Raw genomic sequence first — 44,393 nt, 5'->3', positions numbered from 1 at the left:
CTGGAACCGAAACAAGACGCACTATGGTCGTATCTGCAAGATCATCACGACATGCGGCCCCCCGAAGCTGACGGTGTGTTCAAGGATCCTCTCTCCGTCGAAACGATCTGCCGTATCGGTGGCCGGAACGACAGTAATGACACGATAACGAGAAGGATGCTTCTTCTCCTCGAAGGCGAGTGGGTGTTCAATGAGGGAGCCTTCCACGATGTAAAGCACAAGTTGTTGGAGAGGTATCTTTATGACCAGCCGGGCGAAGATAAGATCTGCCTGTTCTTGTTGAACGACATCATCCGGTACTGGCGAACTATGTGTGTCGATTATGAGCACAAGGTCAGTTGCGGCGATAAGCCGCGGAGAATCCGCCTGGTCAAACTCCGCTTCGCGAGGATGCTGCTGTATGTGTCCGGTGTGATGGCGATCGGACAAGGTTATGAGCTCCCATACAAGGAGGAGATTGCGAAGCTGCGGACACTCTTCGGAACGTACCCGCTTGATCGGGTGCAATCGGTCGTGGGGGGGAAAGCGGTGTCGGCACTCGAACATTATGCCGGGTTTCTGGAGGCCCTCGACACGCCTGACAGCCGCGACGCGCTCGATCAGGAGGATGGGAAGTGCGAGGTCTTCGAGGACATGAGGAGTAGGGCGCGCGCGTTCCGAGATGATCTCCTGGGTGTGTTGCAGGAACACTTTGCGGACCAGAATCCGACCATCCGTGCTCTCCTTCTCTAGGATTTAACCCCCCAGGAGTTTGAACACCGGATCTCCGGGTTCGTTCTGCCGGGCTGCCCTCTCGGAAGAAGTCCTCGATGAGCTCCGGGGTGGCCCGTCTCCGAGGGAGGAGTGACGACGCACCCATGCGGGAGCGGTCCCCGGGGCGCTAGATTCGGCGCGCCATGAGCCCCGACATCTCCTTCACGGCGTCTCCCGACCCGGAAGACGATCCCGTCGCTGCCGCGGTTTCCGCAGGCAGCGAGCGGGGCCTCGTCATCCTGCCTACGTACAACGAGATCGATTCCATCGCCGGGATCGTCGAGGGCGTGCTGGCGCAGGACCCCCGGCTCTCGGTCCTCGTCGTCGACGACGCATCGCCCGACGGGACGGGCGCCCTCGTCGACTCGCTCGCCGCGGCAGATCCGCGCGTGAACGTCCTGCACAGGGAAGGGAAGCTAGGGCTCGGCACCGCCTACATCGCCGGCTTCCGCTGGGCGCTGGAGCGGGATTTCGAATGGGTCTTCGAGATGGACGCCGACGGCTCGCACGACGCACGCTATATTTCCGACATGATCGCCGCGACCGGCCGCTTCGATGTCGTCGTCGGATCCCGCTATACTGCGGGGGTGAACGTCATCAACTGGCCCATGTCGCGCCTGCTCCTCAGCTACTACGCGAACAAGTACGCGCGCATCGCCACGGGACTGCGCCTCGCCGACTCCACGAGCGGCTTCAAGTGCTTCACGCGCCGCGTGCTGGAGACGATCGACCTCGACCGCGTGGGATCGACCGGGTACACGTTCCAGATTGAGATGAACTTCCGCGCGTGGAAGAAGGGGTTCCGGGTCGGGGAAGTCCCCATCGTGTTCACCGACCGGCGCCTCGGGCAGAGCAAGATGTCGGGGGCGATCGTGCGCGAGGCGGTGTGGCGGGTGTGGGCGCTGCGGCTGCGGTCCCTCATCGGGAGGCTGTGATGGCCAGGAACCGGACCATGTCGTACTTCCCGTCCCGGCGGGAGCCCCCGCGTCCGGCGATCGACTACGAGAACCATCCGGTCTTCTCGAAGCGGCCGCGGTGGAGGTGCGAGGCCCACCGCATCATCTTCGGCAACCTCACCCGCGCCGGCCGCCTCTTCGACCTCATCCTGATCGGCGTCATCCTCGCCAGCGTCGTCGTCGTGATGCTGGAGAGCGTGCAGGATTTCAACCTTCGCGCTCGAGGCGCGCTGTGGACGCTCGAATGGGTGTTCACGCTGCTGTTCACGGTCGAATACCTATTCCGCCTCATCTCCGCGGAGCGCGCCGGCCAATACGCCCGTTCCTTCTTCGGGATCGTCGACCTGCTCGCCGTCCTGCCGAACTTCGTGGGGCTGCTGATCCCGGGAGGACAGGCGCTCGCCGTCATCCGCTTGCTGCGGGTGCTGCGGGTGTTCAGGGTCCTGAAGCTCGCCCAGTTCGTGGGGGGAGAGCGACTCCTGCTCAGCGCGCTGCGCTCGAGCGCCTACAAGGTCGCCGTGTTCATCGTCGCGGTGCTCGTCGTGGTGACGGTCGTGGGCGCGGCGATGTACGTGATCGAGGGGGCGGAGGCGGGCTTCAGCAGCATCCCCCGCGGCGTCTACTGGGCCATCGTCACCGTGACGACGGTGGGGTTCGGCGACATCACGCCGCAGACGACGGCGGGTCAGATGCTCGCCGCGCTCCTCATGATCCTGGGATACGGCGTGATCGCCGTCCCGACGGGTATCGTGACGGCCGAGATCACGGGCAGCCGTGACGCGAGAGTGCGCGCCGCCATGGAGCGGGTGTGCCTGCGCTGCGCCTCGTCCGGCCACGACCCGGATGCGACCCACTGCAAGCACTGCGGTACCGAACTGCTCGAATGATCCGACCGCGGCGGGACCGATGAGGAGCCGCGCGACGTCCCTGCGCGTGCCGAGACGGCTGTCCGTGCGCGGCGACCGGCTCGCGGGGGCCCTGTTCGCCGGCGCGGTGGCGGCCGCGTGGACGGCCTCGGGGCTCGCGGCCCAGGCCAACGCCGCGGGTGAGGTGGACATCGCTGCGCTCCGGCCCGCCGCACCGGTACCCATCACCCGCATCTCCGAGACGATCGAGGTGGACGGGGTCGTGAACGAGCCCGTGTGGGAGACGATCGATCCGCTCCCGCTCTTCATCATGTCGCCCACCCACGGCGGGGAGCAGACGGAGCGGACGGAGATCCGCCTCGCGCACGATGACCGGTACCTCTACGTCTCCGGGCGAATGTACGATTCGAACCCGGAAGGCATCCGCGTAAACACCTTCTATCGGGACAGTTACAGCGGCGATGACCTGTTTTCGTTCGTGATCGACAGCTACAACGACTACGAAACCGCGCTCTGGTTCGGCACGACCCCGGCCGGGGTCCGGCAGGACCGCTCGATCTCCAACGATGCCGAGTTCAGCGGCGATCTCCCGCCCTTCAACGAGGACTGGAACGCGCACTGGGATGTGCGCACGACCCGCAACGGGGAAGGGTGGTTCGCGGAGTTTCGGATCCCGTTCTCGACGCTGGGATTCCAGGCGGAGGGCGACGAAGTGACGATGGGGATCACCATCTATCGCTACATCGGCCGGAAGAACGAACGCCAGGTGTACCCGCCGATCGCGCGGGAATGGGGCCGGCTCGCCTTCATGAAGCCGTCGCAGACGCAGCGGGTGACGCTGCGCGAAGTCCGGCCCACGGCGCCGATCTACGTGACGCCGTACGCGCTCGGCGGCCTCAGCCGGACGCCGGTGCTGCGCGAGCCGGCGGACGCGGCCGCCTACTGGGCGGCGGAACAGGACCGGACGACGGAACCGGGCGTCGACCTCAAGTATTCCCCGTCGTCCAACCTCGCCATCGACCTCACCGTCAACACCGATTTCGCCCAGGTGGAGGCGGACGAGCAGCAGGTCAACCTCACCCGGTTCTCTCTCTTCTTCCCGGAGAAACGCCAGTTCTTCCAGGAGCGGTCGTCAACGTTCGACTTCGGGACCGGCGGCTTCACCGACCGGGTGTTCTTCAGCCGAAGGGTCGGGCTGGAGGGCGGGGAACTCGTACGGATTTACGGGGGCGCGCGGGTCGTCGGCCGCATGGGAGGCCTCGACTACGGGCTCCTCAACATGCAGACCGCTCCCGTTGGCGGGCGCTCCGGCGAAAACGTCGGCGTGATGCGCGTGAAGCAGCAGGTGCTCAATCCGTACTCGTTCGTGGGCGGGATCGTCGCGACGCGGCTGGGGGGGAACGGCCAGGACAACGTCGCCTACGGCGTGGATACGCAGATTCGCCCTCTCGGCAACGAGTGGGTGACGCTCACGTGGGCACAGACGTTCGACGAGGCGGTGCACGAGCGGAACCCGCTCGACGCGGCGCTGTTTCGCATCCGGTGGGAACGGAGGACGGACGGCGGCCTGTCGTACAACCTCTACTACCGGCGCGTGGGGCCCGACTACACGCCGCGGCTCGGATTCCAGTTGCGCAGCGACTTCACGCTCTTCGGCGGCGAGGTCGGCCACACCTGGCTGCAGGGTCCGAGCGCTTCGCTGAACTCCGTCACGCTGTCGGTGATGGGCGAGAGCTACTACCGAAACGCCGACGTTACGCCGGAGTCGCAATCGATCCGCCCCGAACTGGAACTCGCCTTCAAGTCGGGGTCGCGCATTGCGGCCTATTCGAACACGCAGTTCGAGGACATCCGAACGCCGTTCCGCGTCACCGACCTCTCGATCCCGGCGGGCGAATACTGGTTCCGGGAAGTCGGCATCGACTGGATGCTGCCGCGCACCGCGATCTTCCGCGGAGACATCAGGACGACGGTGGGGAGCTTCTACGATGGCCGGCGCGCGGGCCTCATCTTCAACCCGATGTGGAGCGTGTCCCGCTACCTGGAGATCGGCGGCGGCTACGAGGTGAACCGGATCGAGTTTCCGGACCGGGGGGAGGCGGCGACCACGCAACTCGGCCGGGTGCGGCTCGCCTTCGCTCTCAATCCGCAGGTCTCGTTCAGCACGTTCGCGCAGTACAACAACCTCGACGAGCGCATGAGCATCAACGCCCGCTTCCGTTACCACTTCCGCGAGGGAACGGATCTCTGGATCGTGTACAACGAAGGGCTGAACTTCGACCGCGAGCGAGGATTCGACCCGAGACTGCCGTGGTCGGCCGGGCGGAACGTCATGGTCAAGTACTCGCACACCTTCAGCTGGTAGCCCGGGGCCGGGGCCGGCTCCTCGGCTGGCGGCGCGCCCTCCGCCGCCGGGATTGAACCCTCGGGCTCGCCGGGGTGTTCTTTCGGCGAGCAGACCTTCCCGGTGCTCCCGGTGCCACCCCGACCCTGGGGACATGCCGTTGACCCACATCGGCCGTCGATGTCGGCGACTCGCGACTTCGTGCGCGTGGATTGTGCCGGTATGCCTGCTCGCGGCGCCCGGGCTCTCCGCGCAGGCCGGGGGCTCGGATCAAGTCGACGCCGCGGGGCTCCGCTCGCCCGTTCCGGTTCCCATCCCCCGACTCGCGGGCGAGATCGACGTTGACGGCGTCGTCGACGAGCCGGCCTGGGATGCGATCGAGCCACTCCCGATGTTCATGTGGGCTCCGGACCACGGGGGCGAGATGACGGAGCGGACCGAGGTCCGGCTCGCCCACGACGACGAGTACCTGTACCTCTCCGGCCGGATGTACGACTCGAACCCCGAGGGCATCCGGGCGAACACCTACCTCCGGGATGCGTTCAGCGGGGACGATCTCCTCTCGGTCGTGATCGACAGCTACAACGACTACGAGACCGGCGTCTGGCTCGGGACCACGCCGGCCGGCGTCCGCCAGGATCGCTCGCTCTCCAACGACGGCGACTTCACGGGGGACGTGATGCCGTTCAACGTGGACTGGAACGCCCACTGGCAGGTCGTCACCTCGCGGAACGACGAGGGCTGGTTCGCGGAATACCGGATCCCGTTCTCCACGCTGGGCTTCCAGGCGCAGGGGGACGAAGTGACGATGGGAATCATCGTCTACCGTTTCCTCGCCCGGAAGAACGAGCGCCACGTCTTCCCGTTCATTGGCCGCGAATGGGGGCAGGGGGGCTTCCTCAAGCCTTCGCAGGGCCAGCGCATGACGCTGCGCGGGGTGCGGCCCACGACGCCGGCCTACGTGACGCCGTACGTGCTCGGGGGCCTGAGCCGGACCCCGGTCCTCAGGGAACCGGCGGACGCCGCCTCCTTCTGGGGGACCGAGCGGGACCAGGTGGCGGAGCCGGGCGTCGATCTCAAGTACTCTCCCTCGTCGAACCTGGCCATCGACCTCACCGTCAACACCGATTTCGCGCAGGTGGAGGCGGATGACCAGCAGGTGAACCTCACCCGGTTCTCGCTCTTCTTCCCCGAGAAACGGCAGTTCTTCCAGGAACGCTCCTCGACCTTCGATTTCGGGACGGGAGGGTTCACGGACCGCGTGTTCTTCAGCCGCCGCATCGGGCTCGAAGGGGGCGAACTCGTCCGCATCTACGGGGGCGCGAGGCTGGTCGGCCGGCTCGCCGGCCTGGACTTCGGGGTCCTCAACATGCAGACGGCGCCGGCCGCGGGGCGGTCGGGCGAGAACGTGGGCGTCATGCGCCTCAAGCAGCAGGTGCTCAATCCGTATTCGTTCATCGGCGGGATCCTCACGACCCGCTACGGCTCGAACGGCCGGAACAACGTGGCCTACGGCCTGGACTCGCAGCTGCGCCTGTTCGGGGACGAGTATCTCACGGTGACCTGGGCGCAGACGCAGGACGAGGTCGTCAGGGAGCGCAACGTGCTCGACGCGAGCCTCGTACGGGCGCGCTGGGAGCGGCGGACGGACCGCGGCGTCTCCTACAACCTCTTCTACCGGCGCGTGGGTCCGGACTATCTGCCGCGCCTCGGCTTTCAGCTGCGGCACGACTTCACGCTGTTCGGCGGCGAGTTCGCCCATACCTGGCTCCGCGGGGCCGACGCGACGCTGAACGCGATCACCCTGGCGATGGTGGGCGAGAACTACCAGCGCAACGTCGACCTCACCCTCGAATCCCGCTCGATCCGTCCCGAGGTGCGGCTCGAATTCAAGTCGACCGCGATGATCACGGCCTACGCGAACAGCCAGATCGAGGACATACGGCGGCCGTTTCCGATCGGCGCGGTGTCCATCCAGCCGGGCCAGTACCGCTTCGCGGAGGCCGGGATCGACTGGCAGCTGCCGCGCAGCACGATCGTGCGAGGCGACATCCGGACGACGGCGGGGAGCTTCTACGATGGGCGGCGCGTGGGTCTCATCTTCAACCCCACGTGGACGATCTCCCGCTACCTGGAGGTCGTCGGCGGCTACGAGGTGAACCGGCTCGAGTTCCCCGACCGGGGCGAGGCGACGACGACGCACCTGGGCCGGTTGCGGCTGAACTTCGCCTTCAACACCCACATCTCGTTCAGCGCCTTCGCGCAGTACAACAACCTCGACGAGCGGACGAGCGTCAACGCGCGCTTCCGCTATCACTTCAGGGAGGGCACGGACCTCTGGATTGTGTATAATGAAGGGTTCAACTTCGAACGGAACCGCGGGTTCGATCCGAGGCTGCCGTGGTCGGCGGGGCGAAACGTCATGATCAAGTACTCCCACACCTTCATCTGGTAGAGAGATGCGTCGCGTGACCGCTTCCCGGAGAGTTGGCGGCTTCCCGGCCGGAATCGGGATAGCGGGGTCTGCCGTCCGGACGGCCCTGTGGCTGTGCGCGACGCTCGTGGCGGTGGCGCCGATGGCTGCGGCGGCGCAGGACGGCGGGCGAGGGAAGCCCTCGGTGTCTCTCCACCGGCTCGACGGGCAGGGGCACATCCAGGTCGACGGCCTCGTCGATGAACCCGCGTGGGATGAGATCGACCCCGTGCCGCTCGTGATGTATTCGCCCACGTACGACGGAACCCTCACCGAAGAGACGCGGATCCGGATCGCCTACGACGAAGCGTATCTGTACGTCTCAGGGCAGCTGTTCGATTCGGACCTCGGCGGGATCCGCGCGAACAGCTTCGCGCGCGACGGGTTCAGCGGCGACGACCAGTTCTCGGTCGTGATCGACAGCTACAACGACCACGAGACGGCCGTCGCGTTCGTGGTGAACCCCAACGGCGCCCGATCCGACCGCGCCGTCTGGGGCGACGCGGAGTGGACGGCAGGGACCCGGCCCTTCAACAGCGACTGGAACGCGCACTGGAATGCCGCCGTCCAGCGGACGAACGACGGCTGGTCGGCGGAGATGCAGATCCCGTTCTCGACGCTCGGGTTCCAGAATACGGGCGGGGAAGTGACGATGGGGCTCATCGTCTACCGGTCGATCTCGCGCAAGAACGAACGCCACGTCTACCCCGACATCTCGCCGGAGTACGGGTTCTTCGGTTTCGGTAAACCGTCGCTGGCGCAACGGGTCACCTTCAGCGGCGTGGATCGCGCGAACCCGATCTACGTGACGCCGTATGTGCTCGGGGGGATGACGCAGATCCCGACCCTGCGCGAACCGCCGGACGTGCGGGCGTACTGGGAGACGACGGACGACCCCACCGGGGAACCGGGCCTCGACTTCAAGTACTCGCCATCGTCGAACCTGTCGATCGACCTCACCGCGAACACGGACTTCGCCCAGGTGGAGGCGGACGACCAGCAGATCAATGTCACGCGGTTCCCCCTCTTCTTCCCGGAGAAGCGGCAGTTCTTCCAGGAACGCTCGGCAACCTTCGACTTCGCCACCGGCGGCGTCACCGACCGGGTCTTCTTCAGCCGCCGGATCGGGCTCGACCGCGGCGAACTCGTCCGCATCTACGGGGGTGCGCGCGTGGTGGGGCGGGCCGGGGGCCTCGACTTCGGTCTGCTGAACATGCAGACGGCCCCCGCGGTCGGGCGGCCGGGCGAGAACATGGGCGTGCTGCGGCTCAAGCAGCAGGTCTTCAACCAGAATTCGTCCATCGGCGGGATCGTCACCACGCGCGTCGATGCGTACGGCAAGACGAACGTGGCCTACGGGGCGGACAGCGAGGTTCGGGTGTTCGGGGACGAATACCTGACGCTGCGCTGGGCGCAGTCCTTCGATGATGATGTCGCGGAGCGCAACCCGCTCGACGCCGGGACCCTCTTCGCGCAGTTCGAGCGGCGGAGGCAGGAAGGGTTCGCCTACAGCGCGCAGTATCGCCGCGTGGGAGGAGACTACCTGCCGCGGCTGGGCTTCCAGCTGCGAAACGAGTTCACGCTGTTCGGAGGATCGGCCGGTTATTCCTGGTTCATGGGGGCCAACTCGGCCTTGCGCGCCGTGACGCTGAGCGGCGAGACGCAGCACTACTACAGGAACGCGGATCTCACGCCGGAGTCACGGGTTATCGCCCCTCAGATGATGATCGGCTTGAAGTCCGGGACCTTCATGATTCTCACATCCCGTTCGAGCTTCGAGAGCATCCGGGACCCGTTCGAGATCGCGGATCTGAAGATCGACCCGGGGGAGTACTGGTTCCACGAAGCCGAGGCCTCGCTCCGGCTCGCCCGCGGCGGCCTCGTGCGCGGGGAGATCGGCGGTTCGGCGGGGAGCTTCTACGACGGTCGCCGCGTGAGCCTTCGCCTGAGTCCGGCGCTGAACCTCTCCCGGCATTTCGAGCTTCGCCCGAGCTACCACGTCAACCGTTTCGAGTTGCCGAACCGCGACTTCCTGACGACGCACCTGGCGAGACTGAACCTCGATTTCGCGCTCGACACGCACCTCTCGCTGAGCACGCTCGCACAATACAACTCGACGACGGAGCAGGTGAGCGTGAACGCGCGCTTCCGCTACCACTTCCGAGAGGGCGTGGATCTGTGGGTGGTCTACAACGAGGGCTACTTCATGGACCGCACGAACGGCGGCGTCGACCCGCGCCTCCCGTTCTCATCGGGACGGGCGCTCATGGTCAAGTACTCCCACACCTTCGCCTTCTAGGTCTCGCGGGGGCCACCTTCGCCCGACGATCCACGAATCCGCTCGATCGCCCGCCGGATGAAGCTCGCCTGTTCCGGCCGGTCGGAGAGTTCGCGCTCGATACGCTCCAGGATGGGGATCGCGCGAGGATCGCGGAATTCCGCCAGTTGCGTGACGACGACACCCGCGATCGGCGCTCCGAAGTACGGGTAGTGGTCGCCGACCGCCTCATCGTCGGCGAGAAGTTTCAGAAGGTGGTTCCGGATTTCCTCCGTGTCCGGGGATGCCATCCAGACCTTGCGGGTCGACTCGGCGCCCTCCGCGACGAAGACGGGCCCGAGGGGAACCGGCTCGCGCCGGCGGAGCCGATACGGATGATTGCTGCAGTACGTGTAGAACGGGTTGCGGATCGGCAGGTCGCGAATCTCGCAGTGACTCGCGATCGACCGGTCGTGGTTCCCGCTGCCTCTCCTGCCGCGATTCGCCCGGTTGAACCAGCACGTGCCGCAGCAATCGGACCCTCCGTTGGGCATGGCAAAGCTCCTTGGGGTTCCGTTACCAGGGAAGTGAAAGGGAAAGGTATCGGGAAGAAGGCATCAGGAGGTCGCATTCTCTTCGTAGTTTACATAATATATCTTATGCGCCATTCTCGGGGCTGCACGAACCGTAGCCCTTGCATGGCTGCCGCGTATGGAGTGCCGGGAATCCGGCCGGGGTGTTCCGAGCTCAGCCGCTGCCCGCGCGCCGGGCCTTGATCTCTCCGAGTCGGAGGCGGTAGACGCCGGCTTCCACCGGGTCCTCCCCCGCGGCTTCCTCGGCGATGGCGGCGAAGATCGTCTCGGCCTCCGCGAGACGACCGAGGGACGCGAGGATTCTCGCCGCGGAAGCGCGCGCCTCGCGGCGCTGAAAGGCGAAGCGCGCCGTCTCACCCAGCGCTTCCCACGTCGCGAGGGCGGTCTCCGCGTCGCCGGACGCTTCCTGCGCCGCGGCGAGGAGCGCGCGGGCGGCGAGGCCGACCGGACGGTCCGGTGCCTCCGAGATCGTGCTCGCGATCTCTGCGGCCTCCACGGACCGCCCCTGGTCGAGGTACGTCCGCGCCAGGACGAGTCGGCCCTCGTTCGCCGCCGCGACGCCGTCGAAGCGTTCGACGTAGGTTTCGAGATCGGCGATGAGGAGTTCGGGGTCGGTGGCGGTCATGCGCAGCGTCGCGAGTTCAGACGCCGCCTGCTCGCGCACCGAAGCCTGGAAGTTCGTGTAGTACACGACGCCCACGACGACCATTGCGACGCCGGCGGCTCCCACCAGCACCGCCCGCATGTTCTTGTTGACCCAGGTGGCCAGGCGGAAGGTGGACCGGACGAAGGCATCCTGTCGGCCGTCGCCGCCGTCTGGTGTCTTTCCGCTGGCGAGTGCGTCCGCCATCTGCCGTCTCCTCCTCGTTTCCTGCTCGGTTACCGAACGGCGTGGAAGCTACCCGACCCGGCGGAACACCGCTACCAGCCTGGTGTCAGGGGCGGCCGGGCCCGTGCGCGACGGCGATGCGGTCGATCGCAAGGACGGCCGCCGCCCCGAGGAGCGCGAGAGCCGCCGCCGGCCACATCTCGCCCGCGCCGTCGGGCCAGCGGTTCGCCAGCAACCACGTGATGCGGCCGTCGCTGTGTGTGTACAGCTCACGGAGTTGCGCCTTCCACGGCCACAAGGCGTTGAGCGAGCCGAGAAGAACCCCCGTGAGGACGGCCAGCGTGGGGTTCCGGTGGTGCGCGAGGAGGCGCCGCAGGGCGCGGCTGAACGCGAGCAGGCCGACGACGACCCCGAGGCCCACGGCCGCGATCCGAGCGGCGTCCAGGTCGTTGAGGGCGGCGATCACGGGGGCGTACGCGCCCAGGATGAGCAGGATAAAGGCGCCGGAGATCCCGGGCAGGATCATGGCGCACGCCGCCACGGCCGCGGCCGCCGCGAGGAAGAGGGGCGCGTCGGAGCGGACGAGCGGGGGCAGCGACGTGACGACGACGGCGAGCACGGCCCCGGCGGCGGCAAGGGTCCAGGTGCCGGCCCGGCGATCCGTGACCTGCCGGCCGACGAGCGGGACCGACGCCGCCACGAGGCCGAAGAAGAAGGCCCACAGCTCCACGGGCCGGTTCGCGAGCAGCCAGTGCAGCAGCCCGGCGAAGGCGAACACGCTCGTGCCGATGCCGGCGAGCAGGACGGCGAGGAAGCCCAGGTTGCCCGCCTGCCAGACGCCGCGCACCCCTCCTTCCCGGAACGCTCCGAGTAGGCGGCGGTCGAGCCCGGCGATCGTCGCGACGAGTTCGTCGTAGATGCCCGAGATGAAGGCGATCGTCCCGCCGGAAACCCCGGGCACGAGATCCGCCAGCCCCATGGCGAGACCCTTCGCGTACACCCCGGCCCAGGCTCTCACGGGCCTCATTCGGGGCCCTCGCCCCGCGGCCCATCCTGGATGAGCGGCACGAAGCGGGCGCCGGTGATCGTCTCCCGCGCGAAGTCGTCGCCGCGTCGCGTGTAGCGCCGCAGTTCCTGCCGCCGCGTACCGACGGGCACGATCAGGCGGCCACCGTCGGCGAGCTGCCTGAAGAGCGCTTCGGGCGGGCGGGCGGCGGCCGCGCCCACGATGATCGCCTGGAAGGGGGCGTGTTTCGGCCAGCCCCGGCTCCCGTCCCCGTGCATGAGACGCGCGTCCACGCCGAGGCGATCCAGCCTGCGTGCCGCGGCCTCGTACAGGGAGGCGATGCGCTCGATGGAGTACACCGCCGCCCCGAGCGCCGCGAGGAGCGCCGTTTGAAATCCCGCGCCCGTCCCGACCTCGAGGACGCGATGACCGGGGCGGATTTCGGCGTATTCGAGACTGAGGGCGTGGATCGTGGGGCTCGAAATCGTCTGTCCCCGGCCGATCGGGAGCGGCACATCCTCGTATGCGCGGGCCCGCATCACGTCGGGTACGAACGCATGCCGCGGAACGCTGTCGAACGCGTGCAGGACGGCCAGATCGCTCACCCCCCGATCCCGGAGCCGTTCCACGAGGCGGCGGCGGTCGCGCCGGTAGTCCGCCGCGGGGTCCCGCTCCGTCAACCTCCCAGCCGCCACGACCTCACCTCGTTCAGCAGTTCGAAATTCGTCAGGTCGAGGTGGAGCGGCGTCACCGAGACGAAGCCCGCGCGCACGGCGCGGAAATCCGAGTCCTCCCGGCCGCGCCACGCCGAACGTCCCCCTCCGATCTTGAAGTACTCGGTTCCTTCCTCATCGTGAATCCGGCGGAGCGAGTCGTGGTACACGCGACGGCCGAGCGCCGTCACCGTGATCCCCTTCACCTGGCCGGCCGGCCGGTCCGGAAGGTTGACGTTGAAGAACGTCTCATCCGGAAAGGAATCCCGGTCGAGGCAGGCGGCGATGATCCGGCCGAGCATCTCCTCGTAGGTTTCCAGAACGCCGTCGTCGCTCCCCGTGAACGAGAAGGCGATCGCGGGCACGCCGAGGATCGTCGCCTCCATCGCCGCCGCCACGGTGCCGGAATAGAGCACGTCCTCCCCCATGTTGGGGCCGTGATTGACGCCGGAGAGGACGAAGCGGGGCCGTGTCTCGAGGATCTCCTTCAGGGCCAGGAGCACGCAATCGGTCGGCGTCCCGTCCACCATGTAACGCCGCGGTCCGAGCCGCGTCAGCCGGAGCGGGCGGAACAGCGACAGCGCATGGCTCGTGGCGCTCTGCTCCCGGTCCGGCGCCACCGTCCACACGTCGCCGAACGGCTCGGCCACGCGGGCGAGCAACGCGAGTCCGGTCGACTTCACACCGTCGTCGTTCGTGCACAGGAGGACGGGTTTTTCCGCTTCGGTCACCCGGCCTCGCCGTCCTCGAGCAGCTGGACCAGTTCGTCGGCCTCCCTCCGGAGATCGCGGATCGTCTCCCGGTCCCACGCCACGCGCGCCTGCTCCGCGAGTTCCCCGCCCGCCCGCAGTTGGTCGAGCTTCCGCCGTGCGCCCTCGATCGTGTACCGCTCGGTATAGAGGAGGTGCCGCAGGAGCTGCACGAGCTGGATCTGCTTCGGCCGGTACACCCGGTTCCCCGCCCGGTTCTTCGTGGGACGAAGCGCCGAGAACTGCGTTTCCCAATAACGCAGGACGTGCGCCTTGAGATCCGCGATCTCGCACACTTCGCCGATCGAGTAGTACTCCTTCGGGGCGATCCGGTCGGACACGCCGTCCCCTTCCCTTGCTGGCAGTCCTTGCTGGCAGCCCTTGGTGGCGCTGGCGCCGGGTCCTGCCTCGGGCTGCTAGCCCCAGCGCTCGGGTTTCGGTTCCCGGGCCATCAGCCGCGCCAGCGCCTCCCGGGGCGCCACATCTTCGTACAGGATCGAATATACACTGCTCGTGATCGGCATCTCCACGTCCAGGTCCCGGCTCAGTTCGTATGCCGCGCGCGCCGTCCGCACGCCTTCCACCACCTGGTCCATCTCTCCGATCACTTCCGACGGCCGGCGACCCGCTCCGATGGCGAGTCCGGCCGAGCGATTCCGGCTCAGCCGTCCGGTGCAGGTGAGGACGAGGTCTCCGAGCCCGGCGAGGCCCCCGAGCGTCGTTTCCCGCGCTCCGAAGTGCCGGGCGAGCCGGGCGGTCTCCGCCAGTCCGCGGTTGATGAGCGCCGCGCGCGCGTTCGAACCCAACTCCAGCCCGTCCGAGATCCCCGCCGCGAGCGCGATCACGTTCTTGAGCGCCCCGCCGAGCTCCACGCCGTCCACATCCGGCTGCGTGTACACTCGAAAGTACCCGTTCCGGAACAGGCTCTGCACGGCGAGCGCGTGGGCCTCGCTCCGGCTCGCGGCGACGACCGCGGTCGGAAGCCCGCGGAGGAGTTCCTCCGCGAAGCTGGGCCCCGAGAGGACGACCGTGCGGGGTCCCGCGGCCTCGCCCAGCGTCTCCACGATGACCTCCGACATCCTCCGGTGTGTGCCGAGCTCGATCCCCTTGGAGGCCGAGACCAGCACCTGGTCGCCAAGGTGGGGCGCGGCGTGTCCCAGCACCTCGCGCACCGCGTGCGATGGGCAGACGGAGAGCACGAAACCGGCGCCGTCCATCGCCTCCGCGAGATCCGATGTCACGGTGAGGGGGCGGCCCAGCTCGATGCCGGGCAGATAGCGTTCGTTCGTCCCGCTGTCGCGCATCGCGGCGGCGTGTGCCGGGTCCCGCGCCCACAGGCGCACCTCGTGGCCGTTCCGCACGAGGACATCGGCCAGCGCCGTGCCCCAGCTGCCCGCGCCCAGCACGGCGACCCGCTGCCCGCTCACGCCTCGTCCTCCGGGGACTTCCGCGCCGTCCTCTCCCGGCGCGGGAGCCGGCCGCGGCGCCAATCCACCTGGAACTCCTCGCGCCTCACGATCCGCGCGAGGTTCGAGCGGTGCGTCCACCAGACCGCGATGGCGAGGAGGAGCGCATAGAACACGACGGAGCGCGGGGCCGCCGAGCCGCGGGCCATGATGGGCACGAGGGCCGCGGAGAGGAGGGACGCCATGGAGGCCGTCCGCGTGAGGATCACCGTCACGACCCACACGAAGAAGGCGACGATCACGGCCACCGGCACCAGCGCGGCCATCGTTCCGGCGGCGGTCGCGACCCCCTTCCCTCCCCTGAATCTCGTGTACACGGGCCACACGTGTCCGGAGATGGCCGCGAGCCCGTACGCGAGCGTCCAGGCGCCGCCCCGCCCGTCCCACATCGGGAAGAGCCACACGGGCACGAATCCCTTCAACAGGTCCACGACGAGCACGCCCACGGCCGGGAAGAACCCGAGGACCCGGTAGGCGTTCGTGGATCCGAGGTTGCCGCTCCCCTCCCGCCGGAGGTCGTACCCGTAGGCGCGCCCGACGAGGTAGCTGGTGGGGAAGGCCCCGATGAGATAGGCGGCAAGCGTCAGGAGCGGTGCGGTCATTCGCGCCCCGAACGCTTCTTCAACTTGACCCGGATGGGAGATCCCTCGAATCCCCAGGCCTCTCGGAAGCCGGCGACGAGGTATCTCACATAGTGCTCCTTGAGGTCGTGCGGCCGGTTGGACCAGAGTACGAACTGCGGCGGGGATGCCGCCACCTGGCTGCCGTAGAGCAGCCGCACGTCCCCCCGCCCCCCCTGGGGAGGCTGCCGGCGCGCAACCAGCCGTCGAAGGACTTCGTTCACGTCCGCCGTGGGCACCCGCCGCGCCCGCGCTTCCTGCACCTCGAACGCGAGGTCGATGGCCTTCCGTACCCGCTTCCCCGTCAACGCCGAACAGGTGATGATCGGCACCCAGCGAAGATAGTGCGCGCGCTCGCGGAGTTCGCGCTCGAAACCGGCCAGCGCGGAGGGTCCGCGGTCCTCGATCAGGTCCCACTTGTTGGCCACGAACACGAGACCCTTTCCCGCGTCCCACGCCTGGTGCCCGATCCGGAAGTCCTGGTTCGCCGCGCCGGCCCGGGTATCCACGAGGAGGAGACAGACGTCCGCCCGGTCGATGGCCGAGGCCGCCCGCAGCCGCCCGAGGAATTCGAGGTCATCCACGATACGGGCCCGGCGGCGGAGGCCGGCGGTGTCGATGAGGCGAACGCGGCGCCCTTCCAGGACGAGGTCTGTGTCAATCGCGTCGCGGGTGGTCCCCGCTTCCTCGTGGACGATGACGCGATCCTCTCCGAGGAGACGGTTGACGAAGCTGGACTTGCCCACGTTGGGGCGTCCGATGACGGCGATGCGGATGTCGGCGTCGTCCTCCTCCGTCTCCGCCGACTCCGGGAGGGCCTCGACCACGCGGTCGAGGAGGTCCCCCGATCCCTTGCCGCTGAGGGCCGCCAGCGGCGTGGGGTCGCCGAGGCCGAGCTCGTAGAAGTCGACGTGCCCGATCGCTTCGCCGAGTTCGTCGAGCTTGTTTGCGGCCACGATCACGGGCAGGCCCGACCGGCGCAGGAGGTCCGCGACGTGGCGGTCCACGGGCTGGAGGCCGTCGCGGCCGTCCACCACGAAGACGACGACGTCCGCGTGGCCGATCGCGGTCTCGGCCTGCCGGCGTACCTCGAGGTCGATGCGTTCATCCGGCCGCACGACGAGGCCCCCGGTATCGACGAGGAGGAAGCGCCGCCCGGCCCATTCCGCCTCGGCGAACTGCCGGTCGCGGGTCACGCCGGGGCGCTCGGCGACGATCGCCACGCGCCGCCCCAGGATCCGGTTGAAGAGCGTCGACTTGCCGACGTTGGGGCGGCCCACGATGGCGACCGTGCGGAGAGCCATCAGTGTCGACACCACACTACAGTCGCGTCAGGACGTCGACGAGGTCGTGGGAAGGCTCGACCCGGCGGCCGGGAAAATCGGCCTGCAGCTCGGAGAGGCTCACGTCGTCGAGGAAGAGGTCGCCGTCGTTCAGCGCCTGCGCCGAGAAGAGGGCCACGTCGAAGTCCCCCGCGCCGCGGAGTGCGCTCCGGTGATCCGCGCCGGGCAGGAGGCCCGCCGTCGTGACCATCGGCCCGTACAGCGTGTTCCCGACCGCCACCGTCGACACCTCGGCCCCGGTGCGCCGCGCGATGCGGCCCGCGAGGCGGGTCATCGTCGGCCCCATCGAGGTCCCCGTGACCGCCACGACCCGGCACCCTTCCAGCGGGCGGAGCGCCTCCAGCTGTCCGGTCACGCGATCCGTCAGCGTGGAGATCGCCCCGACGCCGTTGCTCTCGAGTTCGTGGTCGTCGAAGTACGCGGCGCCGGGCGGCTCGAGTCCCGCCTGCAGGTACATCTCGTCGGCGGCGTAGCACCACCCCTGCCCCCGCTCCGACAGCGCCCGCTCGCGGATCGCGTCGACGGCGTCGAGCGCCTGGCGGCATTCCCCCGGTTCGAGCGCCCGCCCGCCCAGCGCGGCGTTCCACGAGGTCAGGCCCACGGGTACGATGGAGAGCGACCGGATCGCGCCCCCGCGGCGATAGAGGTCTTCGATCGTCCGCGCCAGGTGTTCGCCGTCGTTCACCTCCGGGCAGAGTACGACCTGCGCGTGCACCAGGATGCGGCCCTCGGCCAGCCGGTCGAGATCCTGCCCGATATTCGCGCTCCGGGGGTTCTTCAGCATCCCGAGCCGGACCGCGGGGTCCGTCGAATGAACGCTCACATAGAGCGGCGACAGTCGCTGTTCGAAGATGCGGTCCCAGTCATCCGGACGCAGGTTCGTCAGCGTGATGTAGTGGCCGTGCAGGAAGGACAGCCGATAATCGTCATCCTTCACGTAGAGCGGCGTCCGGAGCCGGTCGACCTTCGGGTTCCCCTTCACGAAGCAGAACGGGCACGCATTCGTGCAGCGGCGGATCTTGTCGGGTTCCGGGACGATGCCGAGGGGTTCGTCCGCGGGCTTCTCGATCTCGAACAGGAACCGCTCTCCCGTCCGCTGCTCCGCAAGCACCCGCAGCGCGGGTTCCGCCTGGTAGAAGAGAAGGTCCAGGCCGTCCCGGACGGGTCTGTCGTTGATCTCAAGCACGGCGAGGCCCGCCGGCAGTTCAAGATCCGCGGCGATCGACCCCGGCTCGACGCTTGCGATTCGAATCATGGTCTGGCACGTGGGGAACCCGCAGAGGGGCCGCTCCGGCTTCCAGTGAGCGGCCCGCCCCGGGACCTGAGGCCCGGCAAGCCACGGCCTGCCGGGCGGTCAGCCCCCGATCGTTCCGTACCGGAAACCGGCCAGGGGTACGTCGGACTGAATCTCGAAGGTGAAGCTGCCGGAATCGGCATCGAAGGTCTGCGTATGCTCCGTGACGACCTGCCCGCCGGCATCGACGAACTCGAACGCGACCTGCAGCGTGCCGGACTCGGTGCGGTTCGTGAACGCGAGCTGGATGATGTACCGGCCGTTCGCGGCCGCGGCCATCTGCGCGAACGTGACGGAGAGCGGCAACGCCTGCTCCACGCCCATGGCCTCCATCGCCTGGTCGTTCATGTCGGCGCGGCCCAGCGACTGAAAGCGCAACTGGTGAGCGAGCGCGTCGTAGGGGTACCACTGCGTGAGGGTGTCCGCGAGCGCGACGACGGGCCCCGGCCGGCCGGACTGGATGGAAGCGTTGACGTAGTTTTCCATCGCTTCCTTGCTGTAGGGGTTCCCGGCGCGGGCGTTCCCAAAGGCGGTTGCCGCGTCCGGGAAGTTCTGCGCGTTGTAGAACCCTACGCCGACTTCAAGCCACTGCTGGTACGTCAGGTCCGTGCGCTCGAGGGTTTCGGCATAGATCGCGGCCGACTCCTCGGTCTGCCCCTGATCGGACAGGACTCCCGCATACCGGATCTGGATCACGACATCGTCCGGATAACGGGTGAGGTAGTCGCTGTAGGTCTGGATCGCTTCATCCGCCCGGCCCTCCTCCGCCAGCATGTCGCCGAGTCCGCTGACGGTGTTGCGCAGCGACTCCGCATCGGCATCGGGAATGTCCGCGGCGAGCGCGGCCTGGTACGTCTCGATCGCACCGGCGTTGTCTCCCATCTGTGACTGCAGCAGCGCCGCGTTGCTGTACGTGCGGAGGTCGGGTTTGAAGTCGTTCGCAAGCATGAAGGCCTCGAGCGCCGCGTCGTGGTCGGAGGCGCTATAGGCCGTGACGCCCTGGTTGTAGAGCCGGACCCAGCCGTTGTAGCGCTGCGCTTCGCCGTGCATCATGCACTCCGGAGACGCGGTGGCTTCGTAGCGTTCGAGAAATTCCACGGCATCCGGAAAGTTGCCGAGGCCCATCTGGATCTGGGCGCCCAGCAAGGGGACCACCGGATTGTCGCTATCCAGATCCGCCCCGAGCGCCTCCCACGCCTCCGTGAAGATCGTCAGGCTGTCCTGGGCCGTCGCGGCCTCGGCGAGTCTCTGAATCGCCTCGGACGCCGTGGAGGCCGCGCTGTTCGCGTCGAACTCGCATTCCTGTCCGAAGAGTCCCGCGGAAGTGAAGATCGACGCGACGGTGGCGGCGGTCGCCGCTCTCGCGCCAGTACGCACCATGTTCGACATCGCTCTGAACCCCTGTTTCTGTTTTGAGTCGCAACCACGGTAAAGATAGCCGGAAGCCTCCCGCGGCGCACGGAGCCCCACGGGCGTTTGCCGCGGACCGCCAGCTAGTACGTGAGGAGGTGTGCGGTGTTGAAGAGGACGACGGTTTCTCCATCGCGCAACGCTCCGGATCGCCTGAGCTCCCGCGCTCCCGCGAGCGTGGCCCCGCCTTCGATCGAGGCCCCCACGCCGGCCGCGCCGAGTTCGAGGGCCCCGTCCTTCATCGCCTCGTCGGAAACGGCCACGCCGCCGCCGCCCGATTCGCGGATGGCATCGAGCATCAGGAAATCTCCGAGCGCCCCCGGGACCCGGAGTCCCCAGGCTTCGGTCGAAGCGTTCCGCCACGGCTCAGCGTACATCTCACCCGCCGCGTGCGCGCGCACGATGGGGGCACAACCCGTGCCCTGCACCGCGTAGAGGCGTGTGTCCCCGTCGATCAGGCCGAGTTCACGCAGCTCCGCCAGCGTCTTGGCACTCCCGATAAGACCGGTGCCGCCACCGGTGGGATAGACGATGGCGTCCGGTGCGCGCCAGCCGAGCGCTTCGACGATCTCGAGCATCATCGTCTTCTTGCCCTCGATCCGGTAGGGCTCCTTGAGCGTGGAGATATTGAACGCGCCCGTTTCCGCGCCGTACTCGGCCGAGAGACGGCCGCATTCGTCGATGAGTCCGTCGACCCGGACGATGTCGGCACCGTAATGCTCGCAGCGCCGGGCGACGCCCTCCGGCGTGTCCTCCGGGATGAAGAGGCGACACGGCACTCCCGCGCGCGCCGCGTAGGCCGCGAGGGCCGCTCCGGCGTTCCCGGCGCTCGGGATGACGAGATCCGTCGCCCCTTCGTGCACCGCCCGCGTGACGGCGGCGCACAGGCCTCGGTCCTTGAAGCTCCCGGTCGGGTTGAGGCCCTCGTCCTTCACCAGCAGCGTCAGGCCCTCGAGCTCCCCTCCGATCTCGATCTCGAACAGGGGCGTGCCGCCCTCCCCGAGCGTCACGGGATCTTCGTCCGGCTCGACGGGCATGATCTCGCGAAAACGCCACATGCCGCCCTGCCGCCCGCTCCACGCCCGCCGCAGCGCTTCCCCGTTCAGGGCTCCGAGGTCGTACCGGGCCAGCAGAGGCTTTCCGCAGTCGGGGTCCGGGCACACGGTGGCCAGCCCCCGGGCAACGGGTCGCTCGCAGAGGCCGCATTCGAGGCGCCAGCTCATTCGCTTCGCTCCTTTGTTGTCGCCGCTGTTGTCGCCGCCGCCAGGCGGGCCAGGGTGCGCTCCGGTCCGAGCGCGTAGGCGACCTCGCCGAGGTCGGGGCCGTGAAGCTGCCCGGTCAGGGCGACCCGGACGGGCGGAAAGAAGGTACGCCCCGCGAGCCCGGCGTCGCGCATCGCGCCGCGAAGCGCCGCGGCGAGGGGTTCGGGTCGCCACGCGGTGTCCGCCCACACCGCGCGGGCGAGGCGGATCGCGGTCGCGGCCGCGGGGGCGGAGAGCGACTCCCGCGCGGCGGACCCGCCGGTCTCCGGCGCACGGTAGATCGGCTCGACCTCGGACCCTACGTCGGAGAGGAGACGCGTGCGCTTGGCGAACACCTCCGCCGCGCGGCGGAGATCGGCGTCGTCCAGCCCCAGCCCTTCCACGTCGAGCCGCCCCGCCCACTCGCGGGCCAGCCGATCGGCCGGTTCCGCCCGCAGGTGCTGTCCCGACAGCCAGGTCATCTTCTCCTCGTCCACCTCGGCATCGGCCGCCCCCATCCGGCCGAGGTCGATCCGTTCCACGAGCGCCTCCCGGCTCAGGAACTCCTCCCCGTCCTCCGAGGACCACGAGAGAAGCGACAGGTAGTTGAGCACCGCGTCCGAATGGAACCCCCGCTCCCGGTAGTCGAGGACGCCGGCCGCCCCACGCCGCTTGGAGAGCTTCCCTCCACCGGGGGCGAGGACGGTCGGGATGTGGACGAACTCCGGCGGCTTCACCCCGAAGGCCCGGTAGAGGAGCACCTGCTTGGGCGTGTTCGAGAGATGGCCCATGCCCCGGATCACATGGCTGATCTCCATCTCGATGTCGTCCACGGCGACCGCGAAGTTGTACGTGGGCCGCCCGTCGCTCCGCACGAGGACGAGGTCCCCCAGGTCGTCGCCGTCGATCGAGAGGGTGCCCTTCAGGAGGTCCGTGAACTCGACGGGCCCGGATTCGATGCGAAGCCGGATGGCGCCCCCCCGCCCCTCCGCCTCGTGGCGGCGCGCCCGCCCGGCAGGAAGGTTGCGGCAACGCGCATCGCGCCCGGTGGGCTCCCCCGCGGCGATCGCCACCTCCCGCCTCGCCTCGAGTTCATCCGGCCGGCAGTAGCAGCGGAACGCCCTCCCGGATTCCAGCAACTCCGCCGCGCGGGCCCGATGCCGGTCGGCGCGCGCCAACTGGCGGTACGGCCCGAACGGTCCTCCCTCGCGCGGGCCCTCGTCGGGGGCGATGCCGAGCCAGTCGAGGGCCTCGTAGATGATCTCCTCTCCCCCCGGTACGGCACGCTCGGTGTCCGTATCCTCGAGGCGGAGCACGAAGGCGCCGCCGTGCCGCCGCGCGAAGAGCCAATTCAGGATCGCGGTGCGCGCGTTGCCCAGGTGGAGGGCTCCGGTCGGGCTCGGCGCGAAACGGGTCCGGACGCGGGCCGTCGAAGCGGTCGGAGCGGTCACGGAGACTCTTCTGCTTCCGCCTGGAATCCGGCGCAGCGCAGCACGGGCAGCGTCGGATAGCGCCGAAAACGCGCGTCCGTGCGCGAGAGCCGGCAGAGGAGGAAGGCGGACCCGCGGTCGCTCCGGATCCAGCGGCGGTGACGGCAGCGCGCGCACAGACCCGCGGAGGGATGTCCGCCGCGCGTCACGAGACGGCTCCCCGCGCCGAGTCTTCCTCGTGGAGGGCGGCGAGGATCGACGTGGCGGTCGCAGGGCCGATCCCCGGCGTGCGCGCGAGCTGCGCGGGCGTGGCCCTCCGGATGAGGTCGAGACTGCCGAACCGCTCCAGCAGACGCTGCTCCCGCTCCGGCCCCACCCCCGGGATCTCGCTCAGCCTCGATCGGAGCGCGCGACGGCGACGCAGCGTCCGGTTGTAACGGAGCGCGAAGCGGTGGGCCTCATCGCGCGCCCGCTGCAGCCAGTGCAGCCCCGGGTCGGCGCGCGGAAGCCGCAACGGGGTCGGGGCCCCGGGCCGGAACACCTCCTCTTCGCGCTTCGCGAGGGCCACGGTGGGCAGGTCCGAGACGCCCGCGCCATCCATGGCCTGCCGCGCCGCCGACAGCTGTCCCCTGCCCCCGTCCACGACGACGAGGTCGGGCAGCGCGCGCCCTTCCCGGACGCGGCGGTCGAAGTAGCGCGACACGATCTCCTGCATCATGGCGTAGTCATCGGTCCTTCCCTCCTCCGAGTCCCGGATCCGGAACCTCCGGTACTCATCCTTGTGCGGCCGCCCGTCCCGGAGCCACACGCAACTGCCAACCGACTCCCGGCCCGCGAGCGTCGACACGTCGAAGCAGACAAGGTCCCGCGCCGGCGTCTCCAGCCCGAGCGCCTCCGCGAGCCGCGCCGCCGCGGCCGGCGGTCCCGCCGCCTCGGCCCCCGTCCCCGCCTCGTCCCCCCGCTCCACCCGGTCCCGCTCCAGCACGTGCGCCGCGTTTCGGCTGGCGGCCCGCGTCAGCTCCAGCCCGGGTCCGCGCGCGGGCACCCGGATGCGGAAGCGGTGTCCGGCGACCCCGGAAAGGTACTCCTCCACGAGGTCCTGCTCGTCGAACGCGTCCGGAACGAGCAACTCCGAGGGGACATCGTCCGCCTGGCGCAGATAGTACCCCTTCACCAGGGCTCCGAGCACGGCTTCGTCCGGCTCATCTCCGACGTTCGCGAGATAGTGGAGCCGGCGACCGACCAGCCTTCCCTCCCGCACCCTCAGCACGATGCCGCACACCGACCCGCCGGCCGGCTGGCGCGCGAATCCGATCGCGTCGTGGCTCCCGCCCCTGGGGTCGATCGCCGCCTGCCGGCTCTCGAGTTGATCGAGGCCGCGCAGTACGTCCCTCAGCTCCCCCGCCCGTTCGTAGTCCAGCGCTTCGGCGGCCTCCGCCATCCGGTCCTCCACCGAGCGCCTCACGGCCCCCGTCCGCCCTCCGAGAATCTCGAGGATCTCGTCGATCATCGACCGGTAGTCCGCTTCGGACTGCAGGCCCGCGCACGGCGCCTTGCAGCGCCCGATGTGATAGTCGAGGCAGGGGCGGGGCGGAAGCTCCGCCGGCATTCGGTAGTGGCACGAGCGCACGGTGTACATCTTCTTGATCGTGCGCAGCGCCCGCCGCATCGCCCCGACATCCGTGAAGGGACCCAGATACCGCGAACCGTCATCCCTCAGCCGCCGCGTCACGAAGATCCGCGGGAAGGGCTCGCCGACCGTGACCTTGATGTACGGATAGCTCTTGTCGTCGCGGAGCTGAATGTTGAAGCGCGGCCCGAACTCGCGGATGAGATTCCATTCGAGGAGGAGGGCTTCGGCTTCCGAGCGCACGGGGAAGGTCTCGATGCTGTCGATCTCCCGCACGAGGCGGACGAGCTTCACGGAACGGCTCGCCTCGGCGCCGAAATAGGAGGCGACGCGCGAGCGGAGCGATTTCGCCTTTCCCACGTAGAGGACGTCCCCGGCGGCATCCCGAAACAGGTACACTCCGGGTTCGTGACCCAGCCCCCGCGCCTGCTCGCGAAGCCCGTCGAGCTGCGACGCGTGGGGGCCCGGGCCTCCCTTGCCGCTCATCCTCCCCCCTCCCCAGCTAGGGCCTCGCCGACGACCCGGAGTCCGGTCGGGAGGCCGGCGCAGCCGACATAGCAGAGCCCGCCCGCGATGAGCGCGGCCGCGAGGAGGGTGGCGTCGCCGAGGAACCCGTCCGGGAGGCGGGCCACGAGCAGGGAGCGAATCACCAGGAAGGCGCCACTCGCGAGGCCGGCGCCCGCGGCCATGCGACCGACCGAACGCCGCACCGGGAGGAACCATCCCCCCGCACCCCGCCGTCCCAGTCCGCGCATGAGGAGGACGAGGTTGACCCAGGCCCCGACCGAACTGCCGAAGACGAGGCCGGCCGCCGCGCGCAGCCCGAACCCGCGGTCCTCCATCCACAGCGCGGTCGCCGCCCCGATGAGGATGCCGGTCCCCACCCCGGCCATGGCGTACTTCACCGGCGTCCGCGTGTCCTGGAGGGCGTGGAACGCGCTCGCGAACAGCTTCGTGAGACCCGTCGCAACGAGTCCCAGTGCGTAGGCACCCAGACCCCACCGCACGACCGGTACGTGTTCGGCCTCAAAGGCTCCCCGTTCGTAGATGAGCGACGTCACGAGGTCTCCGAGCAGGAGGAGCACGGCGACGGATGGAAGGATGAAGTAGGCCACGCGCCGCACGCCGGTGGAGAGATGGGATCGCAGCGCTTCGACCCCCTTCTCGCGGGACATCTCCGGCAGCGCCGCCACCGCCACGGAGGCGCCGAACAGGGCCATCGGCACCATCGCGATGCGCTGGGCGAAGTAGATGCCCGTGAGCGCGCCCTCGGCGAGGAGGCTGGCGATGAATACATCGGTCAGGCTCGAGAGCTGGAAGATCCCCTGCCCCGCCGCGACCGGCATCGCGTTGCGCGCGACGCGGCGCGTAGGCTCGAAACGGAAGTCTACCCGGGGCCGGAGCGTCCCGAGCAGGCGGTATACGGCGGGGAGCTGGATCGCGACCTGCAGCACGCTCCCGATGAGGGTGGACCAGGTGAGCACGACGATGAGCGGTGCCCACCCCAGCCGCGCCCCCAGCAGGAGGCCGACGATCTGGGACAGGTTCCAGACGACGGGCGCGACGAAGGGGAGGAAGAAACGCCGGTGGCTCGTGAGGAGTCCGAGGCACCAGGCACCGACGATCATCACCCCGGACATGGGGAAGAGGATGCGCACGAGGTGCGTCGTAAGCTCGCTCAGCTCCGCGTCGTAGCCGGGCGCGAGGATCGGCAGCAGCCAGGGCGCGGCGGCGACGACCGCGGCCACGACGAGGGCGGAGAGGAGGAGGAGGCCGCCGAGCACGCCCTGCGCGAGCCGCCGCGCCGCGGCCGTGTCGCCCCGCTCCATCAAGGAGGAGAACACCGGCACGAAAGAGGCGGAGAGGGCGCCTTCGCTGAGGAGGTTGCGAAAGGCGTTCGGGATCTTGAGGGCGGCCGCGTACGCATCCGTGATCGGCCCGACGCCGAACGTGGCGGCGATGAGGACATCGCGCAGGAACCCGGTGATGCGGCTGGCGAGAATACCGGCGGCGACCCGCGTCGCGGAACGGCCCTGCCCCGGCGGCTTCCCCTCGGTCAGATCAACGCTCCCCGTCGTTCCCGGCATCGCTTCCGGCCGGCCGTCCCGCATCACGGGCGGGGAGGGCCGGGAGCGCTTGGTCTCCCTCCACGAGCGCGCGCACGAAGGTGGTCTCTTCCCGAATGTCCTCGACCGCCTGCGTCAGGTACTGGATTTCCTGCTCCAGCGCGTCGATGCGCGCGGACTGGTTCGTTCCGGAGTCGGTGTTCCCGATCCGGCGCGCCAGGGCTTCGGAGAGGGGAGAGTCGATCACGATGGCGAGTACGGGGATCAGGACGATCAGCCCGAGGACGACCATGAAGGCGAAGGTCATCTCGGATCTCCCGTGCCGCCCATTGTCGCGCCCTCCCTGGAAGAACGTCCGTTCGCGGGGTACCCGCCGCGCGTTCCGAAATGGTGTACCCGCGAACGCCGAAAGCTATCCATCTTCCGCGCGACCCGCCAAGAAGGACGCGACCTGGCGGTCGGTTTCGCGGGCCAACCGCTCCACGAGTCCGGGCCCGTAGCGGCAGAGGAAGGAGAGCGGGTTCAGCACGCGTTCCTGTGGGCGCCGCCGCGGGAAGAGGTTCGCCCCCGCACGCCGCACCTGGCCCAGCCGGACGTCGAGCCGTTCCCGGGTCGCGCGGTCCACCTGGCGGGACAGCTCGGAGGCCGCGTCGAGGATGCCCTTCCGCATCTTCCCCGCCGCCCCCCGCAGTCCCGGCACGTCTTCGGCCACGGCCGCCTCGATCGCGGCCATGCCGGCCTCGGCGCCCTCCCGGAAACGGCGCAGCGCCCGCTCGACCCTTTCCGGCCGCGACTCCCGCGTGAGGCGCTCGACGGCGGGCTCGGTCCCCCCGGCGAGATCCTGCGACGAAAGTCCCGTGCGCTCGAGAACCCGTCGCGTGCGCGCCTCGAGCAGCGTCCACGCCGCGCGGGGATGGACGGACGGCAGGGGGACGCGGAGGGCCTCGAACAGCGGCCCCAGCTGACTCCAGTACGCGATCTCCCCGGGTCCGAGCACGGTCGCGGCTACGGGAAGGAGGTAGGATTCGAGCGCGGGGCGCGACGCGACGTTCGGCGAGAAGGCCTCGGGCGCGGCGTCCAGCCGCGCGGCCCAGGTTTGCGGCGCTGCCGTTCCGTCGCGCCGGACGCGGTGTCGCCCGCCGCCCTCGTCGAAGAACAGCGGCAGCGCATCATCGACCCGCGAGATCGGGGCCTCGAAGCCCGACGCCCGCAGCGCGCCCGCACCCTCCGCCTCGGCCTCGAGGACCCCGTCCCAGTCCGATAGAAGCCGGCGGTAGAAGGGGGCCGCGGCGCGCCGGACCTCCGGCCGCGCCGAATCGAGCCAGGCGTACCCCCGATCGCCGAGCACACCCGCGAGGAACCGGGCGAAAGCCGCGGACACCGGCTGGCCCTCCGCGTAGGCAGCTCGCACGAGCTCGAGGTAGTGTGACGTAAACTCCGATTCAGGAAGGATTTCGGGCAGGGCGTCGAGGACATCCATCCAGGAATCGTCCAAAACGTGGGATCCCACGGATCGGCGATCACCCCCGGGGGGGACCGGGAGGGCGAGCGTCTGCGGCGCGTCGGAGCGGTCGAGGATCGTCGCGCTTCCCACCTCGTCCCAGTCGTGGTCATCCGAGGCGATCCAGAAGAGAGGGATGACGGGCGCACCGAGCGTCCGCTCGAGGCGGGAGGCGAGCGAGATAGCGGTGAGGACCTTGTAGAGGACGTAGAGGGGTCCGAGGAGGAGGACGGGCTGGTGCCCCGTCGTGACGAAGGTCCCCTGCCCCCGGAGGACGGACTCGAGGCGGTCGCGGACCCCGGGGCCGGAAACGCCGAAGGCGTCGGGTCCGATCCGGGCGGGGCGTGGGGGCGGGGCGTGGGTCGCGGAAAGACGGCCGGCGAGCGGAAGGAGGCCCGGGCCGGCGGCGTCCAATACGGCGCGGGCGATGGAGCCTGGGACGCCCAGCGGGCGCGAGATGAGTTCCGGGTTCTGCGGCGAACTCAAAGCGTCCGTCCCAGCAGGAGGAGGCGGGCCGAGTCGCCCCGGAACGGCGTCCCGTCGTATGCACCGAAAGCGTTCGTCGCCTCGAGCCCCTGCTCGCGGAGGAGCGTGCGCAGCGCCTCCGGGGAATAGAGGCGTACCCGCTCGTGATAGACTTCCGGTTCGCGGTCCGCGCCGCCGCCGATCTCGATTCGCTTGAAGACCTGGTCTCCCTCCACCCACCGCGTCTGCCTCACGGGAGTTCCGTTGATCTCGCCCACGGACTCGGGGTCGAGGCGGTCGATGACCCACGCCGCGTGCAGGTAGTCCATCAGGAAAGGGGCGCCGGGCCGCAGCACGCGCCGGATTTCCCGCAGGACCTCCACGTCCTCCTCCGGCGTGAGAAAGTAGCCGAAGGAGGTGAAGAAGTTCACGAGACCGTCGAACGTCCCGGCGGCGAACGGGAGCCCGCGCATGTCCGCGCGGACGAGGGATCCGTCCACGCCGGGGCGCGTGCGAGCCGCATCGAGGAGCGGGGCCGAGAGGTCGATCCCGATCGCCCGCAGGCCGGCCGCGCGGAGGCGCTGCAGGTGCCGTCCCGCGCCGCAGGCGAGGTCGAGGACGCGGTCGCCCGCCGCGAGCCCGGCGCGCTCCCGGTAGAGCGCGACCGCCCGGGCGGCCTCCTCCTCATCCCGATGCGGATACAGCTCGAGGTAGGCTCGGCCGAACCATTCCCGGAACCACTCGGCGGGGGCGCTCGTCGGGGCGCTCACGGTTCCCTCAGGGACCCTTGTGGTAGGGCTCGCCACGGAGGATCGTGGCCGCCCGGTAAAGTTGCTCCGTGAGGACGAGTCGGGCGATCTCGTGCGGAAGCGTCATGGCCGAGAGCGCGAGTCGCGCCCGCGCGCGGGCAAGCAGGCGTGGGGCCAGCCCGTGCGCCCCGCCGATCGCGAACGCGGCTCCGGGGCGTCCGTACGTGCGCATATCGTCCAGGTAGTCCGCGAGGGCCCGCGTGGTCCAGCGCTCGCCCTCGCGCGTGAGCGCGATGAGGTCCAGGTCGGCCGGGAGTCGGCGCTCGAGGGCCGCCGCCTCCCGCTCCTGCGCCTCCACGGCGCGGGCATCGGGGAGTCGCGCCGGGCCGACGACCACGGTGTCGAACCGGATGTACCGCCGCAGGCGGTCCTCGTACTCCGCCGTCGCCCTTCGAAGAGGGGTCGCCCGGTTCCGTCCGACCGAGGCCACGAGGATCCGCGTCACCCCTCGGCCGCCGGATCACGGTCTTTCCGGCCCGATGCCGTATCGAGAATCAGCCGTCTCACGTCTTCCCAGCCGGCCTTCCATGTGAGAGTCTCGGGGAGCACCCAGATCGGCAGGTCCGCGTCGAAGAGCGGGCGGAGCCGGGAGAGATCCTTGCGCGTGGTGAGCACGCCGCCCCGCCCCGCCGCGCGGATCGCGGCCATCCGCTCCCGCGCCGACGGCATCCCGTGATCGCTCAGCGCGAGTCGCTCCCGTACCGACGCGCACACGGCGCCGGCCTGCGCGAAGAAGAGATTGGGCTTCATGATCCCGGTCAAGGCGAGACGGGGCGCCGGCGATCCGGACCAGCCGCGCGCTCCCGCGTTGGCCGCCTCGAGGGGCCCGTGCCCGAAGGCCGCCGTCGCCACGGGGACGCCGGGGGCCAGACTCCCGAGCCGGCCCCGGAGTTCGCCGTCGAAGCGGGACAGCTCGACCGTCCATGGCTCCCGTCCCGTGCAGAGGATCGCGTCCGCACGGGCGACGGCACGCTCCCAGCGCTCGCGAAACGGACCGGCAGGGAGTCGTGCCCCGTTCGTGCGGCGAAGGGCGTCCCGGTCGAGGACGAGGAGGTCCAGGTCGCGGAAGAGGCGCCGATGCTGAAAGCCATCGTCGACGATGGCCACCGTCGCCCCCTCCGCCGCCGCCCGCCGCCCCGACCGGAGCCGGTCCGGGTGGCCCCGGATCGACGCCCCTGGCGCCTCGTGCGCGAGCAGATCGAGCTCGTCGGCGTATCCCCTCGCGAGGATGGCCGGGCGGTGTCCGGCCTCCCGAAGGGCACGGGCAATCAGCGCGGAGAGCGGCGTCTTGCCGCTGCCCCCGACGGTGACGCCGCCGACCGATATCACGGGGATGCCGGCGGAGCGCGTGAGGAGGAAGCCGTAGTCGTAGAGTCCGTGCCGGCCTGCGTGGATGCCGCCGTACACGCGGGCCAGCGCTCCGAGCGCGGGCGCCGGGCGCCTCCGGCGCCACTGGCCCCGGAGGCGGAGTTCGAGCGCGCGCATCGCCGGAGTCTCTCGCCCGCGGCCCGGCGATGCGCCCGTCGCGCCCCCCCGTCCACGTCCACTGCGCAGGACTCCCGGCGGACGGGCCCAGCGGGCCTCGCGCGCCGCCTGCTCACAGCGCGCCACTTCGCGCCGGAGCGCGGCCTGTATGTCTCCGGTGCCCGGAGTGCCCTTTTCGACGACCGGAGCGAGCGACACGAACACGGTCGCCCCGGGGGCCGGGATGAGGAAGCGATCCCAGCTCCGAAGCCGCAGGCCCGAGGAAGCCGCGACGCCCACCACGCTCACGGCGCTGTGCGTCACGGACGCGATGCGCGACGCGCCTTCCTTCAGCGACCGTCGGGGGCCGCGCGGCCCGTCCCCCGTGAGAATCACGCCGCGTCCCGCCGTGAAGTGGCGGGCCAACTGGCGGAACCCCGCCGAGCCACCACGCGTGCTCGAGCCCCGGGCCACGCCATAGCCGAGGCGTCGGAGAACGCGCGAGATGATCTCGCCATCGCGGTCGCGGCTTGCGAGCGTCGCGAGTGCTTGGCCCGCGAAGAGGCATGTGAGTGGGAGGAGGTGTTCGTGCCAGCACGCGTGGACCTCATGCTTCAGCAGAGGCCGATACGGCCGGCCGGGATCATCGGGATGCCGAAAGCGCCACGTCCGGCTGATGGGGAGGGCGACCCGCACGAGCCGGACGGCGACGCCCAGCGGGATGCGGCGCGCGCTCAGCACGGCGCGCCGGGCCCGTGCGCGGACTCGGGGCCCGCCAGGAGGCCGACCGCGTGTCCCGCGACCCGGGCCGCGCACCCCGGCTTCCCGAGCCGCTCGCGAACGACGTCGAAGCCGTGCAGCATCTTGCGCCGAGCCGGCGCTTCCTCGGCCAGGAGCGCTTCGACGGCCGCCGCCGCGCCATCGGCCGTCAGCCGGTCCTGCAGGAACTCCGGGACGACCGGAGCCTCTGCCACGAGGTTGACGAGCACGATGGACGGGACGCGGACCAGCCGGCGGCCGATGGCCCACTCCACCCGGCTCATGCGGTAGCCCACGACCATCGGCACGCCCGCGAGCGCGAGTTCGAGCGTGATCGTGCCGGACTTCGTGAGGGCCGCCCAGGACCGCTCGGTCACCTCGCGCGCTCCCGCGGTCGGGAATCCCGCTTCCGCGTACAGCAACTCCGGTAGATGCGGGGGGCGCGCGATGATGAAGTCGAGGTCCCGATGCGAGCGCGCGAGTTGCCGCGCGGCCTCCGCGAAGACCGGCAGCATGTGCCGGACCTCCTGCGCGCGCGATCCCGGGAAGAGTCCAACCACTCTCCCCGCACCGGATGGGCCCCGCCCCGCGGCCGCGCCGACCCCGGCGCCGCCTTCGGGAGCGCGCGTCTCGTCGAGGAGAGGGTGCCCGACGAACGTTGCGCGCACGCCGTACCCCTCGAGCAGCGCCGCTTCGAACGGGAGCACGGTGAGTACGCGGTCGCAGTCGCGCCGGAGCTTCCGGGCCCGGCCCTCCCGCCAGGCCCACACCTGAGGCGCGATGTAGTAGAGGACCCGCCGCCCCTGCCGCCGCGCGGCGCGGGCAAGCCGCAGGTTCAGCCCCGGGTAATCGATCGGAAGAAACAGCCGGACATCCTCCGTCGCGAAAAGCCGCCGGATCCGGCGCTCCAGTCGAAGGAAGCCCGGCAGGCGCCGCAGCACCTCCGTTCCCCCCATGACCGACAACTCGTCCAGGCCGGCGATGGTCGACACGCCGGCCGCGTCCATCTCGCGGCCGCCGATCCCGAATAGCCTCGCCTCGGGCAGCTTACGCCGGATCTCGCGCGCCACCGCCGCGCCGTGGCGGTCCCCCGACGCTTCGCCGGCGGAGATGAAGAGCGCCGGCCCTGGACGTGGGGTCAGGACACCCCGCCGAGGTAGGCCATCAGCATGAGGACGAGCGCAAGGAGAATGAGGAGTACCAGGGTTCGGGGTCCGCGCTTGACCGCGCCTCCGAGCTTCTTCCGCTCCTCACGAATCTTGAGCAACGACATGTACGAACTCCTCGATTTCGTGGGTGATCCGGATCGCGACTTCCAGCGCTTCCCTGCCCGCGCGACCCGATACCAGGCGGCTCGGACGTCCGGCGATCGCGTCGGCGAAGGCCCCGAGTTCGCGGGCGAGGGCCTCGCCGCCGCCAGCCTCCAGCGGGATATGCTCCACCATGGCCTCCACTCCCGTGATCGCGGTCCCGGCCCCTGGATCGCGCCGCCGGTAGTGATGTCCCGTCTCGGCCGCCAAGTCCAAGCTGAAGTACCCGGAGCCCTGGAACAACCGCAGCTTTCGCAGCGCCTTCAGCGCCACGCGGCTCGCGGTGATGTTCGCCACGGTGCCGTCCTCGAAGGAAAGGCGCGCGTTGGCGAGGTCGATCCGGGGGGAAATGACGGGCACGCCCACAGCGCGCACGTCCACCAGCGGCGCTTCCGTCAGCGTGAGGACGAGGTCGATGTCGTGGATCATGAGATCCAGAATCACCGTCGTGTCCGCCCCGCGGGCCTGAAACGGCGCCATGCGCAGCGACTCGATGAAGCGCGGCCGATCGAGCCATGGATCCGCGGCCAGGAGGACGCCGTTGAAGCGCTCGACGTGTCCGACTCCGAGAACGACACCCTCCTCCTCCGCGAGCGCGAGGATGCCGTCCGCTTCGTCGAGGCTTGAGGCGAGCGGTTTCTCGACCAGCGCGTGGCAACCCGCCCGCAGCGCGGCGGTCGCAGCCTCGTGGTGTGCCCCGGTGGGCACCGCGATGACGACGGCTTCGACCCGGTCGAGCAGCGCCTCCGCCTCCGCGAAGGCTGGCACGGACAGCGCGTCCGCGACCTCCTTCGTCCGTGCGGCCGACCGGTCGTGGACCCCCTCCAACTCGAACGCGTCGCTCTGCGCCAGGAGCCGGGCGTGCTCGGCGCCCAGCTTCCCGACCCCGACGACGCCGGCCGGGATCCGGCTCACACGGCGGACCGGGGCTTCGCCTCGCGCGGCTCCGGCGGCAGGTCGTCGTCCGGGCCGACGCGCGTGGGGGTCACGCCGCGCGCGGAATCGTGGATGAACTCCACGAGTTCCCGCACCTCGGGGGACATGTCTGCCCGCCGGACGCGCTCGAGACTCGTCCGGAGCGGTTCACCCGACCGGAAGATCGTCCGGTAGGCAGCCTGGAGGGCGCGGATCGCGTCCGGGTCGAATCCCCGGCGTTCGAGGCCGATGCGGTTGACGCCGTACGTGCGGGTCCGCCCCCCCCCGACGAGGGTGTATGGTGCGACATCCCGCGACACGCGCGCGCCTCCTCCGACCATCGCGTGCCGGCCGATGCGCGTGAACTGGTGGATACCCGTCAGCCCGCCGACGATCCCCCAGTCCCCGATCTCGACGTGTCCTCCCATGGTCACGCCGTTCGCGAGCACGACATGATCGCCGATGAGGCAGTCGTGGGCGATGTGCACGTAGGCCATCACGAGCGCGTCCGCCCCGACCGAAGTCAGGCCGCTTGCGGCCGTCCCCCGGTTCAGCGTGGTGAATTCGCGCACGACGGTGCGGGCTCCAATCTCCAGGAAGGTGCGCTCCCCCGCATACTTGAGGTCCTGCGGGTCCGAACCGAGGACGGCGCCCTTGGCGATCCGCACATCCTCGGCCACGCGCGTATCCCGTTCGATGAGCACGTGCGGGCCGATCCGTACCCGTTCGCCGACCTCCACGTCCGGGCCGATCACGGTGTAAGGGCCCACGGTGGCACTGGAGGCGATGCTCGCCGACGGATCGACGACCGCCGTCGCGTGGCGCCCCGGAGCGTAGCCCGCCGAGGTCACCGGTCCATGACCTGGCCGAGAATCGTGGCCTCCGCGACAACTCTACCGTCGACCCGCGCAATCCCCTTCAGTTTTCCGCGCTTTGCCCGCCCCTGAACGAGGTCCAGTTCGAGGATCAGTTGATCTCCGGGGATGACCGGGCGCCGGAACTTCACGCCGTCCACCGAAAGGAAGTAGATGACCTTGTCCTCGGGGTTCTGGAGGCCGCTCATCAGCAGGACTCCCCCGCACTGGGCGAGCGCCTCGATGATGAGCACGCCGGGCATCACGGGACGGCCGGGGAAATGCCCGGCGAAGAACGGTTCGTTGGCGCTCACGTTCTTCAGGCCGACGATCCGTTGCCCCGGCTCGATCTCGAGCACGCGGTCCACCAGGAGCATCGGATACCGGTGCGGCAGGATGTTCAGTATGTCGGTGACGTCCATCACCCTTCCTCGTTCGTCTCGTTCTCCCTCGATCCGCGTCCCCGCCCCATGCGGGCTGCCAGCCTGCGGGCGAGTTCAAGGTTGCCGCGATGTCCCGGCCGCTCGGCGACCACATGACATTGCAGCCTCGCGCCCACGAGTGCGAGGTCGCCGATGATGTCCAGGATCTTGTGGCGCACGAACTCATCCGGGAAACGGAGTTCCTGGCCGCTTTCGAGCCCCTCTCCGGAGAGGACGAGGGTGTTTTCGCGCGTCGCTCCGAGCGCGAGTCCCCGCTCCCGCAGCGCCTCCGCCCAAGCGGCGAGACCGAAGGTGCGGGCTGGCGCGATCTCGCGGGCAAACTCTGCTGGCTCCAGCCGCGCGCTTGCGGATTGCCGCCCGATGAGAGGGTGGTCGAAGTCGATCGTCGCCGAGACGCGGCCGGACTCCGCGGGGAGGACATCGTACCGGGTCCCCCCGATCTTCAGGTGCAGGGGACGGTCGATCCGGAGGCGGGGCGCCTCCGCCTCCTGTGCCACCGGTCCGGCTTCCAGCAGCCGGTCGCACCACGCGGCGGCGCTCCCGTCGAGTGCGGGGGCTTCCGGCCCGGAGACGTCGATCCAGAGGTTGTCCAGCGCCAGCCCGTGCGCCGCGGCGAGCACGTGCTCGGCGGTGCGAACCACGGCGTCACCCTTGCGGAGGGCGGTTTCACGGTGGGCGGAGTGCACGGAGTCCACCGTGGCCGGTATCTCCGGTGAGTCGGGGAGGTCTGTGCGACGGAAGCGCAGACCGCCGTGCTCGGGCGCGGGGCGGAGCCTGACGACGGAGGGCTCGCCGGTGTGTATGCCGTACCCGTGCACCTCCACGGCCCGCGCGATCGTCCGCTGTTTCGCCGTCAACCGCTTCCGTCGTCCGCCCGGTCTCGCCCAACGGGCCGCTCGCCCTCACGAACCCCCGATCGCCGCTCGAGCCGCGCGACGCGATGGAAGAGATCCGGCAGCCGGCTCAGGTGCGCGGCTTCCTTGAGCCACGACCGCTGGGGCCGGGCCGGCGTCCCTCCCAACTCCGCTTCGGGCGGCACATCCTGAACCACGCCGGTCTGGCCCGCGATGCGCGCGCCGGCACCGATCGTCAGGTGGCCGGCCACGCCCGCCTGGCCGCCGAACTGCGTGCCGGCGCCGATGTCACAGCTTCCCGCGATGCCGACGTGCGCCGCGATGAGGCAATCGCTTCCGATCCGCACGTTGTGTCCCACGTGCACGAGGTTGTCGAGCTTGGTGCGGTCGCCGATCCGCGTGTCGTCGAGCGCACCCCGGTCGATCGTACAATTCGCTCCGATTTCGACGTCGGCGCCGATCACGCAGCCGCCGATCTGCGGCACCTTGTGGGCCCCGTCCGGCCCGGGCACGTACCCGAAGCCGTCCGTCCCGACGCGCGCGCCGGCGTGCACGCGCACGCGGTCGCCCAACTCGACGCCGTGGAGGATGGAGACGGCGTGGCCGAGCCGGCAGTCCCTCCCGATCCGGGCTCCGCGGCCGACGAGCGTCCCGGGCCCCACCCACGTCCCGCGCCCGATGCGGGCCCCGTCCTCCACCACCGCGCCCGGGCCCACCGACACCGCCTCTCCGATCCGGGCCCCCTCGTCGATGCGGGCGGCTGGGTGGATCCCCGGCGGCGGCGCGGGCTCCGGATGGAAGAGCCGCACGATGCTGGCGAAGGAGAGTTGGGGGTCGTCAACCTTCAGAACGCTGTACCGGGCAGCGCCAGGTTCGAAGCTGCGCGGGGTCAACACCGCCCCCGCCCGCGTCCCGTGGACGGCCTCCCGCATCGTCTCGCGGGCGAAGAATGCGAGATCCTCCGGACCGGCCACGTCGAGTGAGGCCACTCCGGTCAAGCGGCGGTCGGGATCACCCAGCACGTCCGCGCCGACGCGACGGGCGAGATCGGAGACCGTGAACGCCGGCATTCGGGGAACGGAGCCGAAGCTGGGCCGCGCCGCTGGCAGCCGGACCCGACCGGCTAGCTGCCGGGCTGGGCCGAGAGGGCGGCGAGATCCACCCCGAGACGCTCGAGCACCGAGGTGGTGATGTCAAGCGAAGGGTCCGCCGCCACCACGCCCGCGGCGATGTCGAGCACGATCGAGAAGCCGCGTTCCGCCCGGATCTCCTCGATCACGTCGTTCACGCGCACCACGATCGGTTCGAGCAGCTCCGCGCGACGCCGATCCAATTCCACGTTCAACTCCTGCTGCCTCGTGGCCGCCTCCTGCTGCTTGTCGCGGATCTCCTGCTCTTTCTGCTGGCGTCCGGCAGGGTCGAGCAGAGACTGCTGCTGCTGGTACGCCCCGATGAGAGAGTCGATCTCCGCCGCGAAGGCGTCGAGCTCACCCTCGAACTCGACGGAAAGCTGCTGAAACGCCGCGCCGGCCGAATCGGCACCGGGCGCGACGGGGAGGATCGCCTGCGTGTTCACGTAGACGATCGGCGTCCCCTCCGGGGGCAGCGGGACGAGTTCCAGCACCGGTGGCGCGCCGGCCGGCTCCTGCCCGGCCAGAGGGCCCGCGACCAGCGCGCCAAGCGCGAGCGCGCACATCGCCGCCGGCCCCGCACCCCTGTGGATCGAGTTCATGTCGTTATCCCTCTCGGTTCAGAACACGCGTCCGAACTTGAAGTGCAACTGCCAACCCGGATCCGGCCGGCCCAGGACATCGCGCCGATCGAACCCGTATGCGTAGTCGAGGCCCAGCGGACCGAACGGCGTCACGAGACTCGCGCCGATCCCGGCCCCCACCAGGAGGTCCGTCGGGTTGAGCTGGCTGGCGTCCAGCCAGACGTTCCCCGCGTCCATGAAGGCGCTCATGAAGATGCTGCTCGTGAGCTTGATCCCGAAAGTCACCCCGGTCCGGAAGAACGATTCTCCCACGCGGTCGAGGTCGCTGAAGGGGGCGTTGTCCGGGATGTGCCCCGACGGTGTGATCGAGGCTTCGTCGTACCCTCGTAACTGGATCCCCGCCTGCGTGCCCCCCGCGTAGTAGCGTTCGGTGAAGAACGGATTCCGGCCCAGGATGAGTCCCGCCTCGAAGCTGAGTCCGAAGGTGAGTTCGATGGGGGGGCTCGTGCTCCCGGGGCCCCCTCCGAGCTGGCCCACCGGCACGAACCACTCGCTCGTCAGATCGAGCTTCTGGTAGTTCCCATCGCCTCCCAGCAGGCCGCCCGTCTGACGGAACGCGATCTGGTTGCGGGCGCCGGCCGTCGCGAACAGCGGATTGTTCCGGCTGTCCTGGACCAGGCGCCCGGAGAGCGTGGACCGCAGGCCGGAGAAGAGCGAGAACCGCCGCCCGACCACGTTCGTCGTGTCCAGCCCCCGCACGTCGTCGTCGAAGAGCGAGTAGCCCACGAACACGCGCGTGTTCCGAATCCCGAAGATGGGGACGCCGACCTCCGTCAGGCCGCCCCTCTGGCGGCGGTCCCCGAGGCTGAAACCGGTGAACTGATCGCGCGAATCCCGGAGCGATACGTTGGCGGAGTAGTGGCTTCCGAGGACTTCCGGATCGGAGTAGCTGATGTCGAGGTCCCGCTGCCGGCGGCCGAAGATCCAGCGTAAGCTCCCCGTCTTCGCGAGCCCGAAGAGGTTCGGCTGCGTATAGCCGATGAAGCCCGCGAGCCCGGTGTAGCCGGACGCGGTGATCCCGAAGTTCAGCGTCCCCGTCTGCTTCTCCTGGACGCGCAGCGAGATGTCGATGTCCCCGTCCGGCCGCGGGCGGATGTCGATCGCCTCGTCCGGCGGCAGCGGCTCGAAGAAGTTCAGCCCCTGGATGTTCTGGAACGACTGGATCAGGCGTTCCTGCGAGTACACGTCTCCGGGGAAGATGAGCAGGCGGTTCCGGATCACCCGGTCGTGCGTAGCCGTGTTCCCTTCGATCGCGATCTCGCGGATGTAGCTCCGCGCCCCCTCCTGGATGACGAGATGGGCCGTGACGCGGGGCGCCTCGCCCTCGGGGACATCCACGCGCCGCACGTCCGGCGTGACGCGCGAGCCGAGGTATCCGTTGTTGCGGTACAGGTCCCCGAGGTCCGCCGGCGAAGCGTAGAACGCCGTGAAGTTGAACGGAGGATACTCCTCCTCCCCTTCGGCCTCGTGCTGGTCGCGGCGGACGATCGGCTCGATCGTCGCGAGCGGGAAGGCGCGGTTGCCCGTGATCCTCAGGTCCTCGAGCAGATACTGGGCGCCCTCCGCCACCCGGATCTCGATCCGGCCCTTCCCGGTGACGCGGTCCGATATGACCGTGTCCCCGAGGACCTCGAAGTCGAGATAGCCGTTGGCGCGGTAGAAGTCCGGGAGTCGCTCCGTCAGGTCGCGCCGGAATTCATCCTTCTTGAGCTCTCCCGAATCGAACCAGAAGAATCCCTCCTCGTCCGTGGCCATCGCTGCCCGGAGTTCCGCGTCCGTGAAGGCCTCGTTCCCGTCGAACGTGATCGCCGTGACCCCGAGCCGCGGGCCTTCGTCCACGTCGAACACGACGAGCAGGTCGCGAGGAAACGCCGGGTCCGGGCGGATGAGCGTATCCACGCTCGCGGTCGGGAATCCCTCGTTGGACAACAGTTCGAGGAGCGTGACGCGCGCCCGCCCGATCCGGCTCGGGTCGAGCGGACTGTTGTTCGCGAGGCCGATCGTGTCCCGGATCACATCCTCGTCCACCCGTTCCAGTCCGCGGAACGCGTACTGCGTGATGTAGGGCCGTTCTTCCACGCGGATATAGAACACGCCGCGCTCTGGATCGTCCGACTCCACCACTCCGATCTCGACATCCGAAAAGTCGCCGGAGCTGAAGAGGCGCCGGATCGCATCCTGGATCTGGGGCTGGCGCACGACGTTGCCCGAGCGGAGCCCGCTGCGGGTGATGATGACGTTCGCGGGGTGGCGTTGATTCCCCACCACCACGACCGAATCGACGCGGACGGACGACTGGTCGAGCTGAAACTGCCCCGCCGCCGGCTCCGCCGCGGCGAGCCCGAGGATCAGGCCCGTCAGCCACAGTCCGCCCGCCGCGCCGGCAGGCGGCCGCCACCGGCTCATGTCGCCGAGGACGTCGTGGGCGTGGCGAACACCAGGCTGTCCTCGTCGTCGGCGATGTCCACCCGGATCCGGTCGCCGGGCTCGAAATCGGCCATCAAAATCCGCTCGGAGAGCGCATCCTCGACGTGCCGCTGAATCGTCCGCTTGAGCGGGCGCGCCCCGAACTTCTCGTCGTAGCCGCGGTCCACCAGGAAACGGATCGCCGCATCGGTCAGCTCGAGTTCCAGCCTCTCCTCCGCGAGGCGCTTCTGCACCTCCCTGAGCTGGATGTGCACGATCTCTCCCAGCTGCTCCTTCGACAGCGGGTGGAAGACGATCGTCTCCTCGACCCGGTTCAGGAACTCGGGCGTGAACACGCGGTCGATCTCGTCCGACACCCGTTCCCGGATCCGGTCGTAGTCGATCCCGCTCGACTCCTCCGTGAACCCCACGCGGGTCGAGCTGCCGATGTCCCGGCTCCCGACGTTCGACGTCATGATGACGACGGTGTTCTTGAAGTCGATGACCCGGCCGTAGTTGTCCGTGAGCCGGCCCTCGTCGAGGACCTGGAGGAGGATGTTGAAGACGTCGGGATGCGCCTTCTCGATCTCGTCGAGCAGGACGACGCTGTACGGCCGCCGCCGGATGGCCTTCGTGAGCGCGCCGGAGTCCTCGTAGCCCACGTAGCCCGGCGGCGCGCCGATGAGACGGCTCACGGAGAACTTCTCCATGTACTCCGACATGTCCACGCGCACGAGCGCGCTCTCCTCCGCGAACAGGAAGCGCGCCAGCGCCCGCGCCAGCTCCGTCTTTCCCACTCCCGTCGGACCGCAGAAGATGAAGCTCCCGATGGGCCGGTCGGGGTCCTTCAGTCCCGCCCGCCCGCGGCGGATGGCGCGACTTACCGCCTCGATGGCCTCGTCCTGTCCGACGACGCTCTCGTGTAGTTCGTCCTCCATGCGGAGCAGGCGGTCCGTTTCCGCCTCCCGCAGCCGGGTCACGGGAATCCCCGTCCAGCGGCCCACGATGAAGGCGATATCGTCCTCGTCGACCGTGGGGCGGAACTCGGCCCGGGCGCGCTCCCATTCGTCGCGCCGGCGCTTGATCTCCTCCTGAACCTCCTTCTCCCGATCCCGCAGGTAGGCGGCGCGCTCGAAGTCCTGGTCGCTGATCGCGGCGTCCTTCCACTCCGCGAGTTCCTCGAGCTTCGCGTGGAACTCCTGCACCTCGGCGGGCGGCACCTGAGCGGCGAGCCTCGACCTCGCGCCCGCCTCATCGATCACGTCGATGGCCTTGTCCGGGAGAAAGCGGTCCGTGATGTAGCGCTCCGCCAGCCGGGCGGCGGCGGAAAGCGACGCATCCGGGATCTCCACGTTGTGGTGGTCTTCGTAGTACTTCCGGAGACCCTGAAGGATCTCCACGGTCTCGTCGATGGTCGGAGCTTCGACGATCACGGTCTGGAAGCGGCGTTCCAGCGCCCCGTCCTTCTCGATGTACTTCCGGTACTCGTTCAGGGTGGAGGCGCCCACGCACTGCAGCTCCCCCCGGGAGAGCGCCGGCTTGAGCATGTTCGACGCGTCGATCGCGCCTTCCGCCGCCCCCGCCCCGACGAGGGTGTGCAGCTCGTCGATGAAGAGGATGACGCCTTTCGCCTGCGAGGTCTCGTTGACGATCGCCTTGAGGCGTTCCTCGAACTGACCCCGGTACTTGGTGCCGGCGATGACCGCCGCCATGTCGAGCGCCAGGACGCGGTGCCGCTTCAGGCTGTCCGGCACGTCGCCCCGCTGGATGGCCTGGGCAAGCCCCTCGACGATCGCCGTCTTGCCCACGCCCGGCTCGCCGATGAGCACGGGGTTGTTCTTCTTGCGGCGCGAGAGGACCTCCATCATGCGCTCGATCTCGCCCAGCCGTCCGATCGTCGGATCGAGCTTCCCCTGGCTGGCGAGCTGCGTGAGATCGCGGCAGAAATGGTCGAGCGCCGGGGTCTTCGACTTCTTGTCGCCCTTCTTGCCCGACGAACTCGCGGGGTCGGAAACGGAGGCCGTGGCGGGCGTACCGCCGGCCGGCATGTCCGTCCCGAGGAGCTTCAGCGTCTCGGCCCGCGCGCCGTCGAGCCCGATTCCGGCTTCTCCGAGCACCTTGGCCGCGAGCCCCTTCTCCTGGCGGAGGAGACCGAGCAGCAGGTGCTCCGTCCCCACGTAGGTGTGGTTGAGCTCCTCCGTCTCGGCCATCGCGTGCTCGAGCACGTTCTTCGCCTGCGTCGTGTAAGGGAGTTCGCCAATCGACGAACTGCTCTTCCCCGTCCGGATGTTCCCCTCCACGAGCCGCTTCAACTCGTCGAGGTCGGCGGAGAGGTTGGCCAGAACCGCGGCGGCGACGCCCTCCCCTTCGCGGATCAGGCCGAGGAGGATGTGTTCCGTTCCCACGTAATCGTGTTTGAGGCGGATGGCCTCCTCGCGCGCCATGGCGAGCACCTTTCGAACACGATCCGTGAAATTGTAGTTCATCCGCGCCTCATGGGGCGTCGACGCAGGGGCCGACGGCGTAACTGGTGTACACTAGTACGATCCCGCGCTACGCAAGGGCTCTTCGAACGTAGCTGGCGCGGAACGCGTCCGCATCCGCCTCGTCGAGCCGGCGCCCGGCCGCACGCGCGAGATGGGCGGTCTGGGCATGGATCATCATGCGGCTGATCACATCTACCCGAGGCGTTTTCAGAAGTTTCAGCGAGATGCCGAGACGGACTCCGGAAAGGAGGTTCATCATCTCCTCGAACGGCAGGCTTCTTGCGTGAGACAGGATGCCGTAGGCTCGCCAGACCTTGTCCTCGAGCACGTTCGGCGCCTCGCGCAGCAGGACAGCCCGCGCCTGCTTCTCGTATCCGATGACGCGGCCGACCAGGCGCTCAAGCTGGTCGATCAGGTCCTCCTCGGTCTTGCCCAGGGTCGTCTGGTTCGAGATCTGGAACAGGTTTCCCACGATCCTCGAACCCTCTCCGTATAGACCCCGATAGGTCACGCCGAGTTGCCCCATCCCCTCGAGCACCTTGCGGATCTGACGGGTGAGGACGAGACCGGGCAGATGGATGAAGACGGAGGCCCGCAGCCCGGTCCCCACGTTGGTCGGACAGGAGGTGAGGAAGCCGAACTCCTGGTGGAAGGCGTACGGAAGGCGGGCGCCAATCTCCTCGTCGAGCTGATCGAGGTCGCGCCACGCGGCCGCGAGCTGGAAGCCCCCGCGCAGCGTCTGCAGCCGGAGGTGATCTTCCTCGTTCACCATCATCCCGAGGGCCCGCGTCCGGGACAGGACGAGGCCCGAGCCGCGACGCGGTCCAGTTTCGGGTTTCCCGATGAGTTCCTTGCTCACGAGGCGCCGCTCGAGCAGGAGGAGGCGGTCCATCGGGCCGAGGCGCGATATCTCCCAGAAATCGACCTCTTCGAGCACGCCCGCGGCCTCCGTCGCCGCCCGCGCCTTCTCGAGCAGGGCTTCGCGCTCTTCTCCGGTCGCGTGGGCCGAGAACGAATATCCCTGGAGGTTGCGGGCGAGGCGTACGCGACTCGAGACGACGATGTCGCCGTCGGGCCCTTCCTCATCCAGCCAGTCGAGACCGTGGGTCCCGATGTGCGGCGCGGCTTCGGGCCCGTCCGTCACGACACCTCCGTCAGCGCGTGGATCGCGTCCCTGAGGTCCGCCGCGGATTCGAAGTCTTCGATCTCCACCGCGCGATCGAGCCGGCGCCGGAGGGTGGAGAGGCGGACCTGCTCCGGGTCCGCGTCCGGGGCCGTGCTCACGTACACCTTCCCCATGTGCTGAGAGGAGCCGTGTACGCGGCGGAGGAGCGCACGGAGCTGACGGTGGAACTGCGCGTAGCACTGCGGACAGCCCAGCCTCCCGGATTTGCGGAAGTCGCCGGCCCCGGTGCCGCAGTACTCGCACGCCTCGCCGGCCTCGTCGAACAGCGTGTCCCCGGCGCTCCCGCCGAGGTGCGCCAGCAGGTCCGCCATGGGCGCCGATCCGCCGCCGGCCGACACTCCCTTCAGCGTCGCGCAGGTCGAACAGAGATTGAGCGTACGCATCTCGTTGTTCTCGATCTCCGTGAGGGTGATCGTCGCCTTGCGCTCCCCGCAGTTCTCGCAGTCCATCCCGTTTCTCCGTTACCTCGCCCGGCGCTCCATCACGCCGCCACGAGCGCCCCGCTCTCGATGCGCAGCACCCGCCCCGCCCGACCCGCCAGTTCGCGGCTGTGCGTCACGACGACCAGCGCCGCGCCGTGTCCGTCCACCAGTTCGAACAACAGGTCGTGCAGGCGCAACGTCGCCGGGGCGTCGAGGTTGCCGGACGGCTCGTCCGCCAGCACGAGCGGCGGCGCGTTCGCCAGCGCCCGCGCCACCGCGACCCGCTGCTGCTCACCGCCGGACAGCCGGCGCGGCCGGTGGCTCGCCCGTTCCGCCAGACCCACCTGGGCCAGCAGTGCCGCGGCCCGGTCGCGGGCGTCCTCCCGCGACGCCCCGGCGATCAGCCGCGGCAGCATCACGTTCTCCAGCGCCGTGAAATCGCGCAGCAGGTGATGGAACTGGAAGACGAACCCGACGAACCGGTTCCTCAGTTCGGCGAGCCGCTCGCCCCCGAGTTCCGACACCCGTTCGCCCCCGAGCCAGACGTCTCCCGCCGTCGGCCGGTCGAGGGCGCCGAGCAAATGTAGCAGCGTGGACTTCCCCGACCCACTCGGACCCACGATGGCCAGGGCGTCCCCTGGGTCCACGGTCAGGTCGATCCCCCTTAGGACGGGGAGGAGACCGCCATTCGGGCTCGGAAAGGTCC

40 protein-coding genes are annotated in these 44,393 nt (G+C 69.5%); 6 read left to right on the top strand and 34 right to left on the bottom strand.

The genetic code is table 11. The features are described from left to right. The 6 genes from OXN85_09460 to OXN85_09435 all read left to right on the top strand — a co-directional run. Nucleotides 1–732: hypothetical protein (locus OXN85_09460; GenBank protein MCY3600187.1), on the top strand; the 732-nt coding region annotated here is incomplete at its 5' end. Nucleotides 733–896: 164 nt separating this feature from the next. Further along, nucleotides 897–1,688 (top strand): polyprenol monophosphomannose synthase, encoded by a 792-nt coding sequence (locus OXN85_09455; protein ID MCY3600186.1) that lies wholly within the window; start codon nt 897–899, stop codon nt 1,686–1,688. Then, nucleotides 1,688–2,596 carry an ion transporter gene (locus OXN85_09450; GenBank protein ID MCY3600185.1) on the top strand — a complete coding sequence of 303 codons (909 nt, stop codon included), beginning with the start codon at nt 1,688–1,690 and terminating at the stop codon, nt 2,594–2,596. The genes OXN85_09455 and OXN85_09450 overlap by 1 nt, the downstream gene beginning before the upstream one ends. A 19-nt stretch (nt 2,597–2,615) precedes the next feature. Beyond that, nucleotides 2,616–4,940: a DUF5916 domain-containing protein gene (locus OXN85_09445; GenBank protein MCY3600184.1), complete on the top strand. Its 2,325-nt coding sequence runs from the start codon at nt 2,616–2,618 to the stop codon at nt 4,938–4,940. Nucleotides 4,941–5,133: 193 nt separating this feature from the next. Next, entirely contained in the window at nt 5,134–7,374 is a 2,241-nt protein-coding gene (locus OXN85_09440) for a DUF5916 domain-containing protein (protein ID MCY3600183.1), read from the top strand. Between the two features lie 13 nt (nt 7,375–7,387). After that, nucleotides 7,388–9,691, top strand: coding sequence for a DUF5916 domain-containing protein (locus OXN85_09435; GenBank protein MCY3600182.1), 2,304 nt, complete (start codon nt 7,388–7,390; stop codon nt 9,689–9,691). Here the strand turns inward: OXN85_09435 and OXN85_09430 are convergent. From OXN85_09430 to OXN85_09265, 34 genes are all read right to left on the bottom strand, one after another. Continuing rightward, nucleotides 9,688–10,203, bottom strand: a complete 516-nt coding sequence (locus OXN85_09430; protein MCY3600181.1) for a hypothetical protein — start codon at nt 10,201–10,203, stop codon at nt 9,688–9,690. The genes OXN85_09435 and OXN85_09430 overlap by 4 nt on opposite strands. Nucleotides 10,204–10,396: 193 nt before the next feature. Continuing rightward, the gene (locus tag OXN85_09425) at nt 10,397–11,092 is read right to left on the bottom strand and encodes a tetratricopeptide repeat protein (GenBank protein ID MCY3600180.1); all 696 of its coding nucleotides are present in this window, start codon (nt 11,090–11,092) and stop codon (nt 10,397–10,399) included. An 85-nt stretch (nt 11,093–11,177) separates the two neighbouring features. Beyond that, nucleotides 11,178–12,098, bottom strand: coding sequence for a DUF368 domain-containing protein (locus OXN85_09420; protein MCY3600179.1), 921 nt, complete (start codon nt 12,096–12,098; stop codon nt 11,178–11,180). Further along, the gene (locus OXN85_09415) at nt 12,095–12,772 is read right to left on the bottom strand and encodes a protein-L-isoaspartate(D-aspartate) O-methyltransferase (GenBank protein ID MCY3600178.1); all 678 of its coding nucleotides are present in this window, start codon (nt 12,770–12,772) and stop codon (nt 12,095–12,097) included. The genes OXN85_09420 and OXN85_09415 overlap by 4 nt, the downstream gene beginning before the upstream one ends. Next, complete coding sequence (surE, locus tag OXN85_09410; GenBank protein MCY3600177.1) at nt 12,754–13,521, bottom strand: 5'/3'-nucleotidase SurE; 768 nt, start codon at nt 13,519–13,521, stop codon at nt 12,754–12,756. Before surE ends, OXN85_09415 begins: the two co-directional genes overlap by 19 nt. Continuing rightward, complete coding sequence (locus OXN85_09405) at nt 13,518–13,880, bottom strand: MerR family transcriptional regulator (protein MCY3600176.1); 363 nt, start codon at nt 13,878–13,880, stop codon at nt 13,518–13,520. The genes surE and OXN85_09405 overlap by 4 nt, the downstream gene beginning before the upstream one ends. Nucleotides 13,881–13,955: 75 nt before the next feature. Next, a complete protein-coding gene (locus tag OXN85_09400) occupies nt 13,956–14,966 on the bottom strand; it encodes an NAD(P)-dependent glycerol-3-phosphate dehydrogenase (protein ID MCY3600175.1) in 1,011 nt (336 codons plus the stop codon). Continuing rightward, on the bottom strand, nt 14,963–15,607 hold the full coding sequence (gene plsY, locus OXN85_09395; GenBank protein ID MCY3600174.1) for a glycerol-3-phosphate 1-O-acyltransferase PlsY: 645 nt from the start codon (nt 15,605–15,607) through the stop codon (nt 14,963–14,965). Before plsY ends, OXN85_09400 begins: the two co-directional genes overlap by 4 nt. Then, nucleotides 15,604–16,929: a ribosome biogenesis GTPase Der gene (gene der / locus OXN85_09390; GenBank protein ID MCY3600173.1), complete on the bottom strand. Its 1,326-nt coding sequence runs from the start codon at nt 16,927–16,929 to the stop codon at nt 15,604–15,606. Before der ends, plsY begins: the two co-directional genes overlap by 4 nt. 16 nt (nt 16,930–16,945) lie before the next feature. Next, on the bottom strand, nt 16,946–18,223 hold the full coding sequence (locus tag OXN85_09385; protein ID MCY3600172.1) for a DUF512 domain-containing protein: 1,278 nt from the start codon (nt 18,221–18,223) through the stop codon (nt 16,946–16,948). A 99-nt stretch (nt 18,224–18,322) separates the two neighbouring features. Next, on the bottom strand, nt 18,323–19,642 hold the full coding sequence (locus OXN85_09380) for a tetratricopeptide repeat protein (protein ID MCY3600171.1): 1,320 nt from the start codon (nt 19,640–19,642) through the stop codon (nt 18,323–18,325). A gap of 113 nt (nt 19,643–19,755) precedes the next feature. Beyond that, entirely contained in the window at nt 19,756–20,895 is a 1,140-nt protein-coding gene (locus OXN85_09375) for a threonine synthase (protein ID MCY3600170.1), read from the bottom strand. Then, nucleotides 20,892–22,364, bottom strand: coding sequence for a glutamate--tRNA ligase (gene gltX / locus OXN85_09370; protein MCY3600169.1), 1,473 nt, complete (start codon nt 22,362–22,364; stop codon nt 20,892–20,894). Before gltX ends, OXN85_09375 begins: the two co-directional genes overlap by 4 nt. Beyond that, the gene (locus OXN85_09365; protein ID MCY3600168.1) at nt 22,361–22,552 is read right to left on the bottom strand and encodes a hypothetical protein; all 192 of its coding nucleotides are present in this window, start codon (nt 22,550–22,552) and stop codon (nt 22,361–22,363) included. Before OXN85_09365 ends, gltX begins: the two co-directional genes overlap by 4 nt. Then, a complete protein-coding gene (uvrC, locus tag OXN85_09360) occupies nt 22,549–24,459 on the bottom strand; it encodes an excinuclease ABC subunit UvrC (GenBank protein MCY3600167.1) in 1,911 nt (636 codons plus the stop codon). The genes OXN85_09365 and uvrC overlap by 4 nt, the downstream gene beginning before the upstream one ends. Next, on the bottom strand, nt 24,456–26,060 hold the full coding sequence (gene murJ, locus OXN85_09355) for a murein biosynthesis integral membrane protein MurJ (protein MCY3600166.1): 1,605 nt from the start codon (nt 26,058–26,060) through the stop codon (nt 24,456–24,458). Before murJ ends, uvrC begins: the two co-directional genes overlap by 4 nt. Continuing rightward, a complete protein-coding gene (locus OXN85_09350; GenBank protein ID MCY3600165.1) occupies nt 26,035–26,346 on the bottom strand; it encodes a hypothetical protein in 312 nt (103 codons plus the stop codon). The genes murJ and OXN85_09350 overlap by 26 nt, the downstream gene beginning before the upstream one ends. Nucleotides 26,347–26,451: 105 nt before the next feature. Continuing rightward, on the bottom strand, nt 26,452–28,026 hold the full coding sequence (gene bshC / locus OXN85_09345) for a bacillithiol biosynthesis cysteine-adding enzyme BshC (protein ID MCY3600164.1): 1,575 nt from the start codon (nt 28,024–28,026) through the stop codon (nt 26,452–26,454). After that, a complete protein-coding gene (locus OXN85_09340; GenBank protein MCY3600163.1) occupies nt 28,023–28,775 on the bottom strand; it encodes a class I SAM-dependent methyltransferase in 753 nt (250 codons plus the stop codon). The genes bshC and OXN85_09340 overlap by 4 nt, the downstream gene beginning before the upstream one ends. Before the next feature lie 7 nt (nt 28,776–28,782). Continuing rightward, nucleotides 28,783–29,259, bottom strand: coding sequence for a 23S rRNA (pseudouridine(1915)-N(3))-methyltransferase RlmH (locus tag OXN85_09335; protein ID MCY3600162.1), 477 nt, complete (start codon nt 29,257–29,259; stop codon nt 28,783–28,785). Beyond that, nucleotides 29,256–31,019 (bottom strand): tetraacyldisaccharide 4'-kinase, encoded by a 1,764-nt coding sequence (locus OXN85_09330; protein ID MCY3600161.1) that lies wholly within the window; start codon nt 31,017–31,019, stop codon nt 29,256–29,258. Before OXN85_09330 ends, OXN85_09335 begins: the two co-directional genes overlap by 4 nt. Then, the gene (locus tag OXN85_09325) at nt 31,013–32,149 is read right to left on the bottom strand and encodes a lipid-A-disaccharide synthase (protein MCY3600160.1); all 1,137 of its coding nucleotides are present in this window, start codon (nt 32,147–32,149) and stop codon (nt 31,013–31,015) included. The genes OXN85_09330 and OXN85_09325 overlap by 7 nt, the downstream gene beginning before the upstream one ends. Before the next feature lie 26 nt (nt 32,150–32,175). Further along, nucleotides 32,176–32,304 (bottom strand): hypothetical protein, encoded by a 129-nt coding sequence (locus OXN85_09320; protein MCY3600159.1) that lies wholly within the window; start codon nt 32,302–32,304, stop codon nt 32,176–32,178. Beyond that, nucleotides 32,288–33,262, bottom strand: coding sequence for a Gfo/Idh/MocA family oxidoreductase (locus OXN85_09315; protein ID MCY3600158.1), 975 nt, complete (start codon nt 33,260–33,262; stop codon nt 32,288–32,290). Before OXN85_09315 ends, OXN85_09320 begins: the two co-directional genes overlap by 17 nt. Then, a complete protein-coding gene (gene lpxA / locus OXN85_09310) occupies nt 33,259–34,113 on the bottom strand; it encodes an acyl-ACP--UDP-N-acetylglucosamine O-acyltransferase (protein MCY3600157.1) in 855 nt (284 codons plus the stop codon). Before lpxA ends, OXN85_09315 begins: the two co-directional genes overlap by 4 nt. Beyond that, complete coding sequence (fabZ, locus tag OXN85_09305; GenBank protein MCY3600156.1) at nt 34,110–34,538, bottom strand: 3-hydroxyacyl-ACP dehydratase FabZ; 429 nt, start codon at nt 34,536–34,538, stop codon at nt 34,110–34,112. Before fabZ ends, lpxA begins: the two co-directional genes overlap by 4 nt. Then, nucleotides 34,538–35,416 carry a UDP-3-O-acyl-N-acetylglucosamine deacetylase gene (gene lpxC / locus OXN85_09300; protein MCY3600155.1) on the bottom strand — a complete coding sequence of 293 codons (879 nt, stop codon included), beginning with the start codon at nt 35,414–35,416 and terminating at the stop codon, nt 34,538–34,540. Before lpxC ends, fabZ begins: the two co-directional genes overlap by 1 nt. Next, entirely contained in the window at nt 35,413–36,483 is a 1,071-nt protein-coding gene (gene lpxD, locus OXN85_09295) for a UDP-3-O-(3-hydroxymyristoyl)glucosamine N-acyltransferase (protein MCY3600154.1), read from the bottom strand. The genes lpxC and lpxD overlap by 4 nt, the downstream gene beginning before the upstream one ends. Before the next feature lie 53 nt (nt 36,484–36,536). Further along, entirely contained in the window at nt 36,537–37,145 is a 609-nt protein-coding gene (locus tag OXN85_09290; GenBank protein ID MCY3600153.1) for an OmpH family outer membrane protein, read from the bottom strand. Between the two features lie 18 nt (nt 37,146–37,163). Further along, a complete protein-coding gene (gene bamA, locus OXN85_09285) occupies nt 37,164–39,593 on the bottom strand; it encodes an outer membrane protein assembly factor BamA (GenBank protein ID MCY3600152.1) in 2,430 nt (809 codons plus the stop codon). Further along, complete coding sequence (locus OXN85_09280; GenBank protein MCY3600151.1) at nt 39,590–42,079, bottom strand: ATP-dependent Clp protease ATP-binding subunit; 2,490 nt, start codon at nt 42,077–42,079, stop codon at nt 39,590–39,592. Before OXN85_09280 ends, bamA begins: the two co-directional genes overlap by 4 nt. 67 nt (nt 42,080–42,146) lie before the next feature. Beyond that, nucleotides 42,147–43,223: a protein arginine kinase gene (locus OXN85_09275; protein MCY3600150.1), complete on the bottom strand. Its 1,077-nt coding sequence runs from the start codon at nt 43,221–43,223 to the stop codon at nt 42,147–42,149. Then, entirely contained in the window at nt 43,220–43,714 is a 495-nt protein-coding gene (locus OXN85_09270; GenBank protein MCY3600149.1) for a UvrB/UvrC motif-containing protein, read from the bottom strand. Before OXN85_09270 ends, OXN85_09275 begins: the two co-directional genes overlap by 4 nt. A 32-nt stretch (nt 43,715–43,746) precedes the next feature. Continuing rightward, on the bottom strand, nt 43,747–44,393 hold a 647-nt coding region (locus OXN85_09265), incomplete at its 5' end, for an ABC transporter ATP-binding protein (protein MCY3600148.1).

It is taken from the genome of Candidatus Palauibacter australiensis (assembly GCA_026705295.1).
Lineage (GTDB): Bacteria > Gemmatimonadota > Gemmatimonadetes > Palauibacterales > Palauibacteraceae > Palauibacter > Palauibacter australiensis.
The sequence above is the reverse complement of the archived record's forward strand: the minus strand, read 5'-3'. Positions and strand labels throughout refer to the sequence as shown.

Excerpts from the sequence above, each read along its gene's own strand:
- OXN85_09455 (MCY3600186.1), top strand. The coding sequence starts at position 897 with ATGAGCCCCGACATCTCCTTCACGGCGTCTCCCGACCCGGAAGACGAT.
- OXN85_09450 (MCY3600185.1), top strand. The coding sequence starts at position 1,688 with ATGGCCAGGAACCGGACCATGTCGTACTTCCCGTCCCGGCGGGAGCCC.
- OXN85_09445 (MCY3600184.1), top strand. The coding sequence starts at position 2,616 with ATGAGGAGCCGCGCGACGTCCCTGCGCGTGCCGAGACGGCTGTCCGTG.
- OXN85_09430 (MCY3600181.1), bottom strand. The coding sequence starts at position 10,203 with ATGCCCAACGGAGGGTCCGATTGCTGCGGCACGTGCTGGTTCAACCGG.
- OXN85_09425 (MCY3600180.1), bottom strand. The coding sequence starts at position 11,092 with ATGGCGGACGCACTCGCCAGCGGAAAGACACCAGACGGCGGCGACGGC.
- OXN85_09420 (MCY3600179.1), bottom strand. The coding sequence starts at position 12,098 with ATGAGGCCCGTGAGAGCCTGGGCCGGGGTGTACGCGAAGGGTCTCGCC.
- plsY (MCY3600174.1), bottom strand. The coding sequence starts at position 15,607 with ATGACCGCACCGCTCCTGACGCTTGCCGCCTATCTCATCGGGGCCTTC.
- der (MCY3600173.1), bottom strand. The coding sequence starts at position 16,929 with ATGGCTCTCCGCACGGTCGCCATCGTGGGCCGCCCCAACGTCGGCAAG.
- OXN85_09385 (MCY3600172.1), bottom strand. The coding sequence starts at position 18,223 with ATGATTCGAATCGCAAGCGTCGAGCCGGGGTCGATCGCCGCGGATCTT.
- OXN85_09380 (MCY3600171.1), bottom strand. The coding sequence starts at position 19,642 with ATGGTGCGTACTGGCGCGAGAGCGGCGACCGCCGCCACCGTCGCGTCG.
- OXN85_09375 (MCY3600170.1), bottom strand. The coding sequence starts at position 20,895 with ATGAGCTGGCGCCTCGAATGCGGCCTCTGCGAGCGACCCGTTGCCCGG.
- uvrC (MCY3600167.1), bottom strand. The coding sequence starts at position 24,459 with ATGAGCGGCAAGGGAGGCCCGGGCCCCCACGCGTCGCAGCTCGACGGG.
- murJ (MCY3600166.1), bottom strand. The coding sequence starts at position 26,060 with ATGCCGGGAACGACGGGGAGCGTTGATCTGACCGAGGGGAAGCCGCCG.
- OXN85_09350 (MCY3600165.1), bottom strand. The coding sequence starts at position 26,346 with ATGACCTTCGCCTTCATGGTCGTCCTCGGGCTGATCGTCCTGATCCCC.
- fabZ (MCY3600156.1), bottom strand. The coding sequence starts at position 34,538 with ATGGACGTCACCGACATACTGAACATCCTGCCGCACCGGTATCCGATG.
- lpxD (MCY3600154.1), bottom strand. The coding sequence starts at position 36,483 with ATGCCGGCGTTCACGGTCTCCGATCTCGCCCGTCGCGTCGGCGCGGAC.
- OXN85_09290 (MCY3600153.1), bottom strand. The coding sequence starts at position 37,145 with ATGAACTCGATCCACAGGGGTGCGGGGCCGGCGGCGATGTGCGCGCTC.
- bamA (MCY3600152.1), bottom strand. The coding sequence starts at position 39,593 with ATGAGCCGGTGGCGGCCGCCTGCCGGCGCGGCGGGCGGACTGTGGCTG.
- OXN85_09280 (MCY3600151.1), bottom strand. The coding sequence starts at position 42,079 with ATGAACTACAATTTCACGGATCGTGTTCGAAAGGTGCTCGCCATGGCG.
- OXN85_09270 (MCY3600149.1), bottom strand. The coding sequence starts at position 43,714 with ATGGACTGCGAGAACTGCGGGGAGCGCAAGGCGACGATCACCCTCACG.